This window comes from Thermoflexus sp., assembly GCF_042408815.1.
Taxonomy (GTDB): domain Bacteria; phylum Chloroflexota; class Anaerolineae; order Thermoflexales; family Thermoflexaceae; genus Thermoflexus.
In genome coordinates this window covers 1-55912 of the sequence record NZ_JBHOQR010000015.1, presented here as the reverse complement: position 1 = coordinate 55912, position 55912 = coordinate 1, and the positions used below count along the sequence as shown (strand labels likewise).

The window sequence follows — 55912 nt, the reverse complement described above, 5'->3', positions numbered from 1 at the left end:
ACCGTGCGGGGCCGGGGGCCCAATCGGGTTCAAGGCCGCGGCTTTGAGGCGGTTCGGATCGGTGAGACGGATCGCCCGCTGGGCCCCCGGGATCTGCGGGGGAACCGGTTTGTGGTGCGGCTCCGGGAGCTGGAAGGGCGCGAGATCGAGCAGCTGCCGGTGGCAGTGGCTGCCCTGGCGATCCGTGGTTTTCCCAATTATTTCGATGATCAACGCTTCGGATCGTGGAGCCCGGAGGCGGGCTTTATCGGCCGCCCGCTCCTCCTGGGCCAGGCGGAGGAGGTCCTCCAGATCTATCTGACGGTGCCGATGGTGGGCGATCCGCCAGGGGTGCGGGCTTTCAAAGCCGAAGCCCGGGCCTGGTGGGGGAACTGGGCGGCGATGCAGGAGCGAGCGCCCCGCCCGTCCAATTATCGAAGCGTGCTCACCTTTCTCAAGGATCATCCGACGGACTGGCGGGGCGCAGTGCGACGCATCCCTGCGCGCCTCCGGGCCTTATGGGTGGATGCCTATCGGGCCTGGATCTGGAACATGGCGCTCCGGTGGGCATGGATATCGCTCCCCCATTTTGAGGTGGGGATCCGGGGAGAACGATTCCCGGTGCTCCTGGAACCGCCCTCGGCTATCGAAGCAACCGTGGAGTTGCCCCATCGGCAGGCCCGATATGAATCTCCATGGTCCGAGGCGATGGCCGCGGCGCTGGCGGAGGAAGGGCTAACCCTCTCTCATTTCCGGAAGGGAACGCTGCTGGAGGATGCGCCTCCGCCGACCCGACGGCCCGCCTGGTGCCGGCCGCGGGTTCTCTACCTTCAGGATCTCCAACCGGAGAGGCGCGAAGCCACCCTGGTTTTTGAGTTGCCTCCTGGAAGTTACGGAACGTTGCTGTTGAAAGCGCTGGCCGCATGGATCCAGAGCGCCGAGGGCGGCATCCTTCGCCCCTCGGGTTCATAACGGGAACCCCATGCGGGCGTTCCCCCGTACCCCGTTGGACCACCCGCAAGAGCACCATGGGGTCCCCGAAAGGGAATCCGAGGGAGGCCAGACCACGCCAGCGTGGCCCCTCACCCGTCCTAATTGGAGCTCAATTGCGGATTTTCGTCAGCGGTGATTGACGCCCTGGCAGGCCTTATGTTATAGTTAGCACGAGTCGGTTGGAGGAGCGTTCTGCAGGAGGATGGGGCGATTGGGGCTAGCCTGTTTGACCCTCAATTTGCCGGTGCGGCCGTCGCTGGTTCTGCATACGGCAAGCCGGAGGGCCCCGCGGAATTGGGTGATGGTCCGAGGGGGGCGCCATCTCGGAGGGTCGAGCGCTGGGGCCATCCCGATTGATGAGCTGGAACGATCATAGGAGGGAGAGATGGCGGAGGCACAGGCGATTCCGACAGCGGCAGTGCCGGGCATCACCCGGCGGGAGTTTCTCACCTACGTCTGGGCGGCCTCCATGGCCCTCTTCATGGCGGAGCTGGGCGGTTTAAGCGTGCTCTTCGCTCTTCCCCGCTTCAAGGTGGGGGAGTTCGGCGGGATCTTCCCCTTCGGGCGGGCTGGGGATGTGCTGCCCAAGGTCGGTGAGGGCCCGAAGGAATTCCCGGAGGCCAAGATCTGGCTGGTCCATACGGAGAAAGGGATCTTAGCCATCTATAAAGTGTGCACCCATCTGGGTTGCCTTTACAAGTGGGTCCCCAGCAACTTCCGCTTCGAGTGCCCGTGCCATGGCTCCAAGTTCCAGTTGGACGGGACCTACATTGAGGGGCCGGCCCCACGGAACCTGGATCGCTTTGTGATTTATCTGAAGGATGCCAGCGGGCGCGTTGTGGCCCAAACGGATCCCCAGGGTGATCCGTTGCCGGTTCCCGATCCGAACCTGATCATCGAGGTGGACACCGGGCGGAAGATCCTGGGCAAGCCGGCGGAGAGGAAGCAGGCTTAGGGCCTTTTCTGGGCCCTGATGGTTTCTTTGCCCTTCAGGCGATCTTCCGGAGCGGCGAGGAGGAGATCCGATGGCATTGCGGTGGCCCGAACCGATTCCCACCCTGCAGAAAGAGGTTCAGCAATACGGATGGCGCCGGGTGATCTTTATGCACCTGGACGAGCTGGTCACCCGGGTGACCGCGGGCATCCCGCTCACCGAGGTGCGCAACATCATCCGGGGCGAGCCTCCGCCCCGCCCTAACCCACGGGTGAAGCCCCATACGGAGGGCTTTATCCTCCATATCAAGCCTTCGTTCTATCATGAAGCGGTGACCCGGCTCTACCCTACCTTCCGGCTGGGGCTGTTGAGTTTTTACCTTTTCTTGATCGAGACCATCACTGGCATCTTTCTGATGATCTTCTACACGCCCTCACCCCTGGTGGCCTACGAAAACATGCTCCGGATTCTGAACAATGTCCCTTTCGGCCAGCTGATTCGGGATGTTCACCGGCTGGGGGCGGAGGCGATGGTGGTGGCGGTGATGCTACACATGCTGCGCACGTTTTTCACCGCCTCCTATAAGCGCCCCCGCCAGTTCACCTGGGCTACCGGGGTGATCCTGCTGGTCTTCACTCTCTTCCTCTCATTCAGCGGATACCTGCTGCCGTGGGATCAGCTGTCCTACTGGGCGGTGACCATTGGGACGAGCATGGCCGAAGCCACGCCGCCGCCGGCGCTGGGGCGGATCGTCAACTTGATCCTGCGCGGGGCGCCCGACATCGGCGCGGCCGGTCTGTTGCGGTTCTATCTGCTCCATGTAATCTTCCTGCCCCTGTTGCTGTTCTTTGTCTTCTTTGTGCACTACTACAAGGTGGTGCGCCATGGCCTCTCGTTGCCGCCAGAGATGGAGGCGGTGGGCGATGACACGGCCCGTAAGGTCCCGCCGGAGAAGCGGGTGCCCTATATCCCGGACATCGCCATCCAGGAGGCGCTGTGGGGGATCGCCCTTATCGCCTTCCTGGTCATTGGAGCTGCCTTCTTCTATGATGCGCCCCTGGAGCAGCACGCCGATCCGTTGAACACGCCGCTGCACACCACTGCACCCTGGTATTTCCTCTGGCTCCAGGGATTGCTGAAAGATCCCTTCCTGCTGGCGCTGGATCGCCTGGGTCTGCCCCGTCCACCTTCCACGATTTATAACAGCAAGACGTTCATGGGCGTGATCCTGCCCGGGTTGATCTTGCTTTTCCTGCTGATCATGCCCTATCTGGACTTTAACATCAGCCGGCGCTATTCCCATCGACGCAAGGCCCTGGTGGCCGGCCTGGTTGGGGTGGCCGCATGGACGCTGCTCACCTATATGGGCACGCCGGCCTTCGCGGTCACCTCCTCGGCGGATGTGGAGGTGCTCCAGGAGTTCATGCCTCTGAATCCGGACCCGCTGTACGGCGAGGGTCGAGTGCGCACCATTCCCTATGAGCAGTTGATTCCCGGGACCTATGACACCCGCAATCTTCAGCTGCCGGCAGATGCGCCGAAGCTGGCCCGGGTGCTGGAGGAGTTGAAGCGCCGCATCGAGACCGATCCGCACCTGCCTCAGGGCTATGCCGTCGTGCGCATCAGTGAGGCCCAGCCCGGTTTGAAGCGGTTCGAGATCACCATCCGCTGGGCCCGGATGAAGAACGGCCAGCCCGTTCTGGATCCTGAAGGGAAACCAGTTATGGAAGAGTCCAAGCGGGCGATCTATCTCCATCGGGATGGCGGCTACGGTGGGGAGTGAGCCAGGGTAGAGCGCAGCCGACCTAAGCGGAGGGGATCGATGTTCGATTTAGCGACTCGACGGATCATCGGCGCGACGATCCTGACGCTGGCTACAGTGATCACCATTGGCATGGTCTGGCTCACGGAGGAGCAGCGCATGGCCCGTTTCGAGGCCATGCATAAGGCGAAGGCGATCGAGAACGGGGCGTTGCTTTATGAGCAGTATTGCAGTACCTGTCACGGCCCAGATGGAGAAGGGGTCCCGGGGAAAGGGCCCGATCTGAACCCCGGCGTGTTCCAGCATTATGAAGCGCTCAAACAGAACCAGAACTATGCCAACTCCCTACGTAACTTCATCAAGCTGACCATCGCTGCCGGGCGTCCGATCCGCAGCACCTATCGAGCGAATGAGACCTACGCGGAAGCGATGCCTACCTGGTCCCAGGATTTCGGCGGGCCCTTGCGGCCGGATCAGATCGATAGCCTGGTGGAGTTCATCCTGAACTGGCAGGCAGCTGGGCCGGCGCCCACCCCCACGCCCGCTTTCGAAGCCGTGGGGACAGATCTCACAAAGCCGCTGCCGCCAGGAGATCCCAAGCGGGGCGAGGCCCTGTGGAATCAGGAGGTCAAGCTGGCCAGCGGCGTAGCCGCTTCCTGTAAGGCGTGCCACAGTCTGAAGCCGGGCGAGGTTCTGGTCGGCCCCTCCTTAGCGGGGATCGCCACCCGGGCTGCAGAGCGGATCCGGGCGCCGGATTACAAGGGCCAGGCGAAGACACCCGAGGAATATATCCGCGAGTCCATCCAGCAGCCGAATGCCTATATCGTGGAGCCGGATAAATACGCTGCCGCCCCCGGTGTCTCCAAGATGCCGGCCACCCTGGGCAATCAGATGTCTGCCCAGGATTTGGCGGATCTGATAGCGTTCCTGATGACGCTCAAATAACCATGGGTCGCCCGGCACGCGTTCTACAGAGCGAGGGGGGCCGTAAAGCTGCCCCCCTCATTCTTTTCATCCCCTTCCGGCGAGAAGGCGCCGATATGTCCCCTGCAGCCGCAGCGCATCCTCCTCCAGGTTCGGGCTCTCGCAGAGAACCCGCCCCCGGGCGCCCGTATCGATCAGCGCCTGCAACAATTCCTCATAGCGGAGATCGGCCTCTTGAAGGTTCAGATGGTGACGCTCCCCTTTCCGAGTGTAGGCGATGCCGGAGACGTGGATGTGGAGCTCCTGGAGGCCACGGGGGCCTAATCCGGCTGCCACCCGGCGCAGCGCATCCATAAATTCCTCATAGGAATTGAAGGATCCATCCCCCGCCCGCGCATGCAGGTGAGCGAAATCGATGCAGGGAAGCACCCCCGGGATATCCCGGGAGAGCTGGATCACTTCATCCAGAGTGCCGAAGAGGGCGGATTTCCCCATGGTCTCAGGACGCAGGATGACCTCCACACCCTCTTCGCGGAGCTCCTCTACGATCTCCTGCAGGCGCCGGCGCACCGTCTCATAAGCCCGCTCCGGCCGTGCGCCCTGATACGCGCCGGGATGGAACACGATGTCTCGGGCGCCGGCCTGATAGCCTGCCCGGGCCGCGGCCATCAGGCGCTCCCGACTCGCTCGATAGCCGGCCCGGTCCTGGGCGTTGAGGTTGATGAAATACGGGGCGTGGACGCTGAGGGCGATCCCCAGGGCCTCTGCTGTCTCCCGGATCTGACGGCAAGTTGCCTCCGAGACCCGCACGCTGCGCACCCAGGCCAGCTCCAGAGCCTCCAGACCCAGCTCGTGGATGCGCTGAAGTCCCCCCACGGTGCCTCCTGGCCGTGGTGGGGTTGACAGCGGGCTGCCCACGGTCCCAAAGCGCAACCCGTTTTCCATATGCCGGTCCTCCCCCGAGCAGTGGGTTTTCACCCAGCGGCGAAGCCGCGTGGGGAGAATGCCCCGATGGGGCAGGGCTCAAGGGGAAACGATCGCCCGCTCCGCCTTCCGGAATTTCTCCCGATAGGCCGGGATGGTGATCATCGGCGGTCGCTCGGCGTCCCCGATTTCCTCCACCTCCAGATAGTATCGGCCCGGCTCGTGGCGGATCAGCTTCATGGAGCGGTTGACCTCCTCCAGCAGCTGGATCTTGTGCCGATCTTCCAGGCGGCGGATCACCACCTGGATGATAGCGAAGGACATCTTGGACAGGGCCTCCAGATCCTGATTGCGATGGATCCGCTCCTGGAGATCCACCTGGGCGATGGACCAGAGGCCAAAGCGCTCCAGGATGTCGATGAGCAGGCCGATCTCCACGCCGTAGCCGGTGAAAAACGGCACCTGCTCCAACACTTCCCGCCGGCCCGCGTATTCTCCGGAGAGAGGCTGGATCAGGCCGGAAAGCTCAGGGAAGAACAGGTTGATCAGCGGTCGCGCCACCAGTTCCGTCACCCGCCCTCCGCCTCCGGCCTGCAGCTTCTCACCGATCCGGATGGGCCGCCGGTAGAAGCCCTTCACCAGGCCGATACGGGGCGAGCGCAGGAGTGGGCCGATCAACCCATAGATGAAGCGGGGATGGTAATTGGTGATGTCGGTGTCTGTCCAGACGATGATATCCCCCTTTAAGAGATACAGGCTCTTCCACAATGCCTCCCCCTTCCCGCGGTAGGATCCCACCTCGGGGAGGACTTCGGGATGGGTGTAGACCGGGAACCCCATCGCCCGGGCGATCTCCCGAGTGCGATCGGTCGAGGCGCTATCGATCACCACGATTTCATCTAGGAGGGGATAGCGCTCCATCATGGTCTCCCGGGCGATGGCGAGGATCGAACTGATGGTCGCTTCCTCGTTGAGGGTAGGCAGTCCTAAGCTGATGGTCACCCCCTGGGTCCGTTTCAGGGCCACCAGCTCATGGAGGTCGCTAAACTCCTCCGCATCGAAGGTGTTCTCTGCGAACCACTTGTCGACCAGAACGGAGATGGGAAGCTGGGCTGGCGCTCCCCGTGGACGGGGTTGCCCGGGGAGGAAGGCTCGAGCAGCTTTCACCAGGATCAGCGGCTTCGATGCCGCTTCCGCCAGGGCTCGGGCCAGAGGGCCTAGGGGCTGGGGTCCGCCGCCCCCTGGCCGGGTGGAGGCGCCCATCACGATCCCATCGTGGTGCGGAAGCGCCTCCAGAACGGCCTGGGCGACCTCGCCGTGGGCGACCATCTGCCGGGCGATGCGGGGGAACTGCCGGGCGAGCGGGCGGAACGCCGCAGCGATCCGTCGGGCTTCCGAGGCCGCGTGGAGCAGGGTCACCTGGCCATCCCATGCTTCGGCCAGGGTGAGGGCTACTTCCAGGGCCAGCTGGGTGTAGGGGCCGCCCCGCACCGGCAGCAGGATCCGCCGCCAGGGGGTCTCGATCGAGCCCCGGGCCAGCAGAAGGTCGCAAGGCGCTTCCTGAAGCACCCGGGAGAGAGGGACCCCCAGCATCCATCCCTCCGGATTTCCATCCCAGGGAAGGAGCATGAGAGAAACACGGTTCGATTGCAGGAAGTGCAATACCTCCTCCCATGGCACGTAGGAGACGCGAATGCGCGGGCGGACGCGAAGGGGGAGTTCCGGATGGGCTGCCGCGAGGGCCATCAGGCGCTGGCGGAGCGCCCGCGCCGCTGCTGTGCCGTGGCTGAGGGAAACATCAGAAGGGAGGGGAACCAGGCCCAGCAATAGGATTTCCCCGCTCCCCTGGGAAAGCAGCGCTCGGGCCAGGGGGAGCAATGTCGCAGCGGCCTCCACTTCTTCCACCGGGATCAGAATCGAATCAAAGGGCATCCCCTTCCCCCGTTCTGAACAGATCCCAAGACGATCTGAACGGCGCTTTGATCTTCCTCGCCTCCAGAAGTCACGCGGTTGGGCTCCACCCTGAGGCTTTGCGGAAGGGGTTATCATGTCTCCCTGAACGGGAGCCCAACAACGTAAGTCCTGCTGCGATTCCGGACGGTGCACGGGGGATCTCTTCTCCAGCGGCACTGTTATCTTAGCATATATCAGGCTTCCGAAGCACGGTGCTCCCTTCACGAGGGGATCGGCTTCAGGATCGCGAGGACCGGGTGCAGCTCGTGGAGGCCGGGCTCCAGCAGGATTTCCTCAAAATCGGGGTTCTCCGGGCATAACCACCACCGGTTGTCCCGACGGGTTAACCGCTTGATCAAAAAGGCCTGGTGCGTCTCGATCTGATACCGCTCCACGAGCACTGCCAGTACCAGCCGCCCGAGTAGCGAAATCCAGAACGAGGGATCCCGTGCTTCCATGCCCGGAACACGTTGTGCTAGGATCAGGTCCCCGGATCCGATACCGGCCTCCCGCATGCTATCGCCCTCCACGCGGAGCACCAGGATCTGATCCGGGCGAACGCGGACGATGGGCTCCATGTCCTTTTCCACATAGAGTTGATAAATTCGACCGCCAACCTCCAGCATTTCGATCAGGACATCGGCTTCGTCCGACGGGTGCGCGGTTGTCTGCGAGTCCAGAAACTGCAGATCGCCAGCCCGGGGATGGGTGTCTGGCAGCAAGGTGAACGAGACTAGGAAGAGCTTCGCCGGGCGGAGCGGCCCCGCGAGGGCCGGGATCCTTTCTTCCGGGGAGCTGGATGGAGTGAGCTCGGGCGCAGACCGCCGCATCCCCGGAGCCCCCGCCGTCTCCTCCGGGGGGAGGCGAGGGGAATCTGCCAGGATCTTCCGGATGAGTTGTCGGGCCTGCCGGATCGCGTCGTGCAGTTCCGCATGGGGCCTCCCCTGGAGCGTGGCCGCGCGGCTGAGATCCTCCAGGATGCGCTCCGCGCGCTGGGCCATTTCCAAAGCCCATGCCGGATCGTGGGGCCGAAGCCATCGAGCCCCGAGCAAGGCGATTAGGGCCTCGGGAAGCGCCATTCCGTGAAGGCGAAGGGCGCGGCCGTATGCGCTGAGCTGCCGCTGGGCCGCAGGCGGCGAAAACCACGGCTCCTCCCGATCCAGCGCCATCTGAATCATCTGAGCGCCCAGGCGGCATCGGAAAGCTTCCCCCGGCCGGATGGAGTCCTCCGCAGGGATGGAGATCAATAGCTGGCACAGGCGGCGGAGCTCCCCTCGATCCGGCGAGGTCTCGCTCAGCAGATCGCTCAGGCGCCTCAGGCCCGGATGGGGGTCCTCATTCAAGGCCCGGATCAGTTGGGAAAGGAGGCGGAGATCCTCGAGCATCGCTTCCTCCTTCGGGAGAGGGACGCTGCATCATACGCCGGAGATGATGGACGAGCTCGAGCAAATCGGTGGGCGTCAGCAACTCGGAATCGGGATGCGACCAGTGCCGCATCAGCTCCACCAGACGCAGCAGCAGCCGTTGTAGCCCCCGCTGGGGGTCCTCCAGGGGCCGTTCCTGCTGGACCACTGCGACAATCGCCTCGAGGAGCTCGCGCTGTCCCATGGTGCGGGCCAGCTCCCGCTGGCGCACCTGTTCTCGCATCGCGCGGGACCGTAGATGCACCGCCCATCCCCTCCATGGCACCCGCCAGTGCTCCAGCCAGGCCTCCCGGATCATCGGCTCCGTCTCGGGCCAGGGGACGGGCGGGTCGAAGGCGAAATGCAGGATCTCGACTTCCCAGTTGTGGTCGCGGATCCATTGTTCGAGTTCTGCTCGAATCTCCTGGCGGATTTCCTCCCAGCGCGCCGGGATCGGAGCATCTTCAGGCGGACGTTCGGGAATCCCCCAAGGCTCCGGGGTTTGCATATCCGGGGAGGACTCCCCAAGGACACGCGGCCCATGGGAAGGAGACGCATGCAGAGCCGCCAGGTAAGGGGACCACAGTTCATCGAACCAGAGCTTCCCCAGGCGGCGGGCCAGCAGGACGCGGGCCTCGTCGGCCAGCTCCCCCGCCCAATCGATACCGTAGCCTTTCCCCCGGGATCCCGTATCCAACTGATAGGCCATGCGGATCAAGCGGGCCTCATTCCCTGGCTCGTTCGGTTGCCAGTGCAACCGGCAGCTCAAATACAGCGTGCTCCGAACCGGCAAGCCATCGCGGGTCCAAGCGTTCACCTGCCGCCGGCGGGATTGAGGCCGGAGATCCAGGACCAGGGCAGGGCGTTCGAAGCGACGGAGAGGCCGTCGGCCGGGACCGATGAGGCGGGCGAAGCTGCCGCCCCGTTCCAGCAGGACCAGGTTGCTCTCGTGCACGATCAGCGTCCCCGGTCCGCCCACGCGAACCAGGACGGAACCCTGGGTGGCGGGCGTCAGATCCCCGTTTCGCACCTCGCCGATTGGAAGTTCCGATTCCGAAAGGAACAGCGAGCGGAGGATCCATTCGATGGCATGGCCCCGGGCGATCCGATACATCCGCTCCATGAAAGCGGCGGCCTGGATCGTAAAGAAGGCGAGCAGCGCTGCCTCCATGAGCAGCCCCAGGAATAATCCCAGACTGAGCTCGCGAATCGAGGGGGAGGCGCGCCATACCACAAAGAACGCCGATGGCAGGAGGCAGCAGAAGATGCTGATCATCAGAAGCAGCGCAGCTTGCATTGGCGAGCCAATCATCCTCTGGGCTTCGGACCGCGCATGGCCTCTCATGAGGCATCTGACTCCTTGCCGCGCAGATAATCCCATAGTTGCTTTAATTCCTCTGGAAGCGCTAAGCCGCTCTGTCGGATGGTGGCGTCCAGGGTCTCCAGGAAGTGCAGGAGGATCACATCAGGCGGGACCTCTGGATACGCGGCGAGCACCTCGTTGATCGCCTGCAGCATCTCCATCTGGGAGGCATGGCGAGCGCGGGCGTATTCCATGAGCATCTCTGATTCCGCCAGGCTGATCCACCGGGCCAGGCGGGCAGCCCACTGGCTGCGCCAGACCTCCACCCGCTGGCGCAGCGCCTCCTCCGGCACCTTTTTCAGAGTGACCCGCAGGCGATTCAGTCGAATGCCCATTCGGATCAGATCTTGATGAAGGGTCGCCCGTATCCTCTCGGCCAGTCGGGCCAGCGGCGTGGCGGGTGGCCTCCCTTCATGACCTTGCTGATCAAAGAGGAAGAGCTGATCAAATAGCCAGTTCCCTATCCGAATCGCCAGCTCTCTGCGCGCCATTTCATGGGGAAGCTCAAACCACTGGAGGAGGCGATCCTCATCGACACGAGCGGCTCGCAATGCCTGGGTGATGGCCCACCGGATCGAATTCGGAGGATGGAAATACGGAGAGCGTCGGGACAATTCATGGGGGATTCTCTGAGCCAGGAAGGAGACAGCGGTGCGAAGCTCCAGATCCAAGGGGATCCCATCCTGCGTGCGGATCTGAAGGGGGGAGGCGTCGGCTCGAGGAAACACCTGGGGGCGAAGGTCTACGAAGGCGGCTACCTGTTCCCTCTTGCTGAGCCAGGCCAGGCCAGGCCCCGCGATCCGGGTCAGCTGCCCCTCGCGTTCGATCGCCAGGGCGCTCCGGGCATCCAGGAGCCAGAGCCCGGGCCCAGCTCGGGGTTCAGAGGGATTCCGCGGCTGGCCGGCATCCACAGCGCCCAGGGTTTGTAATCTCCCGAAGAGAAAATACGTGAACGCTCGGCGCAGATCACCCAGTTCGCCTTCGGTCGTGGGGGCCAGGAGGGGATAGAAAAGCTGGAATAGGAGGAAGCCATACAGCGCCATCAGCGCCAGCCAGAACCCGACGATCGGAACGGGCACCTTCAGGAGCCACTGCCATCCCAGCAGGCTCAGCCCGAAGGCGGCGATCAGCCCGAGCCATGACCCAGCCCGCCATCTTCTCGCGGATCGCATCGGTGCAACCCCCTGATCCCGGGAGGCCAGGGAACCCGCTCTCGATCCATTTTTTATATTTTCTATTATCTTCTATTATTGTAGCGCAACGAATGATCGGCCCGACGGGGCTGGTGGGCGCCAGATCGCTTCCGGTTCGGAGGATCCGCGGGGGCTCCCGGGCCTCCCTCCCAGGCGGCTTTCTGCGCCCCGCCCGGCGCCATCCCCAGGCCCCCAGCCCGATCAGCAGACTGATGGCGGTCGTTGCGATTCCCAGCGGCCATGATCCCGGTCGGTATTCCCAGCGGACCCGATGAACGCCCGCTGGGATCTGGATCGCCTGAAACAACCCGTTGGCCGGATGGATGGGAGCCTTCTGTCCATCGACCCACGCTCGCCATCCCCGATCTCGGGATTCCAGCAGCACCAGCCATCCTGCTTGCTCAAAACGGACCTCCGCTTCACGGATCTCTGGCATAAAGCGGATCCATCGCACTTCTACCTTGCATGGGCGGGGCGCCGCATCCTCTTGACCCGCTTCCTTTTCGATCACCACCATCTGGGACGGATCGAAGGCGGGATCGGTCAGGCGAGCCATGGCCTCCGCTTCGCTCTGGGCGAACACGGCGGCGCACACGCCGTAAAGGCGAGGCGGGCTTTTCCGGAACTCGTAGATCTTGACATCCCCGGCATAGCGCAGCGCGAAGGATCCGCCGGGGCTCAGGACCAGCGCCTGAAACGCGCCGGTCCGGCCATCCACCAGGGCACCGCCTTCCACCTGCCATCCGCCCTGCGCGCAGCTTCCAGGATCCGGATGCAGGATCAGATGGCGGATCCTGCGAGGCTCCGCCCAGCGGACGACAGCGGGTCGTCCGGCTTCCCCCGTTTCCACCGGAAGCGAGAGGATATCCCCTTCGATCGTCTGGAGCTCCGCGATCCCCAGGGGGGTTCGGGGCGGGAACGGCGAGGAGATCCGCAGGCGCAGCTCGGTGGCCTCAAAGGGAGGGAAGGGCCCCGCCTCGATGGGCTCCGGCGAGCAGGCATCCGTCACGACGCTACGATCGTAAAACACGCCCTCGATCCACTCATCGCGCAAGCGATCCATGATGATCCAGCGGACCCCCAGGATCTGCAGCCAGCGGGGATCCGGAAGGGCGGGCAGTGTCTCCCATAGCCGCCCGTCCATCAACAGGCGATCGGCGGGGACGAAGCGGCGGACCAGCTCGATGTAGCGCCGTAACGGGAGCACCCCGCCATCGTAGCCATCCACCGTCGGCAGGCCATAGGCCATCGGGAGGTTGGCGACCAGGGCTTCTTTGTATTTCGTGGCGATCAGGAACTCTTCAAAGCCCTCGGATGAGAGCCGGCCCTGGAAGATGCTCCGCCATTCCCCGAGATCCCCTGGATCAAAACGAAGATCCACTACGCTCAGGATTCGCCCGGCCCATGGTCCTTCCTGGGTCAGGAGATCCCGCAACACCACCGCCGGGAGGCGGGGATCGAGCCATGCCTCGGGGGCGGTCAGGCGGTTTATGGGAAGTCCCCACGCTGCTCCGATGAGCTCGGCGGCCCAGAGCCCAAGCCAGAATCCCCGGGGGAGCGGCTTCGCCAGAAGGAACCCGGCCAAGAGAAGGCCCAATCCGAGCGCCATCCGGGAGGGATCCGCTGGCCCCAGGGGGCCGGTCATTCCGGGCGGGCGGATGGGTGCGGCCGCGAGGGCAAGGCCCATCAGCGCAAGAACGCCCAGAGCCCAGAGGGCGAGCCGTTGGCGAGGGAGCCCCGCGAACCCCCGATCGAAGCCAGCGCCGATCCCCAGGGCGGCCCCGAAGGCCCAGAGGGCCAGCCACCGAGCCGGGACCCGAAAGGCGCGCAGGGGAGGGAGGAGCCCGGTGAGGAGCACGTAAAGCGGGTTGTAAGCGCCCAAGGCGAAGAGCCATCCCACCCCGGCCATCATCTCCCAGCGTCCCCAGCTCGGCCGGCCGATCCCTGCGGTCATGGCCAGCAGCCCCAGGACGCCCACGTAGGCGGTGAACTCCGTGAAGGCGGGGGCCTCCCGTCCGGGGAGCAACGACCGGCCGAGGAGCGCGGGCGACAAGGAGAACGAGAGGGCCTCATTCAGGGGAAGGCCGCCTGCCCGGATGGAAGCCTGGGCGAGCTGGAGGCTGGGGAGCCACTGGATCGCGCTCAGGCCCACCGCGAGCGCTCCGCCCAGCGCCCCGGTTCTCCACGCCTGGATCCATCCCGACAGAGTGGAGCGCTCTCCGGGGGAGGGCGCGAAGAAGATCAGGAGGGCTACCCAGGAGAGCATGACCGTCTGGGCGTGGCCGCAGAGGATCTGCATCGCTCCCGCCAGCCCCACGCCGGCCGGCCGGCCTGCCGCCCACGCCCATGCCATCCATGGCAGCCAGGCCAGAGCTTGGAACTGATTGATGTGCTCTGCCTGGGCTAGGAAGTATCCCCCCAAGGCATAGGCCACCGCCGCCGCGACGGCCCCGGCGATCCGGTTGCTCAACCTCCGGGCCAGCCCGAACATCCCCCAGGCGGCCCAGAGGGTGTGGAAAAGGATAGAGATCTTCCAGGCGAGGGGAACGGGAAGCCATGAGAGGGCTCGATTGAGCGGATAGAAGAAGCCGACCTGCGGATTGGCCAGGAATGGAACACCGGCGAAGAGATCCGGGTTCCACAGGGGGAGGCGGCCCTCGCGGGTTGCCCGGGCGGCCACTTCCCAGTAGGGGTAGAAATACAGGGCCACGTCCCCCCGCATCAGGATCCCGGGGGTGAGGATCAGGGGGGCCATGGCCAGCAAGACGAAGACAGCAGGCAGCCCCCAGACCATCAGATTGGAGATCCTCCGATTCATCCAAGATCCTCGATGGATCATTCGCCGAACCACCGTTGCAGCATCTCGATCCCGTAGAAGCCTGCCCAGGCGGCGATCAGGTTCTTGAGGATCTTTCCAGCTGCGCAGGGGAGGAAAAAGAAAAGCAACGGCATGCGGGTGGAGCCGGCCACGATTCCGGCGACATCGAAGAGGGGATTGGGCACGAGGGCGAGGATGAAGATCACAGCGGGACCGTAGCGGCGCATCCAACGGGCGATCTGCTCATAATGAGGCAGCTCCTCCGCGAGGGTCTGGCCGCCGTAGCCGGCGAGGTAGCCGCTGAGCTCTCCCACGGCCTGGCCCAGCCCAGCCACCACGCCCACGATCCACGGGTTGAACATCCCCCCAGCCAGGGTGGTCACGGCCAGGCCGGGGAGGGGGAGGATCAGTGTGGCATTGGTCAGGGCGCTGATCAGGAAGATGGCCGGGTAGCCGAAGCGTGCCCACTCCTGAAAACGATCCCGATTGTGCAGAGTGAACCAGACCGCGGCGATCAGGATGATCAGCACGGCGATGCGCGCTGCCCATAAACGGCCCCTGGAAACCGTTGTGGTGGTGCGAGGTGCCTCCACGGATCTTATTCCTCCGGTAACAACCGATCGGTCATTGGGAGCTGGAGAGGATGACAGCGAAGCGGGGAATGCCGGCCAGCCTTTCATTCGGGCATTGGGGCACCCAGGCGGACGATCTGGGCGGAGCCGTGGGGGATCCCCGCCGTGGCATTACAGGTATCCACCACCAGCCGCGCCGTCCGCAGCACCCGCTCGTAATCCACGGTCCGATGGCCGGTCACGATGACCACTACATCGGCCCATTGCAGTTGCCCTTCCTCGAGGGGCACAGATATCATCTCCCTCTCCTCCCGCCAGAACACATTTCCTCCCACTCGGAACCGGGGCACATATGGATCGTGATAAGCGACTTCCGCCCCCCGCGCCAGCAACAGCTCCACGATGCGCTCTGCCGGGCTATTGCGCGCATCATCCACCTCCCGCTTGAAAGCCACCCCCAGCACCAGCACCCGCGCTCCCCGCAATCCTCGCCCCCCGTACCGGTCCAGTGCCTCCTCCACCTTACGCACCACGTGGAAGGGCATCGCCTGGTTCACTTCCGCTGCCAGCTCGATGAACTTCGTGTAAAAGTCATACTCCCGCGCCTTCCACGACAGATAATAGGGATCCACGGGGATGCAGTGCCCTCCCACTCCTGGCCCGGGATAGAAGGCCATAAAGCCGAAGGGCTTCGTCTTCGCTGCCTCGATCACCTCCCAGATGTCGATCCCCATCCGCTCGCACAGCAGCGCCAGCTCGTTAACCAGGGCGATGTTCACGCTCCGGAAGATGTTTTCCAGCAGCTTGCTCATCTCGGCCACCCGCGGTGATGACACCGGGTGAACCGGCGCCCCCAGCCGCCGGAGCAGCGCTGCCGCCCGCGCCGTGCTCCGGTGCGTTACGCCCCCCACTACCTTCGGCGTGCTCCGCACGGTCCACTCCCGGTTCCCCGGATCGATGCGCTCCGGAGAGAAGGCCAGGTCGAAATCCTCCCCTGCCCGCAGCCCGCTCCGCTCCAGGATAGGCCGCACCACCTCCTCCGTGGTCCCTGGATACGTTGTGCTCTGCAGGATCACCAGCTGCCCCCGCTGCAGATAGGGCACGATCCCTTCCGCCGCTGCCCTTACGTAAGAAAGATCCGGCGCCCGCATCGCGTCATAAGGCGTGGGCACGCAGATGAACATCGCCTCCACGGATCGGAGCGCGCCGTAATCTGTAGTCGCCTGGAACCGTCCAGCCCTCCGAACCGCGTAGAGCGCCTCCGAAGGGACATCCCGAATCGGGCTGTGCCCGGCCATCAGGAGGGTCACCTTCTCCCCGTCCACATCCACCCCCACCACCTCGCAGCCCACCTCGGCGAAGGCCACCGCCAGCGGCAGCCCCACATATCCCAACCCGATCACCCCGATCCGATCATCCGCCATAGCCACCTCCTTCCAGGGCCTCTCGGATCCATTGTGCCGCCTCCTTGGGGGGCAGGCTTCGCTGCTCCCCGTTCCGCATGTCCCGAACGGTGACCACGCCCTGAGCTTCCTCGTCCGGCCCGAGGATGGCGACGAAAGGGATGCCTTTCTGGTGGGCATAGCGTAGCTGGGCCTCCAGACGGCGGGGTTCGAAATAGAACATCGTGCGAAGCCCTGCCTGTCGGAAGCTCCGGGCGAGGGCGATGGAAGCGCCCATGCGGGGCTCATCGAACACGGTCACCAGCACCTGGATCGGCGTGCGGGGCAAACCCGGCGGGGCCATCCCCAGCTCCTGGAGCACATCGATAATCCGTTCGATCCCGAAGCTGGTCCCGGTCATCGGGACGCTCTGTTTGGCGAACAGGCCGACCAGGCCATCGTAACGGCCGCCGCCGGTGATGGAGCCGATCTTCGGCTCGGTGACCACGGTCTCGAAGATGGGGCCGGTGTAATATTCCAGGCCCCGCACCATGGTGAAGGAGATCCGATAGCGCTCCGGGGCCACGCCCATCTCATCCAGGAACTGCAACAATGTCTGGAGCTCCCGGATTCCCTCCAGACCCTCCGGGATCTCCGCTGCCTGCATCCGATGGGCCAGCTCCTCCAGTAGCTCGGTATTCTCCCCTTCAATGCGCAACAGCTCCAGCATCCGATCGATAACCTCCTCTGGGATCCCGTAGCGGCGCATCTCCTCCCGGACGCCTTCCAGGCCGAGGCGGTCGAATTTATCGATGGCTCGATATAGGCTTCCCAGCAACGGTTCCGGGACCCCCGAGTAGCGGCCGAGGCCGGCCAGCAGCTTGCGGTGGTTGAGCAGGATGACAAAGTTCCGGAAGCCCAGGCGGGTGAGGGCCTCGTCGATCAGAGCGATAATCTCCGCGTCGGCGGCCATGGAGGATGTGCCCACGATGTCAGCGTCGCACTGGTAGAACTCACGGTAACGTCCTTTCTGCGGCCGTTCCGCCCGCCAGACCGGGGCGATCTGATACCGCTTGAAGGGGCGGGGGAGGCTCGGATACATGGCCACCACCCGGGCGAGGGGGACGGAGAGATCATAGCGCAGACTGAGCTCCTCCTTTCCCTCCCGGTGGCGGGCATCATAGATCAGCTTCTCAGCGTCCGGCCCGTATTTGCCCATCAGGGTTTCCCGCAGCTCCAGCGCCGGCGTCTGGAGCGGCTCGAAGCCATAGGCTTCGAAAATCTCCTCAAAGGTGCGGATCACATACCGGCGTAACATCATCTGCTCGGGAAGGATATCCCGCATCCCGCGGGGCAAACGTGGCTCCATCGTCCACCTCTCCACCGGGATTCCTGAACCGGTCATCTCCCCTATCATAACTCAGGTCGCCATCGGGCGATGATCCCACGGGTGATCCCGCTGTGTGCCTATGATGGCGTTCCAGATCCAGAGGAATATGGAGGGTCTCCGGGCTATAATGAACATTGGGATTGAACGAAGCGCCTTTAGGAGACCGAAGGGGTTGTCCTCTTGCGCCGATGGGAAATCGGCCTTTCGAGGCGCTGACGCGGAAGGCCTTTTGGCCGGCGGAGGCCTATAAGGAGGTCGAATGGTTCGCCTGATCTATCGCAACCAGGTCTTTGAGGTGCCGGCCGGCTTGACGGTCCGGGAGGCCATGAAACAGGTGGGCCTGAACCCGGAGATCACGCTGGCCGTGCGGGAGGGGAAGCTGCTCCATGAAAACACCGTCCTGCAGGATGGCGATGAGATCAAGCTGATCGCGGTGATTTCCGGGGGTGGGATCTGAGCGAGCCTTCATCAGCCTGGAAGGGCCCCGATCCATCCCGTTCGCTCTCCTCAGGAGGGCACCATGCTGACGGTCTTATTCATCGCTTATTGGCTGGGATCGATTCCGACCGCCTATCTGGTGGCTCGGCAGGTGGCCGGGCTGGATATTCGGACGGTGGGGGATGGGAATCCCGGGGCGCGTAACGTATGGCTGCACCTGGGCTGGCGCTGGGGGGTGATCGTGGCGATCCTGGATATGCTCAAGGGTTACGCCGCGGTGCGCTGGGCCCAGGCGTTGGGTTTGGCGGAGCCCTATGCGTTCCTGGCCGGTATGGCGGCTGTGCTGGGCCATGACACTTCCCCTTTTCTCCGTTTCCACGGCGGCCAGGGGATGGCTACCACCCTCGGGGTGCTGCTCGCCCTGATGCCCTGGGAGACCCTGTTGGCCATCACGGTGTTCCTGCTGGCCTACCGTCTGACCCATCGTTGGGATGAAAGCCTTTTCGTGGGGATGATCTGGCTGCCGCTGCTGCCGCTGCTCCTGGGGCGCGATCTCCGCTATGCCCTTTACCCGGTTGCCCTATTGCCCACCGTGGGCATCAAGAAGGGGATCGATCAGCTCCGGCGCTCCGGGGGCGTTCTACGGATGCTCCGTCTGCGCCGCTGAGCGGGGGACCATTTATGGAAGCCGCTTATGCCCTCCTGTCGGCCTTCGGGCTGGCGACGGCCGCCGGCCTCAACGCCCATATCCCGTTGCTGGTCGTGGCACTGTTGGCCCGTTTCACCGACGGGATCCGGCTCGCGCCCCCTTACGATGCATTGACCCATCCGGCGATCCTCGGCCTGCTGGCGGCCCTGGCCCTCGTCGAGTTCCTGGCTGATCAGATCCCGGCGGTGGACGCCGCCAACGATGTTCTGCAAACCTTCGTCCGTCCGGTGGCAGGGGCCATCCGATTCGCCGCGCAGACGGGAACAATTCGCGATCTCCATCCCATCCTGGCGCTGGCCGGAGATCGAGGCCTTGGGGAGGATTCTGGAGGCCCTTCACGGGCCGCCGGCGGGCCATAGGGCGACCGCCGGGAACTCTGGTAAAATAGAGATGGGCTGCGCCAGAAGGCCGGGCGGTCGCGGGTCGGGGAAACCCGGCCTGAGGAAAGTCCGGGCTCCAGCGGGGCAGGGTGCCGGGTAACACCCGGACGGGGCAACCCGTGGACAGGGCCACAGAAAACAGACCGCCGATCCGCCCGGGGTTTTCCCCGGGGCCATGGAGGCAAGGGTGAAAAGGTGGGGTAAGAGCCCACCGGCCGGGCGGCAACGCTCCGGCGCATGGCAACCCCCACCCGGAGCAAGGCCAAGCAGCGGGCGCGGCGCCCTTGAAGGCGCCGGGGCTGCCCCGCGCCCAATGCCCGCGGGTAGGCCGCTTGAGGCGGCGGGCAACCGCCGTCCCAGAGAGATGACCGCCACCCCGCGGATCCCCGCGGGGGACAGAACCCGGCTTACAGGCCCTCTGGCGCGGCCTCTGAGGTTTCCTTTCCTGTCCCTCGCCACGCCCACTTCCTCTGAAACCCATGCCTCCCTCAGCCCCGTTCGGGCGGGATTCGGGGTATACTTCCCAAAAAGCGCACCCCCAAATCGCTTCGGAGGGAAGTCCGATGGCAGTCAAAGTGGGGATCAACGGATTCGGTCGGATCGGGCGCCAAGTCTTCCGCGCCATCCGCGAGAAATATCGCGACCGTCTCGAGGTAGTCGCCGTAAACGATATCACCGATGCCCCCACCCTGGCGCACCTGCTGAAGTATGACTCCAACTACGGGCGCTATCCGGAGCCCGTCGCCGCCCGGGATTCCTGCCTCATCGTCGGTGAGGATGAGATCCGCGTCTTCGCTGAAAAGGATCCCGCCAGCCTCCCTTGGAAGGACCTGGGCGTGCAAATCGTCATCGAGTCCACGGGCCTATTCACCGACGGCCGCAAGGCCGCCGTGCACCGCACCTCCGGCGGCGCCCAGAAGGTGATCATCACCGCCCCCGCTTCCCCTTCGGACAGCGTAGACCTCACGGTGGTGCTGGGGGTGAACGATCATCGCTATGATCCTGCCCAGCATCATATTGTCTCCAATGCCTCCTGCACCACCAACTGCCTGGCGCCGGTGGTGAAGGTCCTCCACGATGCCTTCGGGGTAAAGCGGGGATTGATGGTCACCATCCACGCTTACACCAACGACCAGCGCATTCTGGATCTGCCCCACAAGGATTTGCGGCGGGCGCGGGCGGCGGCCCTCAACATCATCCCCACCACCACCGGCGCGGCCCGGGCCATCGGCCTGGTGATCCCCGAGCTGAAGGGGAAGCTCGATGGCTACGCCCTGCGCGTCCCGATCTCCACGGTCTCCGTGATCGATCTCACGGCGGAGGTGAGCCGGCCGGTGACCCGGGAGGAGGTGAACGCGGCCTTCCGCGCGGCTGCCGAGGGCGCCCTTCGCGGGATCCTGGATTACACCGAGGAGCCCCTGGTTTCGATTGACTTCAAGGGCGATCCGCACTCGGCGATCGTGGATGGGCTCTCCACCATGGTCATCGACGGCAATTTCGTGAAGGTGGTGGCCTGGTATGACAATGAGTGGGGCTATTCTGTGCGGGTGGCCGATCTCGCTGCGAAGATGGCGGAGTCCCTCTCCTGAGATCCCACCAGCGGGGATGGGAGAGCCCTCCCATCCCCGCTCCTCTCCTGGCATGGAATCGCCAGGGGCAGTTCTCGAAGCGCGAGGCTCTCTTTAGATTCCAGATCTCCCATGCTCACCCCTGTTGCCCTGTTAGTTTATAGAAAGCCATCCCGACCAGGGGCGCTAGCCCCCTCTGGCGGTCGCGTCCCACAATGGAAGATCCCATCGCCCCTCCGGGAGCTCGGGCAACGTCGGCGAGCTGGTTGGTGCATCCTCTTCAAGAGGAGGAAGCCATGGAAGGTCTGATGATGGACTGGCCCCTCACCCTGCATCATTTCCTGGATCGCGCCGCCCGCCTCTTCCCCCGCAAGGAGATCGCCACCCGCACCGCCGTCGGCATGCACCGCTACACCTACGCCGACTTCTACCGGCGAGTCCATCGCCTGGCCCACGCTCTGAACCGGCTGGGGATCGGGCGGGGCGATCGGGTGGCCACCTTCGCCTGGAACACCTACCGCCACCTGGAGATCTACTTCGCTGCCCCCTGTATGGGTGCCGTCCTTCACACCCTCAATATCCGCCTCGCCCCTGATCAGCTGATTTACATCATCAACCACGCTGAAGACCGCGTGATCTTCGTCGATGCCTCTCTCGCCCCGCTCCTGGAACGCATCCGCGATCGGATCCCTACGGTGAAGGCCTTTGTGATCATGAGCGACACCGGCCCGATCCAGACAACCCTGAGCCCCGCCCTGGACTATGAGGGGCTGATCGCTGAATCCCCGGAGGCGCCTTATCCCTGGCCGCGCCTGGACGAGAACGCGGCTGCCGGCATGTGCTATACCTCGGGGACGACGGGGAACCCCAAGGGCGTGGTCTACAGCCACCGGGCCATCTTCCTGCACTCCATGGCCCTCTGCCTGGCCGACACCTTGGGGATCTGCGAGCGGGATGTCCTGATGCCCGTGGTGCCCATGTTCCACGCCAACGCCTGGGGGATGCCCTTTGCCGGGGTGATGGTGGGCGCCAAGCTGGTCTTCCCGGGGCCCCATCTGCAGCCCCGGGACATCGCAGAGCTGATCCAGAACGAACAGGTGACGGTAACCGCGGGCGTGCCCACCATCTGGATCGGGTTATACAACCTGCTGGAACGGGAGCGTTATGATCTCTCCAGCCTCCGGGTGATGCCGGTGGGCGGATCGGCGATGCCGCGGGCTTTGATCGAGGCCTTCGAGAAACGCTTCGGCATCCGCATCGCTCACGCCTGGGGCATGACGGAGATGACCCCACTGGGCACCGTGGCCAATCTCAAGAGCTACATGGAAAGCTGGCCCGACGAGGAGCGCTTCGCCGTCCGCGCCAAGCAGGGGCTGCCGGTGGTCGGGGTGGAAATCCGGGCGGTGGACGAGCAGGGCCGGGAAGTGCCTTGGGATGGCCGGACCATGGGCGAGCTCCAGGTCCGGGGCCCGTGGGTGATCCGGGCTTACTACAACGATCCGCGCACCGCGGAGGCCTTCCAGGAGGGATGGTTCCGCACCGGGGACGTGGTGACGATCGATCCGGAGGGCTACATTCAGATCGTGGATCGGACGAAAGATCTGATCAAGAGCGGCGGAGAGTGGATTTCCTCGGTGGATCTGGAAAACGCCTTGATGGCCCATCCCAAAGTCCTGGAGGCGACCGTTATCGCCGTGCCCCATCCCAAATGGCAGGAGCGCCCCCTGGCCGTCGTGGTCCCCCGCCCGGAGTTCAAGGAGGACCTCACCAAAGAAGAGCTCATGGAGTTCCTGCGGCCGCGGTTCGCCAAGTGGTGGCTGCCGGATGATATCGTGTTCGTGGAGGCGATCCCCAAGACCAGCGTGGGGAAGTTCGATAAGAAGGTACTGAGGGAGCAGTTCAAGGACTACCGGTTGCCGGAGGGGACTGCCTGATGTAACCACCATCGTTACCGGAACAGGCTCTGGGAGCGAATCAAGAAGCGCCCATCCCCTCTATGCTTTTGTATTTTTGCGGGTGGGGACCGAAGCGCGCCCACCTGCAAAATGTTTTCTGCTCCCTCCTGTCTGAATGAAAAATCCCTGGACGTGTTACCTGAGAGCCTCGATCCATCGGGTGAACGCTTCGATTGGCCGGCGGGATTTCTCTCGTGGCGGCCCCGCTGGGAAGCCGATCAGGATCATCCCTTGAGGCTCCCAATCCGTGGGGAGCCCCAGCGTCTCCTGCACAATCTCCGGACAGAACAGCGGGGCGCAGATCCAGCAGGCCCCCAGGCCCAGGGCGTGGGCCATGAGCAGGATGTTCTGCCCAGCCATGGCCACGCTCTGCACCGCCATGGTTCGCTCCGCTGTTTGGCGCCGCGCATCGGGGTAGCGGTCCATCTCCTGCATCGAGAGGCAGACCACGATCGCCAGCGGGGCAGAGACGATCCGCTCATAAGAGCGAGCGACATCCTCCATGATTCGCTCCTCGGGAACCCCATCCTGACGAAGATCTGCTGTGAGGCGCTCGCCCATTGCCTGGGCTAGCCGGGCTTTCATATGGGCGTCTTCCACCAGCACAAACCGCCATGGCTGACGGTTATGAGCGGAAGGCGCCCAGCGGGCGGCCTCCAGCAAGACCATCGCCCAGGCCCGCGGGATGGGATCCGGGCGATAGCGCCGGACGGAACGTCGGGAGCGGATCTGTTCCAACAGCGTCTGGGCTGTGGAAGGGAGCCCTTCCCGCATCACGGGTTCCATGGGAGATCCTCAACGCCGTGGATGGCGTTGGCCCATCGAGCCAGCATGAACAGGAGATCCGACAGGCGGTTGAGATACGCCAGGATCCAGAGGGGCACCGGCTCCTGCCGGTGAAGCGTCACCACCGCCCGCTCAGCCCGCCGGCAGACCGTGCGGGCGACATGTAGTCCGGCGCTCAAGGGGTGCCCCCCGGGGAGGATGAAGACCCGGGTCGGCCCCGTCACGGCCTCGCACTCATCGATCCACGCTTCGATCTCCGAGATCCGCCCTTCCGGGGGAGGCGGGAGGGCAGGCGCTCGATTCGCGACCGTCGGATCCAGGGCTAGATAACTCCCGATGACGAAGAGGTCCCGCTGGATCTCCCGCAGCCGCTCCGCCCAGGGGGTTGGCAGCTCCATTGCGCTCAGGTAACCCAGCCAGGCATTCAATTCATCCACCGTGCCGTAGGCGGCCACCCGGGGATGATCCTTGGGGACCCGCGTCGGGCCCATCAGCTGCGTGGTGCCATCATCGCCGGTCCGGGTGTAGATCTTCATGTTCTCCCCCTGTTATGGCGCAAGTTGCCACCAGAGCCATGCGATCCCAACCCCCAGCAACGCGCCCACGAACACCTCCATCGGCGTATGGCCGATGAGCTCCTTCAGGCGCTGTTCACTGATGGGGCGGCCCGCGAACACTTCCTCCAAGATCTGGTTAAGGAGGCGGGCCTGGATGCTGGCCGCGCGACGGACCCCCGCGGCGTCATACATCACGATCAAGGCGACGATGGCGCTTATCGCGAAAGCCGTTGAGGTCAGGCCCTCCCGCAATCCCACTGCCGTCGCCATCGCCGAGACCAGGGCGGCGTGGGAGCTGGGCATGCCCCCAGCGCTGACCCACAGCCCCAGATCCAGCCGCCGCCGTCGGGCCCATTCCACCGGAACCTTGGAGGCCTGGGCCACCATCCAGGCCAGAAAGGCCGGCATCAGGATCGGGTTTTGGAAGAGATCGCCGATGGTCATTCCTTCACCCCTCAAACGGGGTCAGGCGGATGGCACCGGATTCATCGCGCTCAAGCAGCTGAACCCGCAGCTGTGCTTCCTGCAGCAATTGCTGGCAGCGATCCGCGAGTGCTCGTCCCCGCTCATAGAGAGCCATCGCTTCCTCGAGAGGAAGCCCCCCGCTCTCCAGGGCGCGCACGATCTGTTCCAGCTCGGACAGCGCCTCTTCGAAGGTGAGCTCGTGGACGGGTTTGTTCATCGGGATCCCCCGCGAAAGGAGATGGGCTCATGTCCAGAAGTCTGAACGATCGAGCTTCCGGCTTCGCACCGGGTCTCCCCCCGGCTAGGTCAGCCGCGGAAGGAGCCCCATCCGGCCCCTAAAGCTCCCGGGAACGCTGGGGGCGGCGTGCCTCTCTTGGAAAGCGCTAGCCTATCCCCGGGATTGTTCTCCGATCGTCGAGGAAAGGATCTGGAGCCCGGGCGTGGCCTCTTCAATGGCGCGGGCGACCGCCTGAACGCCCATCTTCAGGGCCATCGTGGGCCGCAGCCCCCCGATCTCCGCAGGCTGCAGGATCCAGGCTCCTGACCCGTGGGGCTGAAAGCGCAAGGCCACCGTCTCTACCCACGGGCCCTCCGCGATCAGCAGTTCGATCAACAGCCCGTCTCCCTCCACCGGGCGATAGAGCCCTTTCACTCGCCAGATCGTTTCCCCGTCCCGCCAGAGCCGCCCGCGCAGCGTCTCCACGATGCGGGAGAGATCTGGTGTGCCTTTCCAGATCCGATGGGGCATGGCGTCCTCCGGACGCAGCATGCGGGGGAGCGGAGGCGCTGGGGCCGGTCCGCTCCGCCGCCAGATAAAATAAAAACACGTGCGGCCGGCGGCAAGCGCCTTTCGCTCATAGCGGGTCGGCTCCCGATCCGGCAGCGCATGAACCCATGGGGTCTCGAAGATGCTCTCGAGCCCGGGCGTTCCCTTCAGGGCCTCCGCAATCCAGATCGCGTAATCCCCATCGTCGGTTGCGATCAGGAGGGTCCCCCCCGGCTGCAGACGGTGAGCGGCCAGCTGCAGGAAAGCCGGCGTCAACAGCCGTCGATGGTGATGCCGGGCCTTCGGCCATGGATCCGGGAAATTGATATAAACCCCGGTGATGGATTCCGGGGGGAAAAGAAGGGCGAGGGCGGCGAAGGCATCCCCCAGCACCAGGCGAACGTTCTCCACTCCTTCTCGGCGGAGCCGCCTGAGCGTCCATCGGGTTGGCTCCAGAGCCCGCTCCACCCCTACACAGTTGGCCTCCGGCATCCGGCGGGCCAGCCCGATCAGGAAAGCGCCATCGCCGAACCCGAGCTCCACGTGAAGCGGGCCGCTTCGGCCGAAATAGGCGGCCCAGTCTGTGGGCCACGGAAGATATCGCCATTCCAGGAGCCAGCGGGGATCTCCCAGCTGGAACCGTGCGGGGGGGGCTGGAAGAGCGAGGGCCCCTGTGGCTTCACGAGGATCCACCATCGTTACGCGCCCCCTGGGCCGACAAGGATGAGAGCGAGCCGCCCAAAGCGGAGCGGAGTGGATACCGGCTCCACGGGAATTATAAAATAACGGGCGCGATGGGAGGAGGGGGCGAGCCGGGCTTGGGCTGGATAGAATGAAAGCTGGCAGCCTGTGAAAGAAGCCCGTCGGGCATCGAGAGCGAGGGCATGGGGAGACCGTGGGCGGTGAAGACCCCTTTTCAGAATCCGCGAGGTGGGGCGTTCCCAGGGGGAGGCAGGCCGGAGACCGCCATGGCGTGTATGGGATGGCGATGGATCCTGTTGCTCCCACTGATCGCCGCCTGTCGCCCCGCTGAGAGCGCGCGCTATACGATGGACTTCAAGAACGGCGCGCCCGGGTGGCCCCTTTCAGCAGAGGCCCGCTTCACCGTCCGCACCGAGAACGGCCATCTGGTCCTCAGCCTGAAACCCCCTCGCACGGTTGGCTGGGTGCTCTCTCCTTTTTCGTTCCGGGATGGACAGGTGGAGGTCGAGGGCGCTCTGCTGGAGGGGCCGTCCTCTACGGACTATGGGCTGATTCTCCAGGCTGGAGAAGGGCGTTTCTACCGCTTCGCCGTCAGCGCGGACGGCTACTACGGGGTCTTTCTCTACGAACAGGGGAGCTGGCGGATCCTGGTGGATTGGACCATGCATGCCGCCATCCGGACCGGGCGGACCACCAATCACCTGCGGGTCCGTCGCGCAGGCACGGAGATGATCTTCTGGGTCAATGGCATGGAGGTGGCCCGGATTCAGCGTGGAGAGAACGAGGGCGGAGGGCGAGCGGGGGTGAGCATGGGGACCATGGCCTGGGGCAATGCCCGGGTGGCCTTCGATCGGTTTGCCGCGGTGCGGGATCGCTGATTTTGGAGGGGGCAGGCGCCGGCTGGAGCGCCCGCCCCACACCGGGATCGGCTCAGCGGATCGCTCGCTCCGTTTCCGCGTCGAAGAGGTGCATGCGATCCATATCGAAGAACACCCGGATGGTGTTCCCCACCAGAGCGCGGGTCCGCGGATCCACTCGCGCGACAAAAGTCTGACGATCCGCCACCAGGTGAAGGTGAATCTCGCTGCCCATCAGCTCCCGCACATCGACCCGTGCCTGCACTTCGGCGGGGTGTTTAATGGGCGGGGCGAATTCGGGATCATAGATGTGTTCGGGCCGCAGGCCGAAGATCACCCGTCGCCCCACATACGGGCGATACCCAGCGACTCGATCGGGGGGGACCGGCACGCGGAAGGAGCCGGTGTCCACCCAGAGGGCATCCCCATCGGGCACCAGGTGGGCTTCGAAGAAATTCATCGGTGGTGAGCCGATGAATCCTGCCACGAAGAGGTTATCGGGCCGCTCATAGAGGTTCTGGGGCGTATCGATCTGCTGGAGCACCCCATCCTTCATCACGGCGATGCGGGTGCCCATGGTCATCGCTTCGACCTGGTCGTGGGTCACGTAGATGAAGGTCGTCCCCAGCCGCTGATGCAGCTTGATCAGCTCCGCCCGCGTCTGGACCCGCAGCTTGGCATCCAGGTTGGAAAGCGGCTCATCGAACAGGAAGACGGCCGGATCGCGCACGATGGCCCGGGCCACGGCCACCCGCTGGCGCTGGCCGCCTGATAGCTGCCGCGGCTTGCGGTCCAGCAAATGCTCGATCTCCAGCATCCGCGCGGCCTCCCGCACCCGGCGCTCGATTTCCGCTTTGGGAACCTTGCGCATGCGCAGGCCGAAGGCGATGTTGTCATAGACGTTCATGTGGGGGTAGAGGGCGTAGGATTGAAAGACCATCGCGATGTTGCGATCCTTGGGGGGGATCTCCGTCACATCCCGGTCCCCGATGTAGATCCGCCCCTGCGTGACCTCCTCCAGGCCCGCGAGGAGGCGCAGGGTGGTGGTCTTGCCGCATCCTGAGGGGCCAACCAGCACCAGGAATTCCCCATCCGGGATATATAGGGTGAGGTCCTTCACCGCCACTACTTTTCCGAACTGCTTGGTGACGTTCTCAAACGCGACGCTCGCCATGGGCCTTACCCCCTGATAGAAGTCCACCTGCCCGGGATCCGCTGGCTCCGATGCCCGCGGTGAAGAATCAAACCTTATCACCTTATTGTAATCGGATCGGTTCGCCCAGGCAACAGGCCGTTCTGCATCAGCGTAATTCCTTCCGGAACTCTGCCTCCTCGGTTGTTGTCCATCCATCCCGGGAATCCATAAAATGGATATAATGCGTATCTTTGAGAAAATCCTTGCTGGCTGCATCTACGGAGGTAGGCGGAATGCGTTGCCTCGGGGTGATGACGAGCGGAGGGGATGCGCCGGGCATGAACGCCTGCATCCGGGCGGTGGTGCGCACCGCGGCCTACCATGGCGTGAAGGTGCTGGGGATTCGGCGTGGCTTCCAGGGCCTGATCGAAGGGGAGATCGTAGAGCTCCGCCCACGGGATGTGGGGGGCATCATCCAGCGGGGTGGGACCATCCTGCAGACCGCCCGCTCGAAGGAGTTCATGACGGAAGAAGGGCAGCGCAAGGCATTGCGTCGCTTGAATCAGTACGGAATTGAAGGCCTGGTGGTGATCGGGGGCGATGGCTCGATGCGAGGGGCCCTGGCCCTTCACCAGCGCGGCTTCGCCGTGGTAGGGGTTCCAGCTAGCATCGATAACGATATCTGGGGCACCCATATGAGCATCGGGGTCGACACCGCCCTCAACACCATCATTGATGCTATCGATCGGCTACGGGATACGGCCTCCTCGATCGGACGGGCATTTCTCGTGGAAACGATGGGGCGGGATTGCGGATATCTGGCCCTGATTGCGGGGGTGATCGGCGGGGCGGAGATGGTGCTGATCCCGGAACGGGAGACCAGCCTGGAGGAGGTCGCCCGCGCAGTGATGGACGCCTATGAGCGGGGGAAGACCCATGCCCTGATCGTGATCGCCGAAGGGGCGCCTTACCGGACGACGGAGGTCGCCAAGTTCCTGGAGAGCCATCCGATCGGCTTCGACGTGCGCATCACCATCCTGGGTCATATCCAGCGGGGAGGAAGCCCGACGGCCTTTGATCGCTTGCTGGCCACCCGCATGGGGGTGAAGGCCGTGGAAGCCCTGCTGGCCGGAGAGCGCGGGGTGATGACCGCCCTGCAGGGGCGGGAGATCGTGACCATCCCCCTGGAGGAGGTGGTGAAACGCCGGCGGGAGGCCAATCTCAATTATTACGATATGGTGCTGATGCTGGCCCGTTGAGGCGAAATGGTGGTTCCTCCGGGGAGTGGTTCGGATGCTTTCGTCAGGGATGAGGGGAATGGTCCTGGCCCCCACGAACGCCTCAGCGGAAAACGCATCCCCACCGGGCTCAGGCACGAGGGAAATGTTCGGCCGCCGGGCCCGTCTCCCCCCGCAGTATGGCGATGGCATGGGGCAGCACCTTCCCCAGGATCTCCATCGCCTCCCGCACCGCGCGGGGGCTGCCCGGCAGATTGATGATCAAGGTCCGCCCACGAACTCCCGCAACGCCCCGGGAGAGCATGGCGAAAGGGGTCTGCTGGAGGCTGTAGAAGCGCAGCGCCTCGGCGATCCCGGGAGCCTCCCGCTCCAGAAGGGGCCGCGTCGCCTCCGGCGTGAGATCCCGAGGGCCTAGCCCGGTGCCCCCCGTCGTCAGGATCAGATCCAGACCCTCTTCATCACTCCACGACCGCAGGATCTGCTGGATCGCCTCCCGATCATCCGGGACCACCACGTATTGGGCGACGGTCCAACCCATCTGTTCCGTGATTCGCTCCCGGAGGAGCGCCCCGCTCTCATCCGGGTAAATCCCCCGGGCGGCCCGATCGCTGATGGTGAGGATGCCAACCCGAACGGTCTCCATCCCTGAGGCTCCCCGTTTGCGCTCCATAGCGTAAGGGATAACCGAGGGCAGGGCGTCGACCAATGCCTTGCCGGCTCCGTCCCAGCGTTGAGGACGGGCTCAGGGCTCCCTGTGGGTTCCTCCTAACTATCCCGAGCGGCGGCCTTCAGCGCCTTCAAGATCGGGGGAATAGCTTCCTCCAGAGGTCCAGGGAGCAGGCAACCGGCCGCGGGGGGATGCCCCCCTCCGCCGAAGGCCAGGGCCACTCGGGCGACATCGTAGCCGGGCCGAGCCCGCATGCTGACCTCCACCTTCCCATCATCCCGCTCGGTGAACACCGCGGCGATCCGCGCCTCCTCCGCTCCGATAAGAAAACTGGAGAGGCTGAGATCGTTGGCGTGGGTCAGCCCGGCGGCCGCCCGCATCTCCCGGGTGATCACTGTCCAGATCACCCCGTCTTCCATCCGAACCTCCGCCAGCGCCTGCCCGAAGAGGCGGAGGGCGGCCAGGGGGCGGCGGTTGAAGAGGGCATCCACCAGAGCGGGAAGGGAGGCCCCGGCTTCCATCAAGCGGGTCACTTCATGCATAACCCGGGCGTTGACGTTGGCCGTGCGCAGGCCCATGGTATCCCCCACGATGCCGGCCAGCAGGAGGGAGGCCAGCTCCGCATCCATCGTGACCCCCAGGTCCTCGGCGAGCCAGAGCACCATTTCGGACGTCGCCACCGCGGAGGGATCGACCCAATTGATGGTTCCGAAATGGGTGTTGGTGATGTGGTGATCGATGTTCAGCAAGGGGATGCCCTGGAGCTCGGCGAAGGCTTTGCCGAGGCGCCCCGGGTCGCTCGCATCCAGGCTAACCAGGAGATCGAAGGCGCCGTGGGCGACCCGGGCGATTTCCTCTGCGTGGGGGAGAGCTTTCAGACGAGCGGGAAGATCATCATCGCAAAAGGCCTCCGCCGTCTTCCCCAAACGCCGGAGGATCTGCACCAGGCCGATCGCGCTGCTGATGGCATCGGCGTCAGGCGAAACATGGGTCGCCACCGCCACCCGTCGCGCTTCTTTGAGGATGCGCTGAGCCTGCTCACGACTCATCCAGCGGCTGCTCCTTTTCGTGGAGCTTAGAGAGCAATCGTTCGATCCGGTCTGCCCGATCGAAGGTATCATCCCATTTAAAGACGAGATCGGGGATGCGGCGCAGGATCACTCGCCCGGCCAACTCGTGCTTCAGATAACCTTTGGCGTGCTCCAGCCCCGCCAGCACTTCCTCCCGCCGCGCGGGATCCGTGGGCCACGCCGTCACATAAACTTTCGCGATGGTGAGATCCGGCGCCGGCTCCACGGCGGTCACCGTCACCCCGCTAACCCGCGGATCCTTCAATTCGGCGATGAGGGCGCTCAATTCTTCGCGGAGCAATTCCCCGATACGTCGCTGGCGACGTGCTCCCATGGCGGACCTCCAGGGCGTTTGATCCTAACATGGGGACGCGATTTCGTCAATATGCGGGGAACCCTCTAACCGCCCTTCCCCATGCCCCGAAACCCCGGGATTTATATGATTTTCTCCGGCGGCCTCCGGAGGTGGGCCAGCAGCTCGCTCCGGTGTCGGGGATCGGTGCGGAAGACCCCCGTGAGGGCTTGGGTGACCATGCGGGCATGGGATTTGCGAACCCCGCGCATCATCGCGCATAGGTGCGCAGCCTCCACCACGACGGCCACCCCCTGGGGATGCAGCACCGCCTCTAGGAAATCGGCGATCTGCCGGGTCATCCGCTCCTGAACCTGGAGGCGGCGGGCGAAGAGCTCCACTACCCGCGGGATCTTGGATAAGCCGATGATGCGGCCGTTGGGGATATAAGCCACATGGACCCGTCCGTAAAACGGCAGGAGGTGATGCTCACACATGCTATAGAATTCAATGTCCCGCACCAGCACCAGGTCGTTGTCTTCGACCTCAAAGATCGCCCCGTTGATCAGATCCACCGGATCCATCCAGTAACCGGCCAGCACCTCCTGAAGCATCTCCGCTACCCGTGCGGGAGTGCGTCGCAGGCCCTCCCGCTCAGGGTCCTCCCCCAGGGCCGTCAGCAGCTCCCGGATCACCCTGGTCAGCTGGATGGGATCCGGAGGCTGAGCGATTGGTTTCGCTTGCGTGATCCATCCCTGAGGCTCCATTCGCACTTTCCTCCCGCTGGTTGCGCGATTTCTCTGATGTTAATCCGTTTCCTTCCATCTTTTCAACTACGAGCGAGGGGCGGGCGTCTCGAGCGATCGTCATCCCGTGATCAGTAGAATGCGCCCGCCCGCGTGGGGGCGGGGGCTCGGGATCTGGGGAACTCCATAGCCCGGGCCATTCGACCCGTTGTGTCCTTCCCGATGATTTTGGAGGGACATGTCCGGCAAGCGGGGATAGGGACTGGAGGGGACCTGCCTCCTGTGTTAGACTCTGAACAGAACGCTCCGATGAGGAGGACTTCGATGCGCGCCCGGTTCTGGGTCGGGGGAGGGTTGTTGGTCATCGCCCTGGGATTGCTGATCGTCAACGGGCTCCGGAGCGCCTCCCAGTATTACCTGACGGTTTCAGAATTGAAAGCCCGGTCGGAGAGCCTCCAGGGCCGCCCGATCCGCCTTTCGGGGATCGTGGACGGCGGGACCATTCGCTACGATCCGGAAACTCTCTATATCGAGTTCGGTCTGGTGGATCGGGTGGCGGATATCGGGAAGGCCCCGCCGCTCAAGGTGGTCTATAAAGGCGTGAAGCCGGACCTTCTGCAGAACGAAGCGCAGGCCATTGTGGAGGGCACCCTGGGGCCGGATGGCGTGTTCTATGCCCACAACCTCCTCCTCAAGTGCCCCACCCGATATGAGGAGGAGGCGGCAACCGGAGGCTCGCGGTAGGGATCTGGAGATGCCGGCTCGGGCGCCTTCGTCGGGAAATGCTCGTCATGGGGTGGTGATCTATGAATCCTCATCTTGAGCGCTGGCTTCGTCTCGCTCGTGAAGATCCGGGTACGACAGAGCTCGCTTTTGGCGATATGGAGGAAAGCCGATGAGTCTTCTTGGGGAAGGGTTGCTGGATCTGGCCTGGGGTCTGGGCCTGATCGGGACGCTGGTGGCGTTTTATGCGGGATGGCGACGGGAGGCCCGATGGGTGGAGGTGGCCCGGCGCATCGGACAGGTGATGGCGCCGTTGCTCACTATGATGGTGCTGGCCCTGGAGATCGCTCTCCTCACCGATGACTTCCGTCTGGTCTATGTGGCCCAGGTCTCCCGCCAGACCCAGCCGCTCTTCCTGAAGATCACCGCCCTGTGGGGCGGCCAGAACGGCTCCCTGCTCTTCTGGTCCTGGCTGATGAGCCTCTTCCTCTTCGCTGCCATGGCCCGCGCCGATCGCTTCCCCCCCGATATGCTCCCCTATATGATCGGGGTTCTCTTGCTCACCCAGACGTTTTTCCTCCTCCTGAATCGTTTCTTCGCCAATCCCTTCGAGATGTTCCCTGTGCCGCCAGCGGATGGACGAGGGCTGAATCCCTTGCTTCGCCACCCGGGGATGATTGCCCATCCCCCCCTGCTCTACCTAGGGTTTGTGGGCTTCACAGTCCCTTACGCGATTGTGATGGCAGCCCTGATGGCCGGCCGACGGGATGATCGCTGGCTGCGCCTCCTACGGCGGTGGACCCTGGTGGCGTGGCTGTTCCTGAGCCTGGGCCTCTTGGTGGGGGCTCGCTGGGCTTATGATGTGCTGGGCTGGGGCGGTTACTGGGGATGGGATCCGGTGGAGAACGCGGCTTTGCTCCCCTGGCTGACGGGCACGGCCTTTCTGCATTCCGTGATGGTTCAGGAGCGCCGGGGAATGTTGAAGGTGTGGACCTCGTTGCTGATCATCCTCACCTATGCCCTGGTGATCCTGGGGACGTTCATCACGCGCACCGGGGTGATCGCCTCGGTGCACGCCTTTGCCCGTTCTGCGATCGGAGTGCCCTTCCTCATCTACGTCGGGATGGTGCTGGTGGGCTCCCTGATGTTGCTGACCGCGCGCTGGGATCTATTACGGGCGGAGAACCGGGTGGAATCCTGGCTGTCGCGGGAGGCTTTCTTCCTGCTCAACAATTGGCTCTTTTTAGGGATCGCCTTCGCCGTCTTCTGGGGCACGTTCTATCCGATGTTCTCCGAGCTGTTGTTCAACGAGAAGCTGACGGTCGGTCCTCCTTACTACAATCGGGTCACCGGCCCCCTGTTCGGGGCCCTTTACCTGCTGATGGGAGGGATCCCCTTCATCCGCTGGCGGCGGACCCCGGGGGCATCGCTGCGTCTTTCGGTGGGCTCCTCGCTGCTCATGGCCCTGGGCGTGGTCGTCCTCGCCGCCATCGCAGGGATCCGACAACCCTGGGCGCTCCTCGGATTCGGCCTGTGCGCTTTCGCCGGGTGGGGAACCTTGCTGGATTCCGCGCTAAGCGTGGGGGCGCGGCGGCGGGCGACGGGAGAGCCGTGGCCGCTGGCGCTGGTCCGGCTGGTGGCCCGCAACCCGCGGCGATATGGCGGGTATCTGGTTCATCTCGGCGTGATCCTGATCGGCATCGGGGTGATCGGCTCCCAGTTCGATCAGCAAGAAACCCAGCGGACCATAGGGCTGGGCGATTCTCTGGCCTTCGGCGGCTATCGGCTGGTCTACCATGGGATCCGACAATACACGCCGGCGACCGAACCGGATGTGGTGGTCACCGAGGCCTGGGTTCGGGTGTATGATCGCTCGGGTCGGCTGCTGGCCGATCTCTATCCTTATGTGTTGCAATACGAGACCGGGGAAAGCCTGACGCCGCCGGCCCTACGGGCGACGTTGAAAGAGGATCTCTACCTGTTGCTGAGCGGTTGGATGGAGGGCGGCAACCGGGCGACGTTCAAGGTGCTCATCAATCCGCTGGTCTCATGGATCTGGATCGGGGGGATCGTGCTGATCCTGGGCACGCTGGTAGCCGTGTGGCCCCGGCCCGCCCTGGCTCCAGCCCTGGGCGAGATCCGCCCACCGCTGCAACAGAAGCCGGCCCCGATCTCCTAACGATGGGGAAGCCTGAGCGTTCCGGGTCTCAAGCGGGATCACGCGTTTTACCGAAGGCTGGTCTGTCCCGTTTCTCTGGAGGCGATGGTTCAATGTGGGGATCCCGCCTTCTCACGTTGGCGCTCCGCCTTGTCCTCCTGGTTTGGGCCCTGGCCGTCCTTGCCGTAACCCGGCCCGTCGGGGCCCAGACCCCGGCCCCCTCCGTGTCTGATGACGAGGTCAACCGGGTGGCGAAAAAGCTCTATTGCCCGGTGTGCGAGAATGTACCGTTGGATGTCTGCGACACGCCGGCATGTATCCAGTGGAAAGAGGAGATCCGGACGATGTTGGCGGAGGGGCGGAGCGAAAACGAGATCATCGAGTTCTTCGCCACCCGTTATGGGATGCGGGTTCTAGCCGTCCCCCCTCCCCAGGGGATCGGGCTGGGGGTCTGGCTGATCCCGGCGATCGGCCTTCCAGCGGCCGGGCTTTGGCTGGCCCTCCGCCTCGCCCGCTGGCGTCGGCCCGCCCCGACGCCGGAGCCCCCGCCGGAGCCCTCGCTGAATGAGCGCGCCCAGATGCTGGACCGCTGGATCCGGGAGCACTGGTAGGGAGGAGCGACATGCCACGCCGGGGACGGTGGGGCGGGTGGATCGGCCTGGCCGCGGTGGCGCTCTTCCTCGCCCTGCTGGGCTGGGCCTTCATGGAGCGGGGGCGGACGGCTCCGACACAGGGCCCTGCTCCGGATTTTAGCCTTTCTCTCTATGAGGGCTATGACGGTGGGCTCGGGATCCGGGAGTTCCGGCTTCGGGATTGGCGGGGGCACGTCGTGGTGATCAACTTCTGGGCCTCCTGGTGTAAGCCATGCGAAGAGGAGGCGCCCTTGCTGGAGGCCTTGTGGCGGAAATACCGGGATCGGGGGGTGATCTTCGTGGGGGTGGATTATCTGGATACCCCATCGGCAGCAATGCGCTATCTGCAGCGGTTTCAGATCTCCTATCCCAACGGCCTGGATGTAGGCACCCGGATCGCCCGCCTGTATCGCATCACGGGCGTCCCGGAAACCTTCGTGGTGGACTCCCAGGGGCAGGTGATGTTTTACAAAGCAGCGCCGATCCAGCCCGGCGAGCTGGAAGGGGTGATCGAGCGATTGCTCGGTTCGGATTAAGCCGGATTCCGAGGGGGGAGGAGCCCTTTATCCCTTCAGGGATCCGGGGGACCTGTATCCTAATGCCCTTGCTGGACCAAGCGGGATGATGAACGAGACGATCGCAGCGCTTCTACTGCTGTTTGGGGTTACGGTGCTTGTGCTCGCATATGTCCTGCAGCCGCTCCGGGAGAATCGAGCCCGTGGGGAAGCGCCTGCCTGGCTGGCCCTCCAAGATCAGTATGAGCGGGTGCTGAGCATGTTGCGGGATCTGGAGACCGACTGGCGCACCGGGAAGATCCCGGAGGAGGACTACCATGAGCTGCGCCGGCGCTACCTGGAGGAGGGCGCCGCGTTATTGCAAGCGCTTCAGGAAGAGAACGAAACGATCGGCGGGAAGGCCCGGGTCGAGGCGGCGGTCCAGGCCCGCCGGGCGCAACTCCGGAGGAAAGGCGCATGAACCGCAACCGACCCGCGGGACTGGTGCTCGGGCTAGCCATGGGATTTCTGGCCGGATGCTCCTTGACCCTTGCGGCTCCCCCTCCGGCGGGCGATATCCCTTTTCGCACTCAACCTTGGCCCACGCCCACGCCGTCCCTCCCCCCCGTCGGCCTTTCCCTGCAAATGGGTCGCTCGCTCTTCCAGGAGCACTGCGCGAGCTGCCACGGCCTGAGGGGGCGAGGGGATGGACCGCAGGCTGCCACCCTCCGGGCTCGAACCCCGGACGCGCGTCTGGATCTCACCGAGAGCCTGGCCCGGCGTGCTGCCTCCCTTCGGGACTGGTTCCAGGTGATCACCCAGGGCCGGGTGGAGCGGGGGATGCCCCCATGGTCGACGACGCTCAGCGAGAGCGAGCGCTGGGCGGTGGTGCTGTATGCCTGGTCCCTCGCGGTGCCGCCGGAGCTGATGGGGGAAGCGGAGAGCCGATATCGGGAAGCCTGCGCGGCCTGCCATGGGGAGGATGGCCGGAAGGGGCCTGTTCCCCTCGCCGATCCCCAGCGGGTGCTGGAGCGTGCGCCGGCAGCCTGGTTGGAAGCCCTGCAGCCGGGGCGCATCCCGGCCCATGCCGGGCTGCCGGAACTCTCGACGGACCTCCAGCAAGCCCTGATCGCTTATCTGCCGCAGCTGGCCTTCTCGATTGCGGACGGAGCGGCCCTTCAACCGCCCCGTCCGGTGGCCACGGGCTCGGTGAGCGGTCAGGTCCTCCATGGGACCACGGAGACGCCGGCTGCGGGCGTGACGGTGACCCTGTATGCTATGATGGAATCCTTGCCTGTTTTCTCCCGTACGGTCTCGACCCGGGCCGATGGGACCTTCCGGTTCGACACCGTGCCGGTTTACCCGGAGGCCGTGTATCTTCCGGTGGCGGAGTGGCAGGAGGTGGCCTATCCCGCCCCCCATCCGCTGACGCTGACTGCGGGCCACGAGGTCACCGTCACCCTCGTGGTCTTCGATCGAGGGACGGATCCCGGCGGGATCCACATTGATCAGGTCCACTGGATCCTGCAGCCGCTGGCCGATCGCCTCTTCGTCACCGAGGTGTGGGTGTTTTCGAACCGGGGAACGACCACCTATGGCGGAGCCGGGAGCCCGGGGATGCTCTTCTTCCTGCCGCCGGGCGCCTCCCATCTCCAGATCTCCGAGGGGACGCTGGGGGTTCGATATCGTCAGGCGGGGGATCAGTTGATCGATACGGCGCCGATTCCACCGGGGACGGGGTATCAGACGACGTTCGGGTATGAGCTGCCGCTGGCCCAGGCGCGGGCGCTTCCGCTGCGCTCGGCCTATCCGGTGGATCGCTGGAACCTGCTGATCGCGGGGGGAGCGCTGCAGGCCTCCGGCGCTGGGTTGCGGGATCTCGGGATGCGCACCCTGGGGAACACGACGTATCATCTTTATGAAGTGGATCCGCCGGCCCCGGGTCAGACGCGAACGGTTGCCCTGCGGCTGCGCTCGTCTGTTCCCCCATGGCTGATCCCGCTCCTTCTCGCCCTAAGCGCGGGGGCCGTTCTGGGCTTCTTCCGCCTCTGGCGCGGGCAGGAGGCGGATCTCATCGACGAGATCGCCCGGCTGGATAAGGCCTACGCGGCCGGGGAAGTTGAGGAGGCGACCTACCGGCGGCGACGGGCCGCTCTCATGGCCCGAGCGATCCGTCGCGGGCAGGCCGGAGGCCCTTCGTCCGGGTGATGCCCTGGGGCGCCTCGGGAGGCTTCCCGCTGGATACGTGTTGCGCGGCAGTGGACAGGTTGCCGATGCTCCAGCTGGAACGGATTTCCAAAGCCTTCGGCCCGCGTTGGGTGTTGTGGGAGATCTCTCTGGCGGCGCATCCGGGAGAGATCGTGGCGTTGATGGGGCCGAACGGGGCCGGCAAGAGCACCCTGCTCCGGGTGGCGGCGACGCTCCTCCGCCCCACATCCGGACGGGTCCGAATTGGGGATTCCTGCTGGCCGCCGGATGGCGCGGGGGTTCGGGCGCAGGTGAGCCTGCTGAGCCATCAACCCTGGCTGTATCCGGATCTCAGCGCGGAGGAGAACCTGCGTTTCTATCAGCGCCTCTATGGCTGGCCGGAGGATCCGGAGGCGATCGAAGAGGCGCTGAGGCGGATGGGCTTGGCCGACCGCGCGCGGGATCCGGTGCGGAGCTTCTCGCGAGGGATGCTGCAGCGGCTAGCGCTGGCCCGCGCTTTTCTTTCCCCGGCCCCTGTATTGCTTCTGGATGAGCCGTTTACAGGCCTGGATGTGCTCGGGATCGAGGAAACCCGCGAGGTCATCCGGGAGCTGGCAGCCCGGGGGCGCGCGGTGGTGGTGGCGCTCCACGATCCCGCCATCGCCGATTTCGCCCATCGGGTGGTCGTCCTGGTGGGCGGCCGCCTGATCGCGGAAGGCGCCCCCATGGCTTTCCGGGAGAAGGCCCTTCAGGAGCTCTATCAAGCGGGGATGGCTCCCCGGCGTCGTCTCGCCACCGGGGGGCCTGCCCTTCGATCCGAAGAGGGAAGCTCCTCCCTCTGTGTGGAGCGCTCCCCTGGGGTCGATCTGGCCCCGGCGGAGATCCGATCTCCTCACGGTGCCCGGGGGAAGGGGCGTGAGCTTCGCGCGCTCCGGGCGTTGCTTGGGAAGGACCTGCGGATCGAGGGGCGGGGGCGGGAAACGCTGACCCCGCTTTTGACCCTGGCCGGTTTAAGCCTCTTCCTATTCGGAACGGCGTTCGAGCTGCGCCCGGACCTCGCCCGTTCTTTTGTCCCGGTCTTCTTCTGGATGCTCCTGCTCTTCGCCAGCAGCCTGGGCGTAGGGCGGATGATGGCGGCGGAGATGGATCGAGGAACGTGGGAGGGGCTTCTGATGGTGCCGGGGGATCGGAGCCTCCTGTTCGCGGGCAAGGCGATGGTCCATGGGCTGCTGCTGGGGCTGGTGATCCTGATCTCCCTGGCCGCCGCGGGCGTCTTCTTCCACCTCTCCCTGTGGGATCCCGGCATCCTCCTGCTCATGGCCCTGGGGGCCATTGGGCTCTCGGGAGGGACCACGCTGCTGGCGGCGATGGCCATGGCCACCCGATCCCGCGAACTGCTCCTACCGATCCTGCTGTTCCCGGTGGCGGCCCCCCTGGTCATCGCCGGCATCCAGGGGACCCGGGCGATCCTGGAGGTGGATCCTTCCGGCTGGTCGATGTGGCTGCAGATCCTCATCGCCTATGACCTTCTTCTCTTTGCCGTGACGGGGATGGTGTTCGAGGAGGTGGTCAGCGCATAGCGCCGGGTGGTGTTGTGGCCGTGTTCCCAGATATGCCCTTTCTCTCCCTTGGATGGAGGAGGCCTTCATGCGAGCGTGGGAGCGGATCTGGTTGGGGATGACCATTGCCCTGATGATCCTGGCGACCCTCGCCGTCTTCCTTTACGCGCCCCGCGAGGCGAAAATGGGGGATGTGCAGCGGATCTTTTACTTCCACATCAGCACAGCGTGGTCGGGCTTTCTGGCCTTCGCCGTGGCCCTCGCCAGCGCGATCGCTTACCTGCGGACGCGGTCGGCCCGCTGGGATCAACTCGGCCATGCCGCGGTGGAAGTCGGGCTGGTGTTGCTCACTATGGCGATCGTCACGGGCTCCCTCTGGGCCCGCCCCGTGTGGAACACGTGGTGGACATGGGATCCGCGATTGACCACCACGACGATCACCTGGGTGGTGTATCTGGCTTATCTGCTCCTGCGGAATGCGGTGGAGAATCCGGAGACCCGGGCTCGCTTCGCGGCGGTTTACGCCATCGTGGCCTTCGTGACCGTGCCCCTCACGTATCTTTCGGCCCGCCTGCTGCGCACGATCCATCCGATCGTGCTCGGTCCCAGCGTCTCCTCGGAGGCCCAGGGGCAGTTCGGCCTGACGCCCCGCATGGTGCACACCATGGTGATCAGCCTGATCGCCTGGACATTGCTGTTCAGCATGCTCCTCGGGATGCGCTATCGGGTCCAGCGGGCCCAGGAGGCCCTGGAGGCGCTGGAAGCGGCGACGGAGGCATCCTGAGGCTGCACCCTCATCCTGTTCCCGGAGTTCGTCCGATGGGCTATCTGGTCGCAGCGTATCTGGTCTTCTGGGGGATCACGTTCTTCTATGTGTTTTACCTGTTGCGCCGACAGCGGGCGCTGGAAGAGCGCATCGCCCGCCTCCGCGCGCGGCTCAACCCGGAGCAGGGGGAGGGAAGCGATGCCCTCCGGTGAAGAGGGAATGCTGGCTCTCCGCTGGCGCACGTTCTCCCACGCCCTGGCCTTCGTGCTGGGGTTCTCCTTCGTGTTCGTCTTCGCCTGGGGCGGGGCGGCCACCCTCCTCGGCCGGCTCTTCTTCGAGGGACGGGACTTCCTGGCCGCCCTCGGGGGAAGCGTGGTGGTCCTGATGGGCCTGGGGATGCTGGGGGTTCGGATCCCTCTGCTCTACCCCTTGATGATGTCCGAGTGGCGCCCGCATCTCCGGGAGGCCCGGTCGTTCAGCTACCTGACCTCGGGGCTGATGGGGGTCTTTTTCGCCGCAGGATGGACCCCGTGCGTGGGCCCCACGTTGGGGGCGATCCTCACCCTGACCTTCCGGCAAGAAACGGCAGGCCAGGCGCTGGGGCTGCTGGCCGCTTACGCCATCGGCCTGGGTCTTCCCTTCCTGGCCATGGGGCTGCTGCTCGATCGCGCCCTCGCCGGGATGCGGCGGATGCGGCGATACCTGCCGGCCTTCCACTTCGCCAGCGGCATGCTGCTCCTCCTCATCGGCGGGATGGTGCTGCTGGACGTGCTGTCCCGCTCCCTTTCGACTACGACGCTGCCCCTTTGGGTTCCCACGTTCACCCATCTGCGCATCTGGACGTCCCAGCTGGGCCTGTTCCTCGATGTAGGACCGGGCGCGGGGTTGGGCTATCCGGTCGCCTTCCTGGCCGGCCTGCTCTCGTTCTTTTCGCCTTGTGTCTTCCCTTTAGTCCCGGCCTATCTGGGCTATCTCAGCGGCCGGAGTTTGGGAGGTATCCATGGGTAAGCGGGCGATCGCGCTCCTGATGCTGCTCGCCATGGCCTGTCAGCGCCTCCCTGGGAGGAATCCGACGCCCCCCGTTTCCACCCCGGTTTCCATAGGCCTGACCACCGGGATCCCGGCGCCAGATTTCGAGCTGGAGCGCCTGGATGGGGGAACGGTGCGACTGAGGGATCTGCGGGGAAAGGTCGTGCTGCTGAACTTCTGGGCGACATGGTGTGGGCCGTGCCGCGAGGAGATGCCGTTGCTCGCGCAGATCTATCGGGATTACCATGACCAGGGCCTGGAGATCTTGGGGGTGAACCTCACTTCCCAGGACGATGTTTCGGAGGTGCGGAAGTTCGTGGAAGCATTCGATCTGCCCTTTCCCATTCTGCTGGATCACAACGGTCGGGCAGAGCGCGCCTATCGCATCTTCGGGGTTCCCACCACGGTTTTCGTGACTCGGGAGGGGGTTATCCACCGGGTGGCGGTGGGCATCCTGAAGGGCCGTGAGGATGTGGAGAAAACCATCCGGCCCCTGCTGAGTCGCTGATGTTGGCCGATCTTTCCCCTTCCCCCGTTGCTGTTTCCCTCCGGGGGTTTTGGGGATCGGATCCCTACCCGAATGCCTGGCGGCACAGGATTGCATTCCCCATCCGTTCACAACCGGGCATCCCTATGGGGACGCTGATCACCCTGCACGATGGGCTCAGCCGGACGATCTTGTTCTTCACCCTGATCTGCGCGCTGTGGGGGTTCTGGCGCTACCTGCGAGGGGAGGGGGTCCGCGGGGATTTCTGGGGGGCGTTGTGGATCCTGGAGGGGGTGATCCTCCTCCAGGGGCTCCTGGGCGTGACAATGGTCCTGATGCGGCTCTGGCCCGCCCGGGGCGGCCTGCACTTTTTGTATGGGATCGTCCTGGCGCTGGCCCTTCCCCTGGTTTACGCTTACACCCGCGGCCGCGATGGGCGCCAGGAACAGTTGCTTTACAGCATCGCGCTGGCCATCATGATTGGGCTAACCCTTCGAGCGATCACAACCGGCGGCTGATGGTTCGCTGATCCCCTTTCACCGGTCAAAGATGGCGAAGGTGCCCTGTGTGCTGATCATCGATGATTCCATCGATGTGCTGCAGACCCTGAGCGACATCCTCGGGGTGGCGGGCTATGCGGTGCGCACCGCGCCCAGCGCCGAGCGGGCGCTCCAGATCCTGGAGGGCGCGGCCGTCGATCTGGTGATCACCGATCTGCGGATGGGCGGGATGGGAGGGATGGCCCTCATCCGCCGCCTGCGGGAATCTTGGCCGGATCTCCCGGTGGTCGCCCTCAGCGGCTTCGCGGACGCCGAGACCGTGGCCCAGGCCTTCCGGGAAGGGGCGGTGGATTTCATCGCCAAACCGTTTACCGCCAGCGAGGTCCTGGAGACGGTAGCGCGGGCCTTGGCCCACCGATCGGCCGGCCCCTCCTCTGCTCCTGTTCCCCATGCGCTTGTCGCTTCCCAGGGCCTGACCCCAGATCAGCGGGAGCAGGCGGAAGAGATCCTGCGCACATTGCAGGGCCGGCTGGGGGCGGAGCTGACGCTGCTAACCGGATCCCAGGGCGAGGTGCTGGCCGCCCAGGGATGGGTATCCGAGTCGGTGGCTCAGGCCGTGGCCCGGGCGATCGCCCAGATCGGGGCGCTCCTGGAAACCCTGGCCTTGGCTCTTGGTGAGCCGGCTTTCGCGGCCCAGATGTGGGAAGGGGCGCAACGCGCCCTCTATGGGCTTCGTCTGGAGCCCGGGCGCTTTCTGGTGGCGGTGGTTCCTCGCACCGTGAAGCCCGGGCTGGCCTGGCTGGAGCTCCGGGACGCCATCGCCCGGCTGAGGAGGCTGGAGGCAGCGCCTTCCCTGGCCGAGGCCGTCCCTCCCGAGCAGCCCTCCCCGGCGGAATCTCCCCCTGAAGCCATCCCTTTCCTCGAAGAGGGGGAAGCGTTCCCGGTGCCTCTCGAAGGGGAGCTGCTCAGCTACGATGAGGCTCGGGCCCGGGGCCTGATCCCGGATCTGGAGGAAGAGGAAGGGGAAGGGCGCGCGGGATGAAAGGATGGCTCCGGATCGGCCTCGCGGGGATCCTTCTGATAGCCGGTTGTGCAGGGAAAGGGGGAGAGGCCCGGCCCTCACTGACCTCGGTGGTTCTCCTCATCCAGGGGGTGGAAGGCGATCGAGGCCCCTTCGATTTCGCCGCGGCGGGCGTCGCCGCCTTCCAGCGGAGCGAGGGCGTGCGCGTTCCGCTGCTGGCGCTCGGGGAGGATCCCATCGCCTGGGAACGGATGATCCGGGAAGCCGTTCGGGAGCCCGATCGCCGGCTTTTCATCATCGGGATGGAAGGCCCCGCTCGCCTCGGCCTAGAACAGGCGCGGATCTTCCCCGGCAAGCGCTTTGTCTTGCTCGGCCTGGAGGATCCGGGGGAGATCCCAGCGAATGTGCTGGTTCTTTCATGGGATGCATGGGAAGCCGGCTGGCTGGCCGGGTATATCGCGGGCCATCTCGTTGGACAAGAAGGATCTGATCGAAGGTCTGGGCGGCGGATTGGGGCGCTGGCCGGCCCAGGGGCCTCGGTGGCTCTGGAGGGATATCGGTGTGGGGCCTGGGCGGCGGGGGTGCGCTCCGATGGGATCCTCCTGGAGGAGATCGCCACGACTTCGGACCCGGTCGCGGGTTTCAAGGCGGCGCTGCGGCTGTATGAGCGGGGCGCGGAGATCCTCAGCGGGCTGGCCGGAGGGAGCAGCGCCGGCCTTTTCGAGGCCGCGGCGGCCACGCGGCGCTACGCCATTGGGTTTGGGGAAGACTGGGGGGCGCGCTACGAGGCCATGCGCTCCCCGGCCTTTGAGGCGCTCCTGGGCTCGGTCACCCCGGCGATCGACGAGGCGGTGCGGCGGATCCTGCGTCAGAGCCGGCGGGGGGAGCTGCCGTTCGGGATGCGGTGGACGCTGAAGCTGGAGGAAGGGGGCTTCGTCTGGCGGGGAACGCCGGCCTTTTTCCGGATCGCGCCCTCCTGGCTCCAGCGGCAGATCCGGGAGCGCGCGGTGCATCCCCACCCGTGCCCGCAGGGATTCGGGGGATGAAGGCCTGTCGGTAGAATGAGGCCGGAGGTGGACATGGCTCGGGCGGCCGCGCAGCCTGTCCGTTTGGAGAGCCATGAAGCCTTCCGCCGGTGGGCGGAGGATCAGCCAGGCTACTGGATCCCAATGCGGGGGATTCCCATGGATGCGAAGCTGGGGGAGGACACGGTGTATCCGCCGGACCTCCGGGTGGTACTTGTGGGAGCATGCAGATCGGCTGCGGGAGACCCATGTGGTTTCGCCGTCAACGGCCCATCTCGATCTTCTGGAGAAGCGCTACAATTACGGGCGGGGGTGCCGGAATCCTGGGTGGTGGATCCGGAGACGCGGACGGTTGAGGTCTATGGGCTGGAAAGGGATCGGCTCGTGCTCATCGAGGGAGCGCGGGGGGAAGGCCGGGTGCGCAGCCGTCGGATCCCCGGCTTAGAGGGGGACATCACCGCGCTCTTCCGGGATTTGTAAGGGCGTCGAATGAATTCGACCTCATGGGCCTTTGGCGGGTGGTTGGCCTGTGCCGGCCGACGCTTAGCGCGGAGTGCCTCGGGAGGCCGATTTCCAATCGGCGTGAAAACCGAGACCTCCCCCGCTGGCGGCTTTGATAGAATCTCGATACCCTCGAAAGCGAGCGACAAAAGGCGGGCATGATGGCGTTGGAGTCGGTTCTGGGACAGGAAGCACAGGGCCAGCGGGTCGAGGGGGAGGAGCTGGTGGAGGCGGCCATCCTCCCTTTGCGGGACGTGGTGGTCTTCCCCCGGATGGTGACCCCGATCCTGGTGGGCCGCGACAAATCCCTGCGGGCGGTGGAGGCGGCCGTCCAGCGGGAGGAGCCGCTGGTGGTCCTCACCCAGCGGGAGGAGCACATTGAGGACCCCACGCCGGAGGATCTATATACAGTCGGGACACTGGTCTCGGTGGCCCGCGTGCTGCGCATGCCCGATGGCACCACCAGCGTCCTGGTTCAGGGCCAGCAACGGGCCCAGGTGGTGGAGTTCCTCCAGCAGGAGCCCTACCTACGGGCTCGGGTCCGCCTCATCTTCGAACGGACGGACCGGCCGCCGGCCACCGAGGCACTGATGCGGGCCGTCCTCTCCCAGTTTGAGCGGGTGGTGCAGCTCGACCGGGCGGTTCCGGAAGACGCGTATGTCTTCGCTATGAACATCGACGAGCCGGGCTGGCTGGCGGATCTGATCGCCAGCACCCTGAACCTGAAGGCGGCGGAGCGGCAGGAGCTCCTGGAGATCTTCGAGCCCTCCGCCCGGTTGTTGCGCCTTTCCATCCTGCTCGCCCGGCTTCTGGACGTGCTCGAGCTGGAGAGCAAGATCCAGGCCCAGGTGCAGCAGGAGGTCGACCGCACCCAGCGGGAGTTCTACCTGCGGGAGCAAATGAAAGCCATCCAGCACGAGCTGGGGGAGGTCGACGTCTACACCCAAGAGATCCAGGAGCTGCGGGCGCGGATCGAAGCCAAGAACCTTCCAGAGGAGGTGCGGGCCCGGGCGGAGAAGGAGCTCAACCGCCTCGCCCAAATGCCGCCCCTCTCCCCGGAGGTTAGCATCATCCGCACCTACATCGACTGGATCCTGGAGCTCCCGTGGACCGAAGAGACAGAAGACAACCTGGACATCGCCCACGCGGCGGAGGTGCTGGAGCGGCATCACTACGGGCTGAGGAAAGCCAAGGAGCGGATCCTGGAGTTCCTGGCCGTGCGCAAGCTGGCCGGGGAGCGCAGCCGCAGCCCTATCCTGTGCTTCGTGGGCCCGCCGGGCACCGGCAAGACCTCCCTGGGGAAAGCCATCGCCGAGGCCCTGGGCCGGCGGTTCGTTCGCGTTTCCCTGGGGGGCATCCACGACGAGGCGGAGATCCGGGGCCATCGCCGGACCTACATCGGCGCCCTGCCGGGACGGATCCTGCAGGGGATGGCCCGGGCGGGGACCATCAATCCGGTTTTCATGCTGGATGAAATCGACAAGATCGGGGCTGACTTCCGCGGGGATCCGGCGGCGGCGCTCCTCGAGGTGCTGGACCCCGAGCAGAACCATGCCTTCTCGGACCATTATCTGGAGATCCCCTACAACCTTTCCAAGGTTCTCTTCATCACCACGGCCAACATCCTGGACACAATCCCGCCGGCGCTGCGGGATCGCCTGGAGGTGATTGAGTTCCCGGGCTACACCGAGGGGGAGAAGGTGCAGATCGCCCGGCGGTTCCTCATTCCCCGTCAGATCGAAGAGAATGGGTTGCAGGGGATCCCGCTGAAGATCACCGATGGGGCCCTGCGGCGGATCATCCGGGAGTACACCTCGGAGGCGGGGGTGCGGAACCTGGAGCGGGAGATCGCGGCCATCTGCCGCAAGACGGCGCGGCTGGTGGCGGAGGGGAAGCTGTATCGGCGGGTAATCACCCCGGCGGCCCTGGAGCGCTATCTGGGGCCTCCGCGTTACGACTACGGCCGGGCGGAGGAAGTGGATCAGGTGGGTGTGGCCATGGCCCTGGCCTGGACCGAAACGGGGGGCGAGGTGATGCCGGTGGAAGTGACCCTGATGGAGGGGAAGGGCGTTTTGCTGCTCACGGGCCAACTGGGGGAGGTGATGCAGGAGTCGGCCCAAGCGGCGTTGAGCTATGTGCGTTCCCGGGCGCGCGATTTCGGGATCCGGCCGAAGCGGTTCGAGAAAACGGATGTGCACCTCCATGTGCCGGAGGGGGCGATCCCGAAGGACGGGCCTTCGGCGGGGATCACCATGGCCACGGCCCTGGTGTCGGCCTTCACGGGGATCCCGGTGCGGCGGGACACGGCGATGACGGGGGAGATCACCCTGCGGGGACGGGTGCTGCCCATTGGGGGGTTAAAGGAGAAGATCCTGGCTGCCCATCGGGCGGGGATCCAGCGGGTGATCCTGCCCAAGAAGAACCAGCGGGACCTCGTCGAGCTGCCCCGACGGGAGATCCGGGGCATGACCTTGATCTTCGTGGAGACCATGGAAGAAGTCCTGCAAGCGGCCCTCGTCCGCTCTCTCCCCGCCCTCCGATCCAGGGTGAGGGGGCACCGGCGTTAAGGCCGAACCCCTTCCTGAGGAGAGAACCATGGCGGACTTGTTGATTATCACTCATGAACACATTGGACCACGGATGGCTGGCCCAGGGATCCGGGCGTGGGAGATGGCTAGAGCCCTCGCTCGTTCAGGCTGGGACGTGCTCTTGGCCACGCCCTATGCGGAGATCCCAGGGGAGGGATCTCTGTCCATTGTGGGCTTCACATGGGAGGACCCGGTTTCCTTGGAGCAGTGGCTTAAATCCGCTCGTGTGGTCATGGCTACAGGCCCTGTCCTCAGTCGAGTGGTTCATCAGCGGCAAGCGCCTCTCCACCAGCCCACCATCGTAGACCTCTATTACGTTCCGGAAATTGAAATTGTCCTCTTAAATATACAAAAAGAAACAACCGATTTTTTGATTGATTTATTAATCGAAGAAACTCTGGTATATCTTTGCCATGGAGATTTCTTTCTTTATGCTACAGGGCGTCAGCGCGATTTTTGGTTGGGGGCTCTATGGATGGCTGGGCGGCTGAATGATCGGATGCTGGTTGGGGATCCAGAGCGCTGGATGGCTTGTGTGCCGATGGGCATCCCGGAGGATCCCCCCCATGGGGGCCAGCGAGTCCTGAAAGGAGTGGTGCCAGGGATACGGCCTGAGGATAAAGTGGTGCTCTGGATGGGTGGAATATGGGAGTGGACGGATCCGATCACCCTGGGCGAAGCAATGGAGCAAGTTCTACGGCATCACTCGGAGGTCCGGCTGGTCTTTGGAGCCGCCCAGCATTACGATGAACGGGTGGTTCCTCCCATGTCCAAGGCTGCGCAATTTCTCCGGTGGTGTCGTGAAAAAGGTTGGCTGGGCCGATATGTGTTTTTCTTGGATTGGATTCCTTATGAGCAGCGAGGGCTTTATTTGCTGGAGGCGGATATAGGGATCAGCCTGCATGATCATCCGCTGGAGAGCCGTTATGCGGTGCGAGCTCGCTCGCTGGACTATCTCTGGGCCTCTCTGCCGTGTGTGCTGAGCGCTGGGGATGAGCTGGCGGATTTGATGAAGGCCCATGGGTTGGCCCGTGTGGTTCCTCCCCGGGACCCCTGCGCGGTCGCGGATGCCTTGTTAAGCTGGCTGGACAATCCGCCTTCTCGCGAGCAGCTGGCTCGACAGACCATGCCTCTGCGCGATCGGCTGCGGTGGTCTGTTGTGGTTCGACCGATTGAGGCCTTCCTTCGAGAGCCCCGCATGGCTCCGGATGCGCCCCATGCGCGACAAAGGGCATTGCATTGGATCAGGCTTCGCGTAGAGAATGATCGCTTGCGGTCAGAGAATGCGGCCTTGCGGGCGCATCTGGAGGCTGTCCGACAGGGTCGGATCGTTCGAATGCTGAACCGAATCTATCGGATCTGGGGGCGTACCTTCTTATGAAGGAGCGAATCACCATCGTTTTGTTGACCAAGAATGGCGAGCGTTATCTAGGAGAGGTCCTGGAGGCGATTTTCGCCCAGCGCGTGGATTTGCCCTTTGAGGTGCTGGCTATTGATTCCGGATCCCGGGATCGCACCAAGGAGATCCTCCGCCACTATCCGGTTTGTCTCATCGAGATCCCTCCACATGAGTTCAATCACGGGGAAACGCGCAACTTAGGAGCACGCCTAGCTCATCCAGATACGTGCTATCTGGTCTATCTATCGCAGGATGCAACACCGGCAGATGAAGAATGGCTGGCCGCCCTGATTGAGCCCCTGCGAGAGGATAATCAGGTGGCGGGGGTATTCAGCCGCCATCTGCCTCGTCCAAGTGCCTCCCCTTCCCTGGTGCGCCAGCTGCTCACTCGATGGCAGACCGGTGGGACGGAGCGTCTGGTAAAGCGGATGCCTGCCTCTCCGGAGGATTTCGAGGCCAATCGGTTTTTTTATATTTATTTCTCGAACACCAGCTCGGCCATCCGACGCCGTATATGGGAGCAGATCCCCTTCCGTCCCCTCCTCTTTGGGGAGGACGCAGATTGGGCAGAGCGGGTTCTTCTCGCTGGCTATGCTCTGGTGTTTGAGCCTCGGTCCCGGGTTTTTCATTCCCATGACTATGGGTTGCTGGAGCTCTTCCGGGAGAACGCGGACTATGCGGCGGCTTTCCGGGAGCGTTTCGACCCGCCCGCATACCGGGGCTTTGGCCTCCAGGCGGTGTTGCGCGGGGCGATCCGGGAGAGTTGGGAAGATTGGCGATTCATCTGGCGTCATCCACATTTCCGCGAGCAACCCCTTCAGCGTCGTCTTTTCTGGATGCTTTACAGCCCCGCTTGGCATCTGGCCGTCGGGCTCGGCACTTACTGTGGGATCCGCGGGTTCCCCCGTCGACCCGGGTGGGGGCGTTATCTGTCCCGGCAGGAACGTGTCCGCCGCATTTGATTCGCAAGGAGGTTCTGCATGGGTATCCGGTCCGTGCTCCCGCGCATAGGGGTTTTGGGGCTCTTGGGAGCTTCCATTTACACCTGGAGAGCCGGGCAGGCTTGGGAAGGACTCGGCCCCAATGGGTCCACCCTCAACCCTTCCGGCCCGGCCCAGGTCCTGGGCCTGGCCCATGCCATCCATCTCCGGCCTACGCTGAACTATGGTCAAGAGATCATGGATTTTAGTAACTTGGTGGGCAAACGCCCTGCGGTAGTGATGTATTTCCTGGATTGGCAAGGCGATCCCAATGCCTCCGGGTTAGAGCGTTACTTTGATCCCTATCTCTTGAACACGATCAGCAACACTCTTCCGGTCTCTGCGCGGCCCGCCATTATGCTTACATGGCAGCCCCTTCATGGCCGGAGAGCAACTGGATGTGCGCAGGATTACCCGGGAGCTATCCCGCTTCTGGACATCCTAGATGGGAAATGCGATTCTTACATCCAGGGCTTTGCTCAGGCCCTTAAGAAGCGGCCGGAGCGGTTTTTGCTCCGTTTCGCTCATGAGATGAACATCTCGGATTCCCCATGGTGGGTCGGGCATATCGGCGCGGATCCCTCGCTCTATGTGGCCGTCTGGCGGCATGTCCACCGGATCTTCGAGGAAGAGGGGGTTTCCAACGTGGAGTGGGTGTGGAGCCCGAATTATGCCAGCAATCCCCCCGATCCATGGAACGATCTGCACGCTTATTATCCCGGCGATGATGTGGTGGATTGGATCGGCTTAAGCGGATACAACTGGTATACCACCCGTCCCCCGGGGATCTGGCGCACCTTCCCCGAGCTCTATGACGCGGTCCTGAAGGATCTAGCCTGCTCCTATCCAAAGCCTCAGATCATCGCCGAGATCGGCTCGGTGGAGGGAGACGGTGCGACGTTTTCCAAGGCGGCATGGATCCGGGATGCTTACAGCCGGGCGCCCTCTTATCCTTTCCTGCGCGTCATCCAGTGGTTCAACGATTACGCCTATGCCGATCCAAGCAGCGCGGATTTCCGGGTGACCACCAGCACAGCCCAGGATGGGTCCGTCCAGCCGTTGCCGCCTTCGAGCGGGGCCTGGACTTCCGCGTATCGGGACGCGATAGGGGATCCTGTTTACACTACCACCTTGCCAGCCCTGTCTGTTGCCACGCCCCCCAGCCGGTTCTGCGGAGGCGATCCCTTCACGCTCGCGCCGAACTTTCTCCTCCTCCCCCGCACAGGCGAAGCGGTGGTCTCGATCACGGGCATTGGATACACCGTTTCCCTCACACTCACTCCCATGCCGCCCCCTGGGATCTCCGCAACCCTGCCGGGGAACCTCTGGAACCCGCCATGGGCGGCTTCGTCGTTGCGCATCCAAACGGCAAACACTCCCTCGGGGTCCTATACCGGAGGCGTGCGGATCCAGGGGCCCGGGCTCTCACGCACGCTCCCTTTCACCGTCGAGGTGGTGGATCGCGTTTATTCGATCTGGATCCCAAGGGTGCGGAGGTAGGCCGTGCGGCTGCTTTACGTGGCGAACGGATTCCCGCCCACCGCTCTGGGAGGTGTGGAGGTTTACACGTATGAGGTGGCGCTGGCGATGCAGCGGCGCGGCCATGATGTATGGGTCTTCTGCCGGGAAAGCGATTTCAGCCGACCGGACTATACGCTCCTCCGGGATGAGGTCCATCGTATTCCGGTTCTCCGAGTGGTCAACGACTTCAAAAACGCTACACGCTTCTCACACTTATACGAGGATGATCGGATCGAAATTTTGTTCCGAGAAATCCTTTTTGAGGTCCGCCCCGATCTCGTCCATTTTCAACATCTGATCGCGCTATCCGCCCGCCTGCCGGAAATCGCAGGTCGGATGGGTTATCCAGCCCTGATGAGCCTGCATGATTTCTGGCCCCTGTGCCATCGGGTGCACTTGATGGACCGCTGGGGCCGGATCTGCCCAGGACCTTTCCGGGGGGGGGATTGCGTGCGTTGCGTCTTCGGTTCCGGGGAGGGGATCGGCCTCCTGACCTGGCTTCGTCGCCTAAGCCTGTGGGCGCCTCCGTCGATCCGCCGTTGGTGGGCGCGCCGTCGAGGAGGCGCGCCCGTTTTGCCATGGCCTTCCGAAGGGGAGGAAAGCTTCTGGTTGCGCCACCGCGCGTTTCAGGCTGCCTGTCGCGAGTGTCAGCTTTTGTTGGCCCCTAGTGCCTTCGTGCGTGAGGTGTTCATGCAAAATGGCTGGGAGGGGACAGAAATTCAGGTGCTTCCGCTGGGCATTGCCCTCCCGGAGGGAGATTCCACCGCTGAGCGAAAGCCCCCCGCGGATATGGGCCTGCGCATCGGATATATCGGGTGGTTTCAGCCCCAAAAGGGCGTCCACCTGCTTCTGAAGGCCTTTCGCCGTCTCCCCAGCGATCATGTTTCGTTGCATCTTTTCGGACCCTTCGATCCCGCTCACCCTTACGCGCGCTCCCTCCAGGCGGAAATTCGACAGGATCCCCGGGTGCATCTACACGGCCCCTTCCCCCCCGAGGATCGGCCTCGGGTTTATGCGCAGCTGGATCTCCTGGTGATCCCCTCCCTCAGCCCGGAGACGTTCTCCCGGGTCGCCCGGGAGGCTCTTGCCCACGGCGTCCCGGTGATTGCGTCCCGGGTTGGGGCGCTGGCGGAGGTGGTGATTGACGGCGTCAACGGCTATACATTCCCGCCGGGGGACGAGGAAGCCCTCTTGCGGATTCTGGAGCGTGTGGTGAGAAACCCTGAGCGCCTGCGGTCTCTGGACCTGCCTGGCCCGGTGTCTCTCCTCTCCGTCGAGGCACACGTTCAGGCTCTGGAACGGATTTATCAAGAACTTCTCTTGGGTTAGGATCGCCGCTCGAATGCGGGCGTTCGCTCCGGTTAGCGTGGTGATCCCCACATGGCGGGGGGCAGCGTGGCTTCCGCGCTGTTTAGAGGCGCTCTCCCGCCAGACCTGTCGTCCGTGTGAGGTCGTGCTCATTCAAAACGGCGGCCCGGCTCTGGAGCTCTCTCCCCCGCCTGAGCTTCCATTGCGCTTCCATCGGAACCCGATCAACCTGGGCTTTGCAGCAGCGGTGAACCAGGGGATCCGGATGACTCAGGCTCCCTACGTGGCCGTGCTGAATGACGACGCCTTCCCGGAGCCGGAGTGGCTGGAGTCCCTTCTGGAGGCCATGGAAGCGGGTCCTGAGATCGGATCCTGTGCCAGTCTCATGGTGTTCGCCCACCGGCCGGATATCGTTCAGAGCGCGGGGATCGCCATCGACCGGGCGGCCATCGCCTGGGATCGCCTGCGCGGGCATCCGGTGGCGCAAGCGCAGGCCCCGGCGGAGGTCTTCGGGGCCTCCGCCGGGGCGGCCCTTTACCGGCGCGCTATGCTGGAGGCGCTGAAAGGATTTGATGGGCGCTTCTTCGCTTACCTTGAGGATGTGGATCTGGCCTGGCGGGCGCAGATCGCCGGCTGGCGGTGCATATACGTTCCTCGAGCGCGAGTCCATCATCTCACCAGTGCTAGCCTGGGGGAGGGCGCTCCCTTGCACCGTTTCCTGCTGGGGCGCAATAAGGTGTGGCTGGTGGTTAAGAACGCGCCGGCGAGGGATCTACCTCTTGTCTGGCTGTATGATCTGTTGGGGGTCGTCTATGCCCTGGTGCGCCGGCGTGATGGGTGGGCTTTGAGGGGTCGACTGGTGGGCCTTCGGGGCATCCGTCCGTTCCTGGCGGAGCGACGCCCAGGATCCCCCCGGGTGCTCTCCCCGCTGGCGCCTCCATGGCATGTCCCCCGGCGATGGTCCCTTCCCCCGGCCTGAACGGGGTGCTTGACATCCCTCCCCCCTCGTAATATTTATGGTTAGGAGGGATCATCATGATGGCAAGAGACGAAAACTCCATCCGCATTATCGGGGGCTCCATCGCCGGTCTGTTCGCCGCGTGGCGGCTGGCCGCCGCTGGGCGGCCAGTGGTGGTCTATGAGCGGGACGAGGCGATGGCCGGGCCTCGCACGCTGATTGTCACCCCTTGGCTGCGCCGGCTGTGGCCTGATTTCCCCTCGGAGGGGATCCGCCATCGGATCACTGGGTTCGATCTGTGGGCAGGAGGGGTTCGGCGCATCCTCCTGTTGCGGGAGCCCGACTGGGTGATCGAGCGGGCGGAGGTGCGCGCCTACCTGCTGCAGCTGGCTCGGTCTGCCGGGGCGGAGATCCGAATGGGATGGTCCTTCGTCGGGCGGGAGGGGAGCCGGCTGATCTTCCGTCGTCTAGATGGGACCGAGATCCGAGAGGAGAGCCGGGTGATTCTCGCCGCCGATGGCGCGCGGAGCCGAGTGCTGGCCGCCTTCGGGCTGCCCAGACCCCCTGTCCTGCTCCTGCTGCAGGCCCGGGTCCGGTTGCCCGTGTGGGCGGATCCTGGGCGGGCGATGGTGTGGTTTGTTCCAGAGGACACGCCGTATTTTTACTGGCTGATCCCGGATTCTCCCCGGAGCGGGGTGCTGGGCCTAGCCACGGAGCCTGGCTGTCCCATCCGGACCCTGCTGGATCGATTTCTGGGGCGCTTGGGGCTGGAACCTCTTGCCTACCAGGGCGGCATGGTAGCCACCTATCGACCCGATCTTCCCTGGCGGGTGGTGCGGGATGGGCATGTGATCTTCCCCATCGGGGATGCGGGCGGCCAGGTGAAGATGACCACGGTGGGGGGAACGGTGACCGGGATCTGGGGCGGGATGGCGGTGGCCCACGCCCTGCTGGGACAGGGGTGGGGGATGGCCCGGCGCCTTCAAGCGGAGCTGGGGGCTCATTATCTCGTGCGGCGGGTCCTTTCCCGATTCACCCGGGAGGACTATGAGCGCCTGCTGTGGGGGCTGGGCCAGCGGGCCGCCCGGACCCTGGGGGAGGTTCCCCGGGATGCTCTGGCGGCGGGGGTATGGCGTCTGCTCTGGGCTCAGCCCGGGCTGGTAAAATATCTGCTCGATCTGCTACGCGAGGGAGCCCTCGCCGATTTTGTGCCCAGAAGCCTGCGTTATCGGTTTCCATGATGGGACAGCTATTCTATTAAGAGGTTGTCATGATGTCGAATGAACCCGAAGCGTTTACCACTGACTTTTTAGAGATCGACTTGTTGGCTTGGCTCCGAACTGTCATTCGGGCCTGGAAGTTGCTTGTAGGTATAATGATATTGGCTTTGTTGGTCGCTGGAATTTATACATTACTTCAACCGCGATTGTATAAAGCTACCGCGGTTTTAGTGACAGGTCAGGCGTCTGCTCAGACGTCTCCGGATCCCCAGCTTGTGGCGCGCACGGCCCTGGAGGTGGCCCTTAGCGACCGCATGGTTTCGGAGGTCTATGACCTGGTTCGGCCGCATCATTTCCAGGACCGGAATGCGCTTCGCCGGGCCATGGAGGCTACGGTGGGGCGGGATCCGCGTCTGGTGCGGCTGACGGTGTGGAGCCCGGACCCGACGGAGGCGGCGGCCATTGCCAACACCTGGGCCCGGTTGGTGGTGGTGCGGGTGGACGACGTTTACCTGGGCCGCCCTCCCACGCCGGCTTCGGCCTTGGGCCAGACGAACCCGGACCTCGGCGAGGCCGTCAATCCGGTCCTCCTGCAGATCCAGCGGGACGCCGCCCAGGCGGACCTGAAGGCCCTGCAGGGAGCGGTTTACGGCCTGGAGGGGGTTGAGCGGGATATCCGGGCCCTTCGGGAGCGGGTGGCCCGGGCCGACGGAGACACGTTCTCGCTGGAGGACCAGCTGACGGCCCTCTTTCTGCAGTTGCGGGTTTTCGGGATAGGCGCTCCCGAACGGATCGAATTCGGAAGCGACCAGCTCGGGGGTCTCACGAAGGACCGACAGGCTCTGCTGGCCCGGCTAGACGATTTAATCCAGGTGGTGACCACCCGGCGAGGGGAAATGGAAGCGCGGATGGCTGCCCGCCGGGCCACGGTCGAG

General features: G+C 64.6%; 53 protein-coding genes and 1 other RNA gene (1 of these 54 cut by a window edge). 35 read left to right on the top strand and 19 right to left on the bottom strand.

The features are described 5' to 3' along the window. The 4 genes from truD to ACFMO3_RS05615 form a co-directional block, all read left to right on the top strand. Window positions 1-951, top strand: the 3' portion of a protein-coding gene (truD, locus tag ACFMO3_RS05630) for a tRNA pseudouridine(13) synthase TruD (protein WP_376789462.1). It extends 318 nt beyond the left edge of the window; only the last 951 of its 1269 coding nucleotides appear in the window; its start codon lies beyond the left edge, outside the window; it ends in the stop codon at window positions 949-951. Window positions 952-1357: 406 nt separating this feature from the next. Then, window positions 1358-1927, top strand: a complete 570-nt coding sequence (locus tag ACFMO3_RS05625) for a ubiquinol-cytochrome c reductase iron-sulfur subunit (protein WP_376789457.1) — start codon at window positions 1358-1360, stop codon at window positions 1925-1927. Window positions 1928-1997: 70 nt separating this feature from the next. Next, window positions 1998-3689 (top strand): cytochrome bc complex cytochrome b subunit, encoded by a 1692-nt coding sequence (locus tag ACFMO3_RS05620; protein WP_376789456.1) that lies wholly within the window; start codon window positions 1998-2000, stop codon window positions 3687-3689. Window positions 3690-3728: 39 nt separating this feature from the next. Beyond that, complete coding sequence (locus ACFMO3_RS05615; protein WP_376789455.1) at window positions 3729-4613, top strand: c-type cytochrome; 885 nt, start codon at window positions 3729-3731, stop codon at window positions 4611-4613. Window positions 4614-4679: 66 nt separating this feature from the next. On the opposite strand, the gene ACFMO3_RS05610 is transcribed toward ACFMO3_RS05615, so the two are convergent. The 9 genes from ACFMO3_RS05610 to hisS all read right to left on the bottom strand — a co-directional run bounded on the left by ACFMO3_RS05610 (window position 4680) and on the right by hisS (window position 17569). Then, the gene (locus ACFMO3_RS05610) at window positions 4680-5468 is read right to left on the bottom strand and encodes a TIM barrel protein (RefSeq protein WP_376789454.1); all 789 of its coding nucleotides are present in this window, start codon (window positions 5466-5468) and stop codon (window positions 4680-4682) included. A gap of 147 nt (window positions 5469-5615) precedes the next feature. Continuing rightward, window positions 5616-7448: a glucosyl-3-phosphoglycerate synthase gene (locus tag ACFMO3_RS05605; protein WP_376789453.1), complete on the bottom strand. Its 1833-nt coding sequence runs from the start codon at window positions 7446-7448 to the stop codon at window positions 5616-5618. A gap of 242 nt (window positions 7449-7690) precedes the next feature. Beyond that, window positions 7691-8854: a LexA family protein gene (locus tag ACFMO3_RS05600; RefSeq protein ID WP_376789452.1), complete on the bottom strand. Its 1164-nt coding sequence runs from the start codon at window positions 8852-8854 to the stop codon at window positions 7691-7693. Then, window positions 8805-10169 (bottom strand): hypothetical protein, encoded by a 1365-nt coding sequence (locus ACFMO3_RS05595; protein ID WP_376789451.1) that lies wholly within the window; start codon window positions 10167-10169, stop codon window positions 8805-8807. The genes ACFMO3_RS05600 and ACFMO3_RS05595 overlap by 50 nt, the downstream gene beginning before the upstream one ends. A 44-nt stretch (window positions 10170-10213) precedes the next feature. Next, entirely contained in the window at window positions 10214-11314 is a 1101-nt protein-coding gene (locus ACFMO3_RS05590) for a hypothetical protein (RefSeq protein WP_376789450.1), read from the bottom strand. Continuing rightward, window positions 11202-14246: a hypothetical protein gene (locus tag ACFMO3_RS05585; RefSeq protein WP_376789449.1), complete on the bottom strand. Its 3045-nt coding sequence runs from the start codon at window positions 14244-14246 to the stop codon at window positions 11202-11204. The genes ACFMO3_RS05590 and ACFMO3_RS05585 overlap by 113 nt, the downstream gene beginning before the upstream one ends. 17 nt (window positions 14247-14263) lie before the next feature. Beyond that, on the bottom strand, window positions 14264-14839 hold the full coding sequence (locus tag ACFMO3_RS05580) for a VTT domain-containing protein (RefSeq protein ID WP_376789448.1): 576 nt from the start codon (window positions 14837-14839) through the stop codon (window positions 14264-14266). A gap of 83 nt (window positions 14840-14922) precedes the next feature. Beyond that, entirely contained in the window at window positions 14923-16242 is a 1320-nt protein-coding gene (locus ACFMO3_RS05575; RefSeq protein ID WP_376789447.1) for a nucleotide sugar dehydrogenase, read from the bottom strand. Further along, window positions 16232-17569 (bottom strand): histidine--tRNA ligase, encoded by a 1338-nt coding sequence (gene hisS, locus ACFMO3_RS05570; protein WP_376789446.1) that lies wholly within the window; start codon window positions 17567-17569, stop codon window positions 16232-16234. The genes ACFMO3_RS05575 and hisS overlap by 11 nt, the downstream gene beginning before the upstream one ends. Before the next feature lie 280 nt (window positions 17570-17849). Between hisS and ACFMO3_RS05565 the strand changes: the two genes are divergently transcribed. From ACFMO3_RS05565 to ACFMO3_RS05540, 6 genes are all read left to right on the top strand, one after another. Further along, on the top strand, window positions 17850-18047 hold the full coding sequence (locus ACFMO3_RS05565) for a MoaD/ThiS family protein (RefSeq protein ID WP_376789445.1): 198 nt from the start codon (window positions 17850-17852) through the stop codon (window positions 18045-18047). Window positions 18048-18110: 63 nt separating this feature from the next. Further along, the gene (locus tag ACFMO3_RS05560; protein WP_376789444.1) at window positions 18111-18695 is read left to right on the top strand and encodes a glycerol-3-phosphate acyltransferase; all 585 of its coding nucleotides are present in this window, start codon (window positions 18111-18113) and stop codon (window positions 18693-18695) included. Between the two features lie 14 nt (window positions 18696-18709). After that, window positions 18710-19096, top strand: a complete 387-nt coding sequence (locus tag ACFMO3_RS05555) for a DUF4126 domain-containing protein (protein WP_376789443.1) — start codon at window positions 18710-18712, stop codon at window positions 19094-19096. 41 nt (window positions 19097-19137) lie between these two features. Next, an RNA gene (gene rnpB, locus ACFMO3_RS05550) (RNase P RNA component class A) lies at window positions 19138-19543 on the top strand. Window positions 19544-19680: 137 nt separating this feature from the next. Further along, complete coding sequence (gap, locus tag ACFMO3_RS05545) at window positions 19681-20706, top strand: type I glyceraldehyde-3-phosphate dehydrogenase (RefSeq protein WP_376789442.1); 1026 nt, start codon at window positions 19681-19683, stop codon at window positions 20704-20706. A gap of 275 nt (window positions 20707-20981) precedes the next feature. Continuing rightward, window positions 20982-22619 carry a long-chain fatty acid--CoA ligase gene (locus ACFMO3_RS05540; RefSeq protein ID WP_376789441.1) on the top strand — a complete coding sequence of 546 codons (1638 nt, stop codon included), beginning with the start codon at window positions 20982-20984 and terminating at the stop codon, window positions 22617-22619. Between the two features lie 156 nt (window positions 22620-22775). Here ACFMO3_RS05540 and ACFMO3_RS05535 read toward each other — a convergent pair whose 3' ends face one another. The 5 genes from ACFMO3_RS05535 to trmB all read right to left on the bottom strand — a co-directional run bounded on the left by ACFMO3_RS05535 (window position 22776) and on the right by trmB (window position 25910). Beyond that, a complete protein-coding gene (locus ACFMO3_RS05535) occupies window positions 22776-23426 on the bottom strand; it encodes a nitroreductase family protein (protein ID WP_376789440.1) in 651 nt (216 codons plus the stop codon). After that, a complete protein-coding gene (locus ACFMO3_RS05530; RefSeq protein ID WP_376789439.1) occupies window positions 23414-23962 on the bottom strand; it encodes a cob(I)yrinic acid a,c-diamide adenosyltransferase in 549 nt (182 codons plus the stop codon). Before ACFMO3_RS05530 ends, ACFMO3_RS05535 begins: the two co-directional genes overlap by 13 nt. 12 nt (window positions 23963-23974) lie before the next feature. Next, complete coding sequence (locus tag ACFMO3_RS05525; protein WP_376789438.1) at window positions 23975-24427, bottom strand: divergent PAP2 family protein; 453 nt, start codon at window positions 24425-24427, stop codon at window positions 23975-23977. A gap of 4 nt (window positions 24428-24431) precedes the next feature. Then, window positions 24432-24665 carry an exodeoxyribonuclease VII small subunit gene (xseB, locus tag ACFMO3_RS05520; protein ID WP_376789437.1) on the bottom strand — a complete coding sequence of 78 codons (234 nt, stop codon included), beginning with the start codon at window positions 24663-24665 and terminating at the stop codon, window positions 24432-24434. Between the two features lie 171 nt (window positions 24666-24836). Next, entirely contained in the window at window positions 24837-25910 is a 1074-nt protein-coding gene (gene trmB, locus ACFMO3_RS05515) for a tRNA (guanosine(46)-N7)-methyltransferase TrmB (RefSeq protein WP_376789436.1), read from the bottom strand. A 272-nt stretch (window positions 25911-26182) separates the two neighbouring features. Here trmB and ACFMO3_RS05510 point away from each other — a divergent pair, with 272 nt between their 5' ends. Next, complete coding sequence (locus ACFMO3_RS05510) at window positions 26183-26794, top strand: hypothetical protein (RefSeq protein WP_376789435.1); 612 nt, start codon at window positions 26183-26185, stop codon at window positions 26792-26794. A gap of 52 nt (window positions 26795-26846) precedes the next feature. Here the strand turns inward: ACFMO3_RS05510 and ACFMO3_RS05505 are convergent, their stop codons facing one another. Further along, window positions 26847-27947, bottom strand: a complete 1101-nt coding sequence (locus ACFMO3_RS05505) for an ABC transporter ATP-binding protein (protein ID WP_376789434.1) — start codon at window positions 27945-27947, stop codon at window positions 26847-26849. 254 nt (window positions 27948-28201) lie between these two features. On the opposite strand from ACFMO3_RS05505, the gene pfkA reads away from it, so the two are divergent. Further along, a complete protein-coding gene (pfkA, locus tag ACFMO3_RS05500; RefSeq protein ID WP_376789433.1) occupies window positions 28202-29167 on the top strand; it encodes a 6-phosphofructokinase in 966 nt (321 codons plus the stop codon). Window positions 29168-29276: 109 nt separating this feature from the next. Here the strand turns inward: pfkA and ACFMO3_RS05495 are convergent, their stop codons facing one another. The 4 genes from ACFMO3_RS05495 to folE form a co-directional block, all read right to left on the bottom strand. Then, entirely contained in the window at window positions 29277-29789 is a 513-nt protein-coding gene (locus ACFMO3_RS05495) for a molybdenum cofactor biosynthesis protein B (RefSeq protein ID WP_376789432.1), read from the bottom strand. Window positions 29790-29911: 122 nt separating this feature from the next. After that, complete coding sequence (locus ACFMO3_RS05490; RefSeq protein WP_376789431.1) at window positions 29912-30862, bottom strand: bifunctional oligoribonuclease/PAP phosphatase NrnA; 951 nt, start codon at window positions 30860-30862, stop codon at window positions 29912-29914. Further along, complete coding sequence (rbfA, locus tag ACFMO3_RS05485; protein ID WP_322800755.1) at window positions 30852-31217, bottom strand: 30S ribosome-binding factor RbfA; 366 nt, start codon at window positions 31215-31217, stop codon at window positions 30852-30854. The genes ACFMO3_RS05490 and rbfA overlap by 11 nt, the downstream gene beginning before the upstream one ends. Before the next feature lie 101 nt (window positions 31218-31318). Then, window positions 31319-31942 carry a GTP cyclohydrolase I FolE gene (gene folE / locus ACFMO3_RS05480; RefSeq protein ID WP_376789430.1) on the bottom strand — a complete coding sequence of 208 codons (624 nt, stop codon included), beginning with the start codon at window positions 31940-31942 and terminating at the stop codon, window positions 31319-31321. 303 nt (window positions 31943-32245) lie between these two features. Here folE and ACFMO3_RS05475 point away from each other — a divergent pair, with 303 nt between their 5' ends. The 23 genes from ACFMO3_RS05475 to ACFMO3_RS05365 all read left to right on the top strand — a co-directional run. After that, window positions 32246-32665, top strand: coding sequence for a cytochrome c maturation protein CcmE (locus ACFMO3_RS05475; protein ID WP_376789429.1), 420 nt, complete (start codon window positions 32246-32248; stop codon window positions 32663-32665). Between the two features lie 151 nt (window positions 32666-32816). Next, the gene (locus ACFMO3_RS05470; RefSeq protein WP_376789428.1) at window positions 32817-34823 is read left to right on the top strand and encodes a heme lyase CcmF/NrfE family subunit; all 2007 of its coding nucleotides are present in this window, start codon (window positions 32817-32819) and stop codon (window positions 34821-34823) included. Between the two features lie 92 nt (window positions 34824-34915). Then, window positions 34916-35413 carry a cytochrome c-type biogenesis protein CcmH gene (locus tag ACFMO3_RS05465; RefSeq protein ID WP_376789427.1) on the top strand — a complete coding sequence of 166 codons (498 nt, stop codon included), beginning with the start codon at window positions 34916-34918 and terminating at the stop codon, window positions 35411-35413. Window positions 35414-35424: 11 nt separating this feature from the next. Continuing rightward, window positions 35425-35970: a TlpA family protein disulfide reductase gene (locus ACFMO3_RS05460; RefSeq protein ID WP_376789426.1), complete on the top strand. Its 546-nt coding sequence runs from the start codon at window positions 35425-35427 to the stop codon at window positions 35968-35970. A gap of 85 nt (window positions 35971-36055) precedes the next feature. Continuing rightward, on the top strand, window positions 36056-36409 hold the full coding sequence (locus ACFMO3_RS05455) for a hypothetical protein (protein WP_376789425.1): 354 nt from the start codon (window positions 36056-36058) through the stop codon (window positions 36407-36409). After that, on the top strand, window positions 36406-38136 hold the full coding sequence (locus tag ACFMO3_RS05450; RefSeq protein WP_376789424.1) for a c-type cytochrome: 1731 nt from the start codon (window positions 36406-36408) through the stop codon (window positions 38134-38136). The genes ACFMO3_RS05455 and ACFMO3_RS05450 overlap by 4 nt, the downstream gene beginning before the upstream one ends. Further along, window positions 38136-39695: a heme ABC exporter ATP-binding protein CcmA gene (gene ccmA / locus ACFMO3_RS05445; protein ID WP_376789461.1), complete on the top strand. Its 1560-nt coding sequence runs from the start codon at window positions 38136-38138 to the stop codon at window positions 39693-39695. Before ACFMO3_RS05450 ends, ccmA begins: the two co-directional genes overlap by 1 nt. A 67-nt stretch (window positions 39696-39762) precedes the next feature. After that, window positions 39763-40458 carry a cytochrome c biogenesis protein gene (locus tag ACFMO3_RS05440; RefSeq protein ID WP_376789423.1) on the top strand — a complete coding sequence of 232 codons (696 nt, stop codon included), beginning with the start codon at window positions 39763-39765 and terminating at the stop codon, window positions 40456-40458. A gap of 35 nt (window positions 40459-40493) precedes the next feature. Then, window positions 40494-40652: a CcmD family protein gene (locus tag ACFMO3_RS05435; RefSeq protein WP_376789422.1), complete on the top strand. Its 159-nt coding sequence runs from the start codon at window positions 40494-40496 to the stop codon at window positions 40650-40652. Continuing rightward, window positions 40639-41448, top strand: coding sequence for a cytochrome c biogenesis protein CcdA (locus ACFMO3_RS05430; protein ID WP_376789421.1), 810 nt, complete (start codon window positions 40639-40641; stop codon window positions 41446-41448). Before ACFMO3_RS05435 ends, ACFMO3_RS05430 begins: the two co-directional genes overlap by 14 nt. Further along, window positions 41441-41977, top strand: coding sequence for a redoxin domain-containing protein (locus ACFMO3_RS05425; RefSeq protein WP_376789420.1), 537 nt, complete (start codon window positions 41441-41443; stop codon window positions 41975-41977). The genes ACFMO3_RS05430 and ACFMO3_RS05425 overlap by 8 nt, the downstream gene beginning before the upstream one ends. A gap of 125 nt (window positions 41978-42102) precedes the next feature. Beyond that, window positions 42103-42474 (top strand): hypothetical protein, encoded by a 372-nt coding sequence (locus ACFMO3_RS05420; RefSeq protein WP_376789419.1) that lies wholly within the window; start codon window positions 42103-42105, stop codon window positions 42472-42474. Between the two features lie 40 nt (window positions 42475-42514). Continuing rightward, complete coding sequence (locus ACFMO3_RS05415; protein ID WP_376789418.1) at window positions 42515-43498, top strand: response regulator; 984 nt, start codon at window positions 42515-42517, stop codon at window positions 43496-43498. Beyond that, window positions 43495-44523: a BMP family ABC transporter substrate-binding protein gene (locus ACFMO3_RS05410; RefSeq protein ID WP_376789417.1), complete on the top strand. Its 1029-nt coding sequence runs from the start codon at window positions 43495-43497 to the stop codon at window positions 44521-44523. The genes ACFMO3_RS05415 and ACFMO3_RS05410 overlap by 4 nt, the downstream gene beginning before the upstream one ends. Before the next feature lie 33 nt (window positions 44524-44556). Further along, a complete protein-coding gene (locus ACFMO3_RS05405) occupies window positions 44557-44982 on the top strand; it encodes a Uma2 family endonuclease (RefSeq protein WP_376789416.1) in 426 nt (141 codons plus the stop codon). Window positions 44983-45164: 182 nt separating this feature from the next. Further along, window positions 45165-47570 carry an endopeptidase La gene (gene lon, locus ACFMO3_RS05400; RefSeq protein WP_376789415.1) on the top strand — a complete coding sequence of 802 codons (2406 nt, stop codon included), beginning with the start codon at window positions 45165-45167 and terminating at the stop codon, window positions 47568-47570. A 28-nt stretch (window positions 47571-47598) separates the two neighbouring features. After that, complete coding sequence (locus ACFMO3_RS05395) at window positions 47599-48972, top strand: glycosyltransferase family 4 protein (protein WP_376789414.1); 1374 nt, start codon at window positions 47599-47601, stop codon at window positions 48970-48972. Then, the gene (locus ACFMO3_RS05390) at window positions 48969-49952 is read left to right on the top strand and encodes a glycosyltransferase family 2 protein (RefSeq protein WP_376789413.1); all 984 of its coding nucleotides are present in this window, start codon (window positions 48969-48971) and stop codon (window positions 49950-49952) included. The genes ACFMO3_RS05395 and ACFMO3_RS05390 overlap by 4 nt, the downstream gene beginning before the upstream one ends. A gap of 18 nt (window positions 49953-49970) precedes the next feature. After that, on the top strand, window positions 49971-51470 hold the full coding sequence (locus ACFMO3_RS05385; RefSeq protein ID WP_376789412.1) for a glycoside hydrolase family 26 protein: 1500 nt from the start codon (window positions 49971-49973) through the stop codon (window positions 51468-51470). Between the two features lie 3 nt (window positions 51471-51473). Then, on the top strand, window positions 51474-52820 hold the full coding sequence (locus tag ACFMO3_RS05380) for a glycosyltransferase family 4 protein (protein WP_376789411.1): 1347 nt from the start codon (window positions 51474-51476) through the stop codon (window positions 52818-52820). Between the two features lie 13 nt (window positions 52821-52833). Beyond that, window positions 52834-53778 (top strand): glycosyltransferase family 2 protein, encoded by a 945-nt coding sequence (locus tag ACFMO3_RS05375; RefSeq protein ID WP_376789410.1) that lies wholly within the window; start codon window positions 52834-52836, stop codon window positions 53776-53778. 56 nt (window positions 53779-53834) lie between these two features. Further along, window positions 53835-54998: an NAD(P)/FAD-dependent oxidoreductase gene (locus tag ACFMO3_RS05370; protein WP_376789409.1), complete on the top strand. Its 1164-nt coding sequence runs from the start codon at window positions 53835-53837 to the stop codon at window positions 54996-54998. 29 nt (window positions 54999-55027) lie between these two features. Then, a partial coding sequence (locus tag ACFMO3_RS05365; RefSeq protein ID WP_376789408.1) for a Wzz/FepE/Etk N-terminal domain-containing protein occupies window positions 55028-55912 on the top strand: 885 nt, incomplete at its 3' end.

What these genes read in the sequence shown, in the direction of transcription:
- ACFMO3_RS05625 (WP_376789457.1), top strand. Translation starts at nt 1,358, where the DNA reads ATGGCGGAGGCACAGGCGATTCCGACAGCGGCAGTGCCGGGCATCACC.
- ACFMO3_RS05620 (WP_376789456.1), top strand. Translation starts at nt 1,998, where the DNA reads ATGGCATTGCGGTGGCCCGAACCGATTCCCACCCTGCAGAAAGAGGTT.
- ACFMO3_RS05615 (WP_376789455.1), top strand. Translation starts at nt 3,729, where the DNA reads ATGTTCGATTTAGCGACTCGACGGATCATCGGCGCGACGATCCTGACG.
- ACFMO3_RS05605 (WP_376789453.1), bottom strand. Translation starts at nt 7,448, where the DNA reads ATGCCCTTTGATTCGATTCTGATCCCGGTGGAAGAAGTGGAGGCCGCT.
- ACFMO3_RS05600 (WP_376789452.1), bottom strand. Translation starts at nt 8,854, where the DNA reads ATGCTCGAGGATCTCCGCCTCCTTTCCCAACTGATCCGGGCCTTGAAT.
- ACFMO3_RS05595 (WP_376789451.1), bottom strand. Translation starts at nt 10,169, where the DNA reads ATGCAAGCTGCGCTGCTTCTGATGATCAGCATCTTCTGCTGCCTCCTG.
- ACFMO3_RS05585 (WP_376789449.1), bottom strand. Translation starts at nt 14,246, where the DNA reads ATGAATCGGAGGATCTCCAATCTGATGGTCTGGGGGCTGCCTGCTGTC.
- ACFMO3_RS05575 (WP_376789447.1), bottom strand. Translation starts at nt 16,242, where the DNA reads ATGGCGGATGATCGGATCGGGGTGATCGGGTTGGGATATGTGGGGCTG.
- hisS (WP_376789446.1), bottom strand. Translation starts at nt 17,569, where the DNA reads ATGGAGCCACGTTTGCCCCGCGGGATGCGGGATATCCTTCCCGAGCAG.
- ACFMO3_RS05565 (WP_376789445.1), top strand. Translation starts at nt 17,850, where the DNA reads ATGGTTCGCCTGATCTATCGCAACCAGGTCTTTGAGGTGCCGGCCGGC.
- ACFMO3_RS05560 (WP_376789444.1), top strand. Translation starts at nt 18,111, where the DNA reads ATGCTGACGGTCTTATTCATCGCTTATTGGCTGGGATCGATTCCGACC.
- ACFMO3_RS05555 (WP_376789443.1), top strand. Translation starts at nt 18,710, where the DNA reads ATGGAAGCCGCTTATGCCCTCCTGTCGGCCTTCGGGCTGGCGACGGCC.
- gap (WP_376789442.1), top strand. Translation starts at nt 19,681, where the DNA reads ATGGCAGTCAAAGTGGGGATCAACGGATTCGGTCGGATCGGGCGCCAA.
- ACFMO3_RS05540 (WP_376789441.1), top strand. Translation starts at nt 20,982, where the DNA reads ATGGAAGGTCTGATGATGGACTGGCCCCTCACCCTGCATCATTTCCTG.
- ACFMO3_RS05535 (WP_376789440.1), bottom strand. Translation starts at nt 23,426, where the DNA reads ATGGAACCCGTGATGCGGGAAGGGCTCCCTTCCACAGCCCAGACGCTG.
- ACFMO3_RS05530 (WP_376789439.1), bottom strand. Translation starts at nt 23,962, where the DNA reads ATGAAGATCTACACCCGGACCGGCGATGATGGCACCACGCAGCTGATG.
- ACFMO3_RS05525 (WP_376789438.1), bottom strand. Translation starts at nt 24,427, where the DNA reads ATGACCATCGGCGATCTCTTCCAAAACCCGATCCTGATGCCGGCCTTT.
- xseB (WP_376789437.1), bottom strand. Translation starts at nt 24,665, where the DNA reads ATGAACAAACCCGTCCACGAGCTCACCTTCGAAGAGGCGCTGTCCGAG.
- trmB (WP_376789436.1), bottom strand. Translation starts at nt 25,910, where the DNA reads ATGGTGGATCCTCGTGAAGCCACAGGGGCCCTCGCTCTTCCAGCCCCC.
- ACFMO3_RS05510 (WP_376789435.1), top strand. Translation starts at nt 26,183, where the DNA reads ATGGCGTGTATGGGATGGCGATGGATCCTGTTGCTCCCACTGATCGCC.
- ACFMO3_RS05505 (WP_376789434.1), bottom strand. Translation starts at nt 27,947, where the DNA reads ATGGCGAGCGTCGCGTTTGAGAACGTCACCAAGCAGTTCGGAAAAGTA.
- pfkA (WP_376789433.1), top strand. Translation starts at nt 28,202, where the DNA reads ATGCGTTGCCTCGGGGTGATGACGAGCGGAGGGGATGCGCCGGGCATG.
- ACFMO3_RS05495 (WP_376789432.1), bottom strand. Translation starts at nt 29,789, where the DNA reads ATGGAGACCGTTCGGGTTGGCATCCTCACCATCAGCGATCGGGCCGCC.
- ACFMO3_RS05490 (WP_376789431.1), bottom strand. Translation starts at nt 30,862, where the DNA reads ATGAGTCGTGAGCAGGCTCAGCGCATCCTCAAAGAAGCGCGACGGGTG.
- rbfA (WP_322800755.1), bottom strand. Translation starts at nt 31,217, where the DNA reads ATGGGAGCACGTCGCCAGCGACGTATCGGGGAATTGCTCCGCGAAGAA.
- folE (WP_376789430.1), bottom strand. Translation starts at nt 31,942, where the DNA reads ATGGAGCCTCAGGGATGGATCACGCAAGCGAAACCAATCGCTCAGCCT.
- ACFMO3_RS05475 (WP_376789429.1), top strand. Translation starts at nt 32,246, where the DNA reads ATGCGCGCCCGGTTCTGGGTCGGGGGAGGGTTGTTGGTCATCGCCCTG.
- ACFMO3_RS05470 (WP_376789428.1), top strand. Translation starts at nt 32,817, where the DNA reads ATGAGTCTTCTTGGGGAAGGGTTGCTGGATCTGGCCTGGGGTCTGGGC.
- ACFMO3_RS05465 (WP_376789427.1), top strand. Translation starts at nt 34,916, where the DNA reads ATGTGGGGATCCCGCCTTCTCACGTTGGCGCTCCGCCTTGTCCTCCTG.
- ACFMO3_RS05460 (WP_376789426.1), top strand. Translation starts at nt 35,425, where the DNA reads ATGCCACGCCGGGGACGGTGGGGCGGGTGGATCGGCCTGGCCGCGGTG.
- ACFMO3_RS05455 (WP_376789425.1), top strand. Translation starts at nt 36,056, where the DNA reads ATGATGAACGAGACGATCGCAGCGCTTCTACTGCTGTTTGGGGTTACG.
- ACFMO3_RS05450 (WP_376789424.1), top strand. Translation starts at nt 36,406, where the DNA reads ATGAACCGCAACCGACCCGCGGGACTGGTGCTCGGGCTAGCCATGGGA.
- ccmA (WP_376789461.1), top strand. Translation starts at nt 38,136, where the DNA reads ATGCCCTGGGGCGCCTCGGGAGGCTTCCCGCTGGATACGTGTTGCGCG.
- ACFMO3_RS05440 (WP_376789423.1), top strand. Translation starts at nt 39,763, where the DNA reads ATGCGAGCGTGGGAGCGGATCTGGTTGGGGATGACCATTGCCCTGATG.
- ACFMO3_RS05435 (WP_376789422.1), top strand. Translation starts at nt 40,494, where the DNA reads ATGGGCTATCTGGTCGCAGCGTATCTGGTCTTCTGGGGGATCACGTTC.
- ACFMO3_RS05430 (WP_376789421.1), top strand. Translation starts at nt 40,639, where the DNA reads ATGCCCTCCGGTGAAGAGGGAATGCTGGCTCTCCGCTGGCGCACGTTC.
- ACFMO3_RS05425 (WP_376789420.1), top strand. Translation starts at nt 41,441, where the DNA reads ATGGGTAAGCGGGCGATCGCGCTCCTGATGCTGCTCGCCATGGCCTGT.
- ACFMO3_RS05420 (WP_376789419.1), top strand. Translation starts at nt 42,103, where the DNA reads ATGGGGACGCTGATCACCCTGCACGATGGGCTCAGCCGGACGATCTTG.
- ACFMO3_RS05410 (WP_376789417.1), top strand. Translation starts at nt 43,495, where the DNA reads ATGAAAGGATGGCTCCGGATCGGCCTCGCGGGGATCCTTCTGATAGCC.
- ACFMO3_RS05405 (WP_376789416.1), top strand. Translation starts at nt 44,557, where the DNA reads ATGGCTCGGGCGGCCGCGCAGCCTGTCCGTTTGGAGAGCCATGAAGCC.
- lon (WP_376789415.1), top strand. Translation starts at nt 45,165, where the DNA reads ATGGCGTTGGAGTCGGTTCTGGGACAGGAAGCACAGGGCCAGCGGGTC.
- ACFMO3_RS05395 (WP_376789414.1), top strand. Translation starts at nt 47,599, where the DNA reads ATGGCGGACTTGTTGATTATCACTCATGAACACATTGGACCACGGATG.
- ACFMO3_RS05390 (WP_376789413.1), top strand. Translation starts at nt 48,969, where the DNA reads ATGAAGGAGCGAATCACCATCGTTTTGTTGACCAAGAATGGCGAGCGT.
- ACFMO3_RS05385 (WP_376789412.1), top strand. Translation starts at nt 49,971, where the DNA reads ATGGGTATCCGGTCCGTGCTCCCGCGCATAGGGGTTTTGGGGCTCTTG.
- ACFMO3_RS05375 (WP_376789410.1), top strand. Translation starts at nt 52,834, where the DNA reads ATGCGGGCGTTCGCTCCGGTTAGCGTGGTGATCCCCACATGGCGGGGG.
- ACFMO3_RS05370 (WP_376789409.1), top strand. Translation starts at nt 53,835, where the DNA reads ATGATGGCAAGAGACGAAAACTCCATCCGCATTATCGGGGGCTCCATC.